Below are 57,378 nucleotides of genomic sequence, written 5' to 3'. Positions count from 1 at the left end.
TGGTTGGTCAACGACGACTGCAAGACCGAGGCCGTGACGGCGTTCGTCCTGCTGCGGCGGCGCGGTCTGCGGGCCGCGCTGAACGTCGGTGTGCGCGAGCACCCGTTCGCCCTGCACGCCTGGACGTCCTCGGCCGGCCTGTGCATCCCGGACGCCGATCCGCGCGGACACGCGTTCACGCCGGTGCTCTCGATCGACGGCGGAGGGCAGTGACGTGGAGGCACTCGGCCTCGCCTGGGCCGGGGGGACACCGCGGCTCTGGACGGCCGGGGACATGGCGCGGCGGGGACTCGTGACCACCGTCTCCTCACGGGCCGGTACCGCGGCGGTCGTCGGCTGGGCCGGCTCGTTCCGGGACCGTGTGGCGGGCGCGCGCCGCCTCCTCGAAGACTTCGGCCGGCCGGGAGCCGCACCGCGACTGCCGACCGGCGACTACGCGGCCGTCCTGGTCTGCCGCGACCGCGTCCTGCTGATGCGCGACGAGCAGGCCCGCATCCCCCTGTTCTACCGGGAGTCCGGTGGCCGGGTGAGCGGGGTGAGCACCTCGGCGGGCCACCTGGGTGGCCTGGAAGAGCCGGAACGACGTTACTTCTGCCGGTACTTGACCGGGAACATGGCCCAACCGCACGCGCGCCTCACCCCGTTCGCCCGGGTGCACCGCGTTCTCGGCGGTGAGGTGGTGGAACTCTCGGTCACGGGGCGACTGCGCGGCCGGGAGCAGCGACGCGTCCCGCCCGCCGACGACCCGTCGCCGCCGACGACGACGGACGGGCACCGGTCGGACGGATGCCCGTCGCACGGAGCCGCGAAGGATCTGCGCCGCGCTCTGGAGAACGCCGTCGGGCGCCGCACGGGCGAGGTGACGGCATGTCACGTCTCCGGCGGCACCGACTCCACCAGCGTCGCGTTGCTCGCGGCGCGTCCCTCGGCCGCGGCGCCGGGCCACTCCGGGGACCTCGTCCTGCTGGCCGGGCGCTTCCGCCGCGGAGAACTGTCCGGGGAGCAGCCGTACCTCGACGAGGCGATGGAGGAGATCCGCCGGCACGCGCCCCGGGCGCGCCCCGTCGTCGTCGACGTCGACGACGTGGCCGACTTCGACGACTTCCAGCACCACGCGGGTGACCCGGACGAGCCCTGTGCGCACGCCTTCCGCGCCCCCTTCTGGAGCAGGCTGCACGCCGCCGCGGCGGACCTGGGCTGTGACACCCTCCTGACCGGTTGCGGAGCCGATCCGATCGTGGACGCCAACCCCTTCCACCTGCACGGACTGGCCCGCGCCGGACGGCTGCGGCAGTTGACGAGGCAGGCACGTGCCTGGGCCGCGAGCGGCGAGCGCGGCGTGCGGGACGTCGTCTCCGCCTACGTCGTGCAGCCGGCCCTTCCCCTGGCGGCCGAACGGATCACGGCGCTCGTCCGCCGTCGCGGAACGGTGCTCGGCGGCCTGGGCAACTTCGCCCGCCCCCCATGGCTGCGCCCCGGGTTCGCGCGGGCGCACGGCTACCGCGAGGCCGGGATCGAGGAGAGCGGTTTCGTGTTCGGGCGAGATCCCGAGCAGTCCCTCTACGACGCGGCCAACTACCTCGCCGCTCCCGACCCGCTGTCCTGGCACCAGGCACCGCGGTACGGATTCTTCCTCTCGCACCCCTTCCTCGACCCGGAGGTCGTCGCCACGATGCGCCGCCTCCCCGCCGAGGCCACGTTCCGTCCGGGCCGCCCCAAGGCCGTACTGCGCGAGGCCATGGCCGATCTGCTGCCGCCCGGCGTCCGCGACCGGTCGGTCAAGATCCCCTTCAACGAGGTCTACGCCCGCGGCCTACGGACCCACGGCGAGGAACTCATCGACCTCTGCCGGTCCGCCCGGCATCCGCTGGTCGCGGAGATGTTCGACGTCGAGACGCTCTGCCGGGCCGTGCGGGAGGCGCAGTTCGGCATCGGCGACGCCTACTCCTGGGACCGTATGAACAGCTCGCTGGCCCTGGTGGTGTGGCTGGAGCGATGGGGCCGGCGGCCGTGCGCGCGGGGCACGGCCGGGCCGCTCACCGCTGGGCCTTGACGTCCCACAGCGTCCGTTCGTACGGGCCCGTCTGGACCTTGACGAGACCGTACCGATCGGTCAGCCGACGGTCTTTCTCCGTGCTGAAGACGAGGTCTTCCTCGCCGTCCCGTCTGATGAAGCCCAGGACGTCCGCCCCGTGCGTGCCGAACCGCCAGAAGACGGTGACGTAGCGCGGGTCCATCGTGTGGGCGTCGATCACGTTGTTCTCGTACACCCTTCCGCGGAAGATGACGGAGTCGAGGTCCTTCTGTATCCACTTGGGTACCTTGCTGCCGGGGGACCAGGAGTTCCCCTGGAAGGCAACCCGCTCCAGACCGAGCCGGTCCTTGCGCGCCAGGCTCACGCTGGCGTAGAACGCCAACTGGTCGTACCGGGTGTCGATGGGGAGCTGCACGACCGTTCGGGTGGAGAACTCGTCATGCGCCTCGACATGGATTCCAGCCGGTATCCACGGCTGGGCCGCCACCAACTCGCCGGGCTGGTGGATCTCCCTGCGGGAGAGCGGGTGTGTCTCCTGGTACTGGGCTTTGCTCCACTGCTCGGCATCAGCGCGCCACTGCTTGCGGAGCCGGTCCCTGGGGCTCAGCGGCACCTTTTCCCCCATGGCGTGGAACTCGGCGCCGAGCACGTAGAAGCCCACATCGCTGGGGTTTTCGAGCTTGAGGTCGACCGGCACGGAGAACGCCTTGCGGTTCTGACCCAGCAGAGGCTTCCCGATGGTCACCTTGATGAGGGGCTTGGCCCCGCGCTGGTTGGGCTGGTAGAGGTGCTGATAGCTCCAGTTGCCCACGGCGATGAGCGTCGTGATGAGCGCCACCGCGGCCACCTGCTTGGGAGCGGGGATGACGACCGATGTCCGCCACACCGCGATGACAGCCCACAGGGAACCCGCCGTGAGCAGGGACCACAGCACCCGGTAGCCGATGGAATCACCGTCGAGCGTCTCGTACAGGAGCATCAGGTTGGCGAGGAGGGCCGCGACCGTGCCGGCCAGCGCGACCGGTCCCGAGCGCTCGAAGCTGTTCCGGTACCAGTGGTCCACCACCGCCCATGCGCCGACGAACGCGATGAACGCGGACCCGACGAGGAAGGCACCGGTGACGCGCCCCGGGTAGGTCAGGGCGGACCTTATGTTCCCGATGCCGAACCCGCCCAGCAGCAACGCCGACAGGACGAGGACCAGCAGGATCCCCAGCATCACCGCGAAGGACCCTCGGGGGCTCTTCGGGACGCGTGGAAGCCGCAGGCGCCGGCCCCCGCCGGACTCGGCGGAGGACCGCACCTGATCACCACCGTCGGGGCACACGGGGATCTCCTTCGACCGTCACTGAGGCACTGCGCACCATCGTCCGGCGCGACCCGGCGGGTGACCATCCGGATGCCTCCCGACGGCCTAAGGGACGTCCCTCAAGGCGCCGGATCCGCCTGCCCCGCCAGCACCCGGTGCAGCGGTTCCGTCGCACGCCGGCGGTACTCCTGGACCGACCGACCAGCCGTTGCCGTCCGGGTCGGTGAAGTACAGGAAGGTGGCGCCGTCGCCGGGGGCGTGGCGGACCGGCTCGGAGACCGCGCTCCAGGAGCTCGGCGCGGGCGGCCTCGATGTCGGCCATCGCCCCCCGACGGCACCCCATGACCCCCGACCCGGCGCTCCCCCCACCCGCTCCGGCTACGCTCGGGTCCGTACGACCTTGATCGGAGTCGAGGAGTCGAGGAGGCCGGGATGACGGGGCCGGGGCGCAGGAGCAGTACCTTCACACGCCTGCTGCGGCACGGGTTCACCGATCCCTCCGCCGCCGAGCGGCTCCTGGACAGCGCCGAGCTCGTCCCGGTCCGCAGCGACCCCGTGCTGCTGGAGGCCCTGGGCCGGACCGCCGATCCCGATCTCGCCCTGCGGGGGCTGGTGCGGCTGCTGGAGGCGCAGCCGGGCGCCACCGCGCGCCGTGGACTCCTCGACACGGTCATAGCGGCCAAGCCGCTGCGGGACCGGCTGCTCGGGGTGCTCGGGGCGTCCGCCGCGCTCGCCGACCACCTGGCCCGGCATCCGCGGGACTGGGAGGCGCTCGTCATGTACGAGCCGCGCGACCTGCATCCCGGGGTGGAGGAGTTCGAGCGGGGGCTCGCCGAGGCCGACGACCCGGTGTCGCTGCGGGTGGCCTACCGGCGGTGCCTGCTGGCCATCGCGGCGCGCGACGTCTGCGGGACCACCGACGTCGCCGAGGCCGCGGCCGAGCTCGCGGACCTCGCCACGGCCACGCTGCGGGCCGCGGTGGGGCTCGCGGCCGCCGCGGCGCCCGCGGACGCCGCGCTGTGCCGGCTCGCCGTCGTCGCGATGGGCAAGTGCGGGGGGCACGAGCTCAACTACGTCTCCGACGTCGACGTCATCTTCGTCGCGGAGCCCGTCGAGGGGGCCGACGAGGGCAAGGCCCTGCGGGCCGCCACCAAGCTCGCCTCGCACATGATGCGGATCTGCTCGGAGACCACCGTCGAGGGTTCCATCTGGCCCGTCGACGCCAACCTGCGGCCCGAGGGGCGCAACGGGCCGCTGGTGCGGACCCTGAGCAGCCATCTGGCCTACTACCAGCGGTGGGCCAAGACCTGGGAGTTCCAGGCCCTGCTGAAGGCCCGGCCGGTCGCCGGTGACCTCGCGCTGGGGGAGGAGTACGTCGCCGCCGTCGAACCGCTCGTCTGGCAGGCCGCCGAGCGGGAGAACTTCGTCACCGACGTGCAGAAGATGCGCCGGCGGGTCGTCGAGAACATCCCCGCCGCCGAGGTGGAGCGTGAGCTGAAGCTCGGGCCGGGCGGGCTGCGGGACGTCGAGTTCGCCGTGCAGCTGCTGCAACTGGTGCACGGGCGGGCGGACGCCTCCCTGCGCAGCGGTACGACGCTGGACGCGTTGGGGGCGCTGGCCGCCGGGGGCTACGTGGGGCGGGCCGACGCCGTGCAGCTCGACGCCGCCTACCGGTTCCTGCGGTCGATGGAGCACCGCATCCAGCTGTACCGGCTGCGGCGGACCCACCTCGTCCCGGAGGGCGAGGAGGACCAGCGGCGGCTCGGACGGTCGCTGGGGCTGCGGGCCGATCCCGTGGGCGAGCTGAACCGGGAATGGAAGCGGCACGCCGCCGTGGTGCGGCGGCTGCACGAGAAGCTGTTCTACCGCCCGCTGCTCGACGCGGTCGCCCAGCTCCCGTCCGGCGAGGCACGGCTGAGCAGCGAGGCGGCCCGGGAGCGGCTGGTGGCGCTCGGGTACGCCGATCCCGCGGCGGCGCTGCGGCACCTGGAGGCGCTCGCCTCCGGGGTCACCCGGAAGGCGGCCATCCAGCGGACGCTGCTGCCGGTGCTGCTGGGCTGGTTCGCGGACTCCGCCGACCCGGACGCCGGGCTGCTCAACTTCCGCAAGGTCTCCGACGCGCTGGGGAAGACGCCCTGGTACCTGCGGCTGCTCCGGGACGAGGGAGCGGCGGCGGAGAACCTCGCGCGGGTCCTGTCCGCCGGGCGGCTCGCTCCCGACCTGCTGATGCGCGCGCCCGAGGCGGTCGCCCTGCTCGGGGACGGCGACGGGGGCGGCCTGGAGCCGCGCGGGCGGGCCCCGCTGGAGCAGGAGATCCTCGCCGCGGTCGGGCGTGCGGAGGGCGCGGTCCAGGCGGTCACCGCCGCGCGCGGGGTGCGGCGGCGGGAGCTGTTCCGTACGGCCGCCGCGGACATCGTCGGGTCGTACGGCACGGAGGCGCAGCCCGCCGAGGCCGACCAGGGCGCGCTCGTCGACCTCGTCGGCGGGGCCGTGTCGGACCTGACGGCCGCGACGCTCGCCGGCACCCTGCGCGCGGTGGTGCGGGAGGGGTGGGGGGACACGCTGCCCACCCGGTTCGCCATCATCGGCATGGGCCGCTTCGGCGGCCACGAGCTGGGCTACGGCTCCGACGCGGACGTGCTGTTCGTGCACGAGCCGCAGGACGGCGTCGACGAGCAGGAGGCCGCCCGCGCGGCGAACGCGGTGGTGGCGGAGGTACGGCGGCTGCTCCAGGTGCCCAGCGCCGATCCGCCGCTCCTGGTCGACGCGGATCTGCGGCCCGAGGGGAAGTCGGGGCCGCTGGTACGGACGCTGAAGTCGTACGAGGCGTACTACCGGCGGTGGTCGCTGGTGTGGGAGTCGCAGGCGCTGCTGCGGGCCGAGCCCGTCGCCGGGGACGAGGAACTGGGCCGGCGGTTCGTCCGCCTGATCGACCCCCTGCGGTACCCGGAGGCGGGACTCGGAGCGGACGCCGTACGGGAGATCCGGCGTCTGAAGGCGCGGATGGAGTCGGAGCGGCTGCCCCGGGGCGCCGACCCGAAGCTGCACACCAAGCTGGGGCCCGGGGGCCTGTCCGACGTGGAGTGGACCGTGCAGTTGCTGCAACTGCGGCACGGGGCGGAGGTCGCGGGACTGCGGACCACCCGGACCCGGGGTGCCCTCGCCGCGGCCCGGGAGGCCGGACTGCTGACGCGGGAGGACGCCGTCATCCTCGACGAGGCCTGGGTACTGGCCACGCGGGTGCGCAACGCGGTGATGCTGGTCCGGGGCCGGGCGGGCGACACGTTCCCGTCCGACGCGCGGGAGGCGGCCGCCGTGGGGCGGTACCTCGGGTACGGGCCCGGGCACGTGGGGGACATGCTGGACGACTACCGCCGCAGCGCCCGGCGGGCCCGGGCGGTCGTCGACACCCTGTTCTACGGGGGGTAGCGGACACCCCGACGCCGGACGCCGCGCCGCCGCCCCTCCGTCGGCCCCTCGGCCTCCCGCGGAGGCGTAGGGGCCGCCGCCCCTCCGTCGGCCCCTACGCCTCCGCGGGAGGCCGTGCCCCCCGGAACCCTCCGCGTCCCGGCACCCTCCTCGGCAGGGTGTGCGGCAGCGCCCCGTACCAGAGGCCCGCCACCGCGTAGCCGAAGGCGAGGCAGAGGAGGCCGCCCACCGCGTCCAGCCAGAAGTGGTTGGCCGTGGCGACGATGACCACCAGGGTGGCCGCCGGGTAGAGCAGGCCGAGGATCCGCACCCAGGGGAGGGCGGCCAGCGCGAAGATCGTCAGCCCGCACCACAGGGACCAGCCGATGTGCATGGACGGCATCGCGGCGTACTGGTTCGACATGTTCTTCAGGTCGCCCGAGGCCATCGACCCCCAGGTCTGGTGGACCACGACCGTGTCGACGAAGCCGGCGCCGTTCATCAGGCGGGGCGGCGCCAGGGGGTAGAGGTAGTACCCGACGAGCGCCACCCCCGTGGTGGCGAAGAGGACCAGGCGGGTGGCCGCGTACCGGCCGGGGTGGAAGCGGAAGAGCCACACCAGGACGCCGAGCGTGACGACGAAGTGCAGGGTGGCGTAGTAGTAGTTCATGCCGACGACGAGCCAGGTCACCGAGTTCACGGCGTGGTTGACCGACTGCTCCACCGCGATGCCCAGGGTGTGCTCGGCCTTCCAGATCCAGTCCGCGTTGCGCAGTGCCTCGTGTCTCTGCTCCGGGACGGCGTTGCGGATCAGCGAGTACGTCCAGTAACTGACCGCGATCAGCAGGATCTCGAACCAGAAGCGGGGGCGGCCGGGGGTCCGCAGACGCCGGAGCGGACCGGGAGGGGCCGAGGCCGTGACGGTGTGTGGAAGGGCCTCTTCCCGGCCTTCCAGTGACGTCACGGTCGATTCACCCATGGACACAGAGTCTGCCAGAAAAGCCTTCTTCCCCGATCGTCCTCCGGTCCCCTCCGACCCGCATGTTCTCCGCCGGGGGACCCCTACGGGACACCGCGCGGGCACCGCCCGCGACGGCCGTCTCCGCCGTACGGACGACGGCGTTCACGCCCCTGCCCACGGCGACCGCTCGCCCCTCCCCGTGATGACCGCTCGCCCCTCCCCGCGACGACCGCGCTCGCCCCCGGCTGCGGCGACCGCGCGCCCTACCCGCGATGGCGCTCCCCGGGCGCCGAGGCCGTCGAGCCGCGGACGACGAGTTCCGGCATGAAGACGAACTCGCTGTGCGGGGCCGGGGTGCCGCCGATCTCCTCCAGGAGGGTGCGGACCGCCGCCTGGCCCATCGCCGGGACCGGCTTGCGGATCGTCGTCAGCGGCGGGTCGGTGAAGGCGATCAGCGGGGAGTCGTCGAAGCCGACGACCGAGATGTCCCGCGGGACCGCCAGCCCGCGCTGCCGCGCCGCCCGTATCGCGCCGAGGGCCATCATGTCGCTCGCGCAGACCACCGCCGTGCAGTCGCGGTCGATCAGGGCCGTCGCCGCCGCCTGACCGCCCTCCAGGGTGTAGAGGGAGTGCTGGACGAGGTCCGACTCGATCGTCTCGGGGCTCAGGCTCAGCTGTTCCTGCATCGCGCGGACGAAGCCCTCGATCTTGCGCTGGACCGGCACGAAGCGCTTCGGGCCGAGGGCCAGGCCGATCCGGGTGTGCCCCAGGGAGGCGAGGTGGGTGACCGCGAGGGCCATCGCCGCCCGATCGTCGGGGGAGATGAAGGGCGCCTGGACCTTCGGGGAGAAACCGTCCACCAGGACGAAGGGCACGCCCTGGGCGCGCAGCTGCTCGTAGCGCTGCGTGTCGGCCGTGGTGTCGGCGTGCAGGCCGGAGACGTAGATGATGCCGGCGACCCCGCGGTCGACCAGCATCTCGGTCAGCTCGTCCTCCGTGGACCCGCCGGGGGTCTGGGTGGCGAGGACCGGGGTGTAGCCCTGGCGGGTCAGCGCCTGTCCGATGACCTGTGCCAGGGCCGGGAATATCGGGTTCTCCAGCTCGGGCGTGATCAGGCCGACCAGCCCCGCGCTGCGCTGCCGCAGGCGGACCGGGCGCTCGTAGCCCAGTACGTCGAGGGCGGCGAGGACGGACTGGCGGGTGGTGGCGGCGACGCCTGGCTTCCCGTTGAGGACGCGGCTGACGGTCGCTTCGCTCACCCCCGCCTGCGCAGCGATGTCGGCAAGCCGTGTGGTCACAGGTGTGGACTGTACCGGCCAGGTGTCACCTTGCACACCAATCGGACGCCTTGGGCGACCTGTTGTGCGGCCCGCCCGGGGCTGCTGCGTCATCGCACTCCCTCGTGAAATTGATGGCAAGAGCTTGCAGAGTCTTGCACAAGCGCCGTACGCCTTGGCACACGGCGGCTCCGCCTGACAACAACGGTCTCATGGCGGTTGTCATCAGGTCACGCCCGGATAACTTCGGAGATCTCTTGCACTTTTTTTCTGCAAGGTCTTTCGCGCCGCTTACATGGCTGTTACGTTCACGTCGCCCGGCGGCCGCCGCAATGGCGCAGTCGGCAAGTCGACAGGGACGGCGGACGGGACCGCCCCCTGTAGCTACACGGGCTTTCACCCTCAAGGAGAACTCATGCGGCGTGGCATAGCGGCCACCGCGCTGGTGGCGTCCCTCGCCCTCGCGGCGACGGCCTGCGGCGGAAGCGACAGCGGCGACTCGGCCGACGGCCCGGTCACCATCACCTGGTGGGACACCTCCAACGCGACCAACGAGGCGCCGACGTACCAGGCCCTGGTCAAGGAGTTCGAGGCCGCCAACAAGGACATCAAGGTCAAGTACGTCAACGTCACCTTCGACCAGGCGCAGAACAAGTTCGACACCGCCGCCGGGTCCAAGGGCGCGCCGGACGTGCTGCGCTCCGAGGTCGGCTGGACCCCCGCCTTCGCCAAGAAGGGCTACTTCCTGCCGCTGGACGGCACCGAGGCCCTCGCGGACCAGGACAAGTTCAAGTCCAACCTGATCGAGCAGGCCCAGTACGAGGGCAAGACGTACGGCGTGCCGTTCGCCACCGACACCCTCGCGCTCGTCTACAACAAGGCGCTGTTCGCCAAGGCCGGCATCACCGAGGCCCCCAAGACCTGGGACGACCTGAAGACGGCCGCCGCCACCATCAAGGCCAAGACCGGCGTCGACGGCTACTGGGGCTCCACCCAGGCCTACTACGCCCAGACCTTCCTGCACGGCGAGGGCACCGACACCGTCGACGCGGACGCCAAGAAGATCACCGTCAACTCGGCGGCGGCGAAGAAGGCGTACGGCACCTGGCTCAGCCTGTTCGACGGCAAGGGCCTGCACAAGGCCGACACCACCGCCGACGCGTACGCCCACATCCAGGACGCCTTCGTCAACGGCAAGGTCGCCGCGATCATCCAGGGTCCCTGGGAGATCACGAACTTCTACAAGGGTTCGGCCTTCACGGACAAGAACAACCTCGGGATCGCCACCGTCCCGGCCGGTTCCACCGGCAAGGCGGGCGCCCCGACCGGCGGCCACAACCTGTCGGTCTACGCCGGCTCCGACGCGGCGCACCAGAAGGCCGCGCTGAAGTTCGTCAACTTCATGACCTCCGCGACGGCCCAGGCGACCGTCGCGCTGAAGAACTCCACCCTGCCGACGCGTGACGACGCCTACACCGACGCGGTGAAGGCCGACCCGGGCATCGCGGGCTACCAGACCGTGCTGTCCGCCGCCCAGCCGCGCCCGGCGCTGCCCGAGTACAGCTCCCTGTGGAGCCCGCTGGACGACGAGCTGCCCGAGATCGCCGGTGGCAAGGAGTCCCTGGACGAGGGCCTGAGCAACGCCGAGACCGCCATCGCCAAGCTGGTTCCGGACTTCAGCAAGTGAGTCCCGGGTGGCCGCCGGATCACCCTGTCCACGGGGGAGTGATCCGGCGGCCACCCGCCTGTGCCCGCCCGGCCCCGCCCTCCGATCCTCAGCTCCTCCAGAAGGTGTCGAACCATGACAGTCGCCATCGACCGCGCGACCGGCAAGCGCCGCGGTGACGCGCCGCGGCCCGGGCTGGGCCGGCGCCTGAAGCACTCCTACCGCAAGTACTGGTACGCCTACGCGATGATCACCCCGGTGGTCGTCGTCCTCGGCGTCCTCGTGCTGTACCCCCTGGGATACGGCCTCTACCTCACCCTCACCGACGCCAACAGCCTCAACACGGCCCGCACCATCGGCGTCAACGAGATCGAGGCCACCTACAAGTTCATCGGCCTCGACAACTACGCCGACATCCTGTGGGGCGAGACGGCCTACGACCGCTTCTGGTCGCACTTCATCTGGACCATCGTGTGGACGGCGGCCTGTGTCGGCCTGCACTACGGCCTCGGCCTGGGCCTCGCGCTGCTGCTCAACCAGAAGCTGCGCGGCCGCACCTTCTACCGGCTGGTCCTGGTCCTGCCCTGGGCCGTGCCCACCTTCGTCACCGTCTTCGGCTGGCGGTTCATGCTCGCCGACGGCGGTGTCATCAACGCAGCCCTGGACGCGCTGCACCTGCCGACGCCGCTGTGGCTGGAGGACACCTTCTGGCAGCGGTTCGCCGCGATCATGGTGAACACCTGGTGCGGTGTGCCGTTCATGATGGTCTCCCTGCTCGGCGGCCTCCAGTCCATCGACGCCTCCCTCTACGAGGCCGCGGAGATGGACGGCGCCAACGCCTGGCAGCGGTTCCGCTACGTCACCCTGCCGGGCCTGAGGTCCGTCAGCTCCACCGTCGTCCTGCTCGGCATCATCTGGACCTTCAACCAGTTCGCCGTGATCTTCCTGCTGTTCGGCGGCACCGCCCCCGAGGCCCAGATCCTCGTCACCTGGGCGTACTACCTCGGCTTCGGACAGCAGCCGCGTGACTTCGCTCAGTCGGCCGCCTACGGCATCCTGCTGCTGGCCATCCTGATCGTCTTCACCTCGTTCTACCGCCGCTGGCTGAACCGCAACGAGCAGCAGCTCGCGATCTGAGGCAGGAGTCCCCATGAGCACCACCACCGTCGAGACCTCCGCCGACGTGACCGGGCACGGTTCCGCGGACGCCCCCCGCACCCCCCGCGGACGCGGACGGCGCCGGCCCCTCGCCTCCCTCGCGTCCCACGGCGTCCTGACCGTCGCCTGCCTCGTCGCGCTCTTCCCGATCGCCTGGCTCGTCTTCCTCTCCCTCGGCCCGGACAAGGACGACTACCTCCACCCCGGACGCATCTGGTCGAAGATGACCTTCGACAACTACGCGTTCGTCCTCCAGCACACGAACTTCTTCGACTGGCTCAAGAGTTCACTGATCGTCTCGCTGGGCACCACGGTCATCGGCGTACTGATCGCCGCCACGACCGGATACGCCGTGTCCCGCATGCGCTTTCCCGGCTACCGCAAGTTCATGTGGGTGCTGCTGGTCACCCAGATGTTCCCGATCGCCGTGCTGATCGTGCCGATGTACCAGATCCTGTCCGAGCTCCAGCTCGTCGACACCTACCTCGGCCTGATCCTCGTCTACTGCTCGACCGCGGTGCCCTACTGCGCCTGGCTGCTCAAGGGCTACTTCGACACGATCCCGTTCGAGATCGACGAGGCCGGACGCGTCGACGGCCTGACCCCGTTCGGCACCTTCGCGCGGCTGATCCTGCCGCTCGCCAAGCCGGGCCTCGCGGTCGCCGCGTTCTACAGCTTCATCACCGCCTTCGGCGAGGTCGCCTTCGCCACGACGTTCCTGCTGGACGACCAGAAGTACACGCTCGCCGTCGGCCTCCAGAGCTTCGTCAGCGAGCACGACGCCCAGCGCAACCTCATGGCCGCCACCGCGGTGCTGATCGCGATACCCGTCTCCGCGTTCTTCTACCTCGTGCAGAAGAACCTGGTGACCGGCCTGACCGCGGGCGGCACCAAGGGCTGAGCGCCCCGAGGCGCACGAGACCCCCGCGCGCCCGCGCGCGGGTGGCGGCCGCGGTGTCCTTCCGACCCCGCCGGCACCGCGGCCGCCGCGTCACCCGGGCCGCCGTACCCATGACCCCATGACCGCACCCCCTTCACGTACAAGGACGCCATGAGCCAGCAGCACTCCGCCGCCCCGGCCCCCGCCTCCCGGCCCGACACGGCCCTCGCCACCGTCGCCCAGCGCCGCGACTGGTGGCGGGACGCGGTGATCTACCAGGTCTACCCGCGCAGCTTCGCCGACAGCAACGGCGACGGCATGGGCGACCTGGAAGGCGTACGCTCCCGCCTCCCGTACCTGCGCGACCTCGGCGTGGACGCCGTGTGGCTCAGCCCTTTCTACGCCTCCCCGCAGGCCGACGCCGGCTACGACGTGGCCGACTACCGGGCCGTCGACCCCATGTTCGGCAACCTCCTCGACGCCGACGCGCTCATCCGCGACGCCCATGGGCTGGGCCTGCGGATCATCGTCGACCTGGTGCCCAACCACTCCTCCGACCAGCACGAGTGGTTCAAGCGGGCCCTCGCGGACGGCCCCGGCTCGCCCCTGCGGGAGCGGTACCACTTCCGCCCCGGCAAGGGCGAGAACGGCGAACTGCCGCCCAACGACTGGGAGTCCATCTTCGGCGGCCCCGCCTGGACCCGGGTCACCGAGCCCGACGGCACCCCGGGCGAGTGGTACCTGCACCTCTTCGCCCCCGAACAGCCCGACTTCAACTGGGAGCACCCGGCCGTCGGCGACGAGTTCCGCTCCATCCTGCGGTTCTGGCTCGACATGGGCGTCGACGGCTTCCGCATCGACGTGGCGCACGGCCTGGTGAAGGCGGAGGGCCTGCCGGACCTCGGCTCCCACGACCAGCTGAAGCTGCTGGGCAACGATGTCATGCCGTTCTTCGACCAGGACGGCGTCCACGACGTCTACCGGCAGTGGCGTCGGGTCCTCGACGAGTACGCCGGTGAGAGGATCTTCGTCGCCGAGGCGTGGACCCCGACCGTGGAGCGCACCGCCCACTACGTGCGCCCCGACGAGCTGCACCAGGCCTTCAACTTCCAGTACCTGGGCTCCGCGTGGAACGCCGAGGAGCTGCGCGAGGTCATCGACCGCACGCTGGAGGCGATGCGCCCCGTCGGCGCCCCCGCCACCTGGGTGCTGTCCAATCACGACGTCACCCGGCACGCCACCCGCTTCGCCAACCCGCCCGGCCTCGGCACGCAGATCCGCACCGCCGGCGACCGCGCGCTGGGCCTGCGCCGGGCCCGGGCGGCCACCCTGCTGATGCTGGCGCTGCCCGGTTCGGCCTACGTCTACCAGGGCGAGGAGCTGGGGCTCCCGGACGTCGTCGACCTCCCGGACGAGGTGCGCCAGGACCCGGCGTACTTCCGCGGCGAGGGCCAGGACGGCTTCCGCGACGGCTGCCGGGTGCCGATCCCGTGGACGCGCACGGGCTCGTCGTACGGCTTCGGCGGCGGGGGCAGCTGGCTGCCGCAGCCGGAGAACTGGGGCGAGCTCAGCATCGAGGCGCAGGACGGCGTGCCGGGCTCGACGCTGGAGCTGTACCGCTCGGCGCTGACGATCCGCCGGGAGCGGCCGGACCTCGGGGCCGGCGACGCGGTGGAGTGGCTGCGCGCCCCCGAGGGCGTCCTGGCCTTCCGGCGCGGGGAGTTCGTGTGTGTCGCGAACACCACCGGCGAGTCGGTGACCGTCCCGGCGTACGGCCGCGTCCTGCTCGCCAGCGGTGAGCCGGCGGAGGCGGACGGCGAGGCGAAGGTCCCGGCGGACACCACCGTCTGGTTCGCCGCCGCCTGACGGCCCCTCGTCCGGCCCCGAACGGCCCGCCCTCCCCTCCGGGGGGCGGGCCGTCCGCCGTGCCCGGAGCGATCGCTGAAAATCCTTTCCGTTACTTGCAGGGCTCTTGCTGTAAGCGTTTCGTCGGCGATACGGTCGCGCGGGCGCCCGGCGACGAAGCCGACCAGGCAGTGCCGCGGCGCAGGGGTCGGACCCACCTGAGCCGTAGTCGCAAGGAGTTCCCGCCTGTGATACCGAGATGGCCGGCGCCGCGCACGCGCCGTACCGCCCACGCCGGAAGGGTCGCGGCCGTCACCGTCGCCGCCCTCGCCGCCGCCCTCGTGCAACCGCTCGCCGCCCGGGCGGACAGCCCGCCCGAGCCCCCGTCGGACGCGAAGCTCGCCGCCGAGCCCGCCCGGCACGACGCCACCCGGGAGCAGTTCTACTTCGTCCTCCCGGACCGCTTCGCCAACGGCGACACCGCCAACGACCGGGGAGGGCTGACCGGGTCCCGCCTGACGACCGGTTACGACCCCACCGACAAGGGCTTCTACCAGGGCGGCGACCTCAAGGGCCTGACCGAGCGCCTCGACTACATCAAGGGGCTCGGCACCACCGCGCTGTGGATGGCGCCGATCTTCAAGAACCAGGCCGTCCAGGGCACGGGCGCCAACGCGTCGGCCGGCTACCACGGCTACTGGATCACCGACTTCACCCAGGTCGACCCGCACTTCGGCACCAACAAGGACCTGGAGACCCTCATCTCCAAGGCGCACGCCAAGGGCATGAAGGTCTACTTCGACGTCATCACCAACCACACCGCCGACGTCGTCGACTACGAGGAGAAGTCCTACGGCTACCTGTCCAAGGGCGCCTTCCCGTACCTGACCGAGGACGGCGAGCCCTTCGACGACGCCGACTACGCCGCCGCGGAGACCTTCCCCGCCACCGACGCCGACTCCTTCCCGTACACGCCGACCGTCGCCGCGGACAAGAAGGACGCCAAGGTACCGTCCTGGCTCAACGACCCGACGATGTACCACAACCGCGGCGACTCCACCTGGGCCGGCGAGTCGACCACCTACGGGGACTTCACCGGCCTCGACGACCTGTGGACCGAGCGTCCCGAGGTCGTCGAGGGCATGGAGAAGATCTACCAGCGGTGGGTGAGGGACTTCGACATCGACGGCTTCCGGATCGACACCGTGAAGCACGTCGGCATGGAGTTCTGGACCCAGTGGGCGACGGCCCTGGACGCCTACGCCGCGAAACAGGGCCGCGACGACTTCTTCATGTTCGGCGAGGTCTACTCCGCCGACACCGCCGTCACCTCCTCGTACGTCACCGAAGGACGCCTGGACGCCACCCTCGACTTCCCCTTCCAGGACGCCGCCCGCGCCTACGCCTCGCAAGGAGGCAGCGCCCGGAAGCTCGCGGCGGTCTTCGGCGACGACTACACGTACACGACCGACAAGGCCAACGCCTACGAGCAGGTCACCTTCCTCGGCAACCACGACATGGGCCGCTTCGGGTACTTCCTGAACCAGGACAACCCGGACGCCACCGACGCCGAGCTGCTCGCCAAGGACGAACTCGCCAACGAGCTGATGTTCCTCAGCCGCGGCAACCCGGTCGTCTACTCCGGCGACGAGCAGGGCTTCACCGGCTCCGGCGGCGACAAGGACGCCCGCGCCCCCCTGTTCGCCTCCCGCGCCGCCGACTACCTCGACGACGACCGGATCGGCACCGACGCGACCCACGCCACCGACGCCTACGACACCAGCGCGCCGCTCTACCGGCAGATCAGCGCCCTCGCCAAGCTCCGCAAGGCCAACCCGGCCCTGACCGACGGCGTCCAGACCGAGCGGTACGCGGCCGACGGCGCCGGCGTCTACGCCTTCTCCCGCACGGACCCGACGACGAAGACCGAGTACGTCGTCGCCTTCAACAACGCCGCCGAGGCGAAGACGGCGACCTTCGCGACCGGCTCGGCGAACATGACCTTCCGCGGCATCTACGGGACCACCGGCTCGGTGAAGAGCGACGCCGGCAAGAAGGTCACCGTCACCGTCCCGGCCGGCTCGGCGATCGTCCTCAAGGCGGCCGGCCGGCTCCCCGCGCCCACCGCGAAGCCGTCCGTCACCCTCACCGCCCCCGCCGCCGGCGCCACCGGAACCGTCGAGCTGACCGCCGACGTCGACGGTGGACAGCTCAACCGGGTCGTCTTCGCCGCCCAGACCGGCGACGGCGCCTGGCAGACGCTCGGCTCCGCCGACCACGCCCCCTACAAGGTCACCCACACCGTCGGCGAGGACGTACCGGCCGGCACCGCCCTGCGCTACAAGGCCGTCGTGATCGACTCGGCCGGGCGGACCGCGAGCGCGACGGCCGCGAGCACCACCGGCACCCCGCCCGCCGAGGAGGTCCCCACCGCGACCTCCCGCGACTACGCGATCGTCCACTACCGGCGCACCGACGGCGACTACGACGACTGGGGCCTGTACGCCTGGGGCGACCTCGCCGACGGCGAGTCGACCACCTGGCCCGACAGCCACCCCTTCACCGGCCGCGACGCCTACGGCGCCTTCGCCTACGTCAAGCTGAAGCCCGGCGCGGCCGGCGTGAACTTCCTGGTGATCGACGAGGACGGCGACAAGGACGTCTCCGCCGACCGCACCATCGACGTCACGCGGACCGGCGAGGTCTGGATCGAGCAGGGCGAGGCGGAGGTCCTTACCGAACGGCCCGAGTACCCGGCGCAGGACACCACCAAGGCGGTCCTGCACTACCACCGCGCCGACGGGGACTACGACGGCTGGGGTCTCCACGTGTGGACCGGCGCCGCGAACCCCACCGAGTGGTCGAACCCCCTGGAGCCGGTGAAGACTGATCCGTATGGCGCGGTCTTCGAGGTACCGCTCACCGAGGGTGCCACCAGTCTCAGCTACATCGTCCACCGGGGCGACGAGAAGGACCTGCCCACCGACCGGTCGCTCGACCTCACGGCCGACGGCCACGAGGTGTGGCTGATGAGCGGGGAGGCGGAGCACCTGCTGCCGCAGCCCGCGGGCTCCGCGGCGGCCCTGGACCTCACCACCTCCAAGGCCGTCTGGATCGACCGGGACACGGTCGCCTGGAACGGCTCCGAGGCGGCCGTCTCCACCCAGCTGCTGTCCTCCCGCAGCGGCTCGATCGCGGTGAGCGCCGGGACGCTGACCAGCGACGACGAGCGGTGGCTCCGGCTGACGAAGACCACCCTCACCGACGCCCAGAAGGCGACGTTCCCGCACCTGAAGGACTACACCGCCTGGTCCGTCGACCCGCGCGACCGCGACCGGGTGCGCGAGGCGCTGCGCGGCCAGGTCGTCGCCACCCAGCGGGCCGCGAACGGCGCCGTCCTCGCGGCGACGGGCGTGCAGACCGCCGGCGTCCTGGACGACCTCTACGCCGGCGCCACGAAGACGGACCTCGGCCCGACCTTCCGCAACGGCCGCCCGACCCTGGCGGTCTGGGCACCGACCGCGCAGAGCGTCTCCCTGGACCTGGACGGCACCACCGTCCGGATGAAGCGCGACGACACCACCGGCGTCTGGTCCGTCACCGGCCCGAAGTCCTGGAAGGGCAAGCCCTACCGGTACGTGGTGAAGGTCTGGGCGCCCAGCGTCCGGAAGATCGTCACCAACGAGGTCACCGACCCGTACTCGGTCGCCCTCACCGCCGACTCCGAGCGCAGCCTGGTCGTCGACCTGGACGACGCCTCCCTCGCCCCGAGCGGCTGGACGTCACTCGAGAAGCCCGCGGCCGTACCGCTGAAGGACGCCCAGATCCAGGAGCTGCACGTCCGGGACTTCTCCGTGGCGGACGGCACGGCGGACCACCCCGGCACCTACCTGGCCTTCACCGACAAGGACAGCGACGGCTCCGAGCACCTGCGCGAGCTCGCCGCCTCCGGCACGTCCTACGTGCACCTGCTGCCCGTCTTCGACATCGCCACCATCCCCGAGAAGAAGGCCGACCAGGCGACCGTCGACTGCGACCTCGCCTCCTATCCGGCCGACTCCGACCAGCAGCAGGCGTGCGTGGCGAAGACGGCCGCGAAGGACGCCTACAACTGGGGCTACGACCCGTACCACTTCACCGTCCCCGAGGGCTCCTACGCCACCGACCCCGACGGCACCGCCCGCACGGTCGAGTTCCGCGAGATGGTCAAGGCGCTCAACGAGGACGGCCTGCGGGTCGTCATGGACGTCGTCTACAACCACACCACCACCAGCGGACAGGCGGACACCAGCGTCCTCGACAAGGTCGTGCCGGGCTACTACCACCGGCTCCTCGCCGACGGCTCGGTCGCCAACAGCACCTGCTGCGCCAACACCGCCACCGAGAACGCCATGATGGGCAAGCTCGTCGTCGACTCGGTCGTCACCTGGGCCAAGGAGTACAAGGTCGACGGCTTCCGCTTCGACCTCATGGGCCACCACCCGAAGGCCAACATCCTCGCCGTGCGCGAGGCGCTCGACGCCCTGACCCTGGCGAAGGACGGCGTCGACGGCAAGAAGATCATCCTCTACGGCGAGGGCTGGAACTTCGGCGAGGTCGCCGACGACGCCCGGTTCGTGCAGGCCACGCAGAAGAACATGGCCGGCACCGGGATCGCCACCTTCTCCGACCGGGCCCGCGACGCGGTGCGCGGCGGCGGCCCCTTCGACGAGGACCCCGGCGTCCAGGGCTTCGCCTCGGGGCTGTACACCGACCCCAACGGCTCGGAGAACAACGGCACCGAGGCCGAGCAGAAGGCCCGCCTGCTGCACTACCAGGACCTGATCAAGGTCGGTCTCTCCGGCAACCTCAAGGCGTACACCTTCACCGACACCAGCGGCGAGCAGGTCACCGGCGCCGAGGTCGACTACAACGGCGCCCCCGCCGGTTACGCGGACGCACCCGGCGACGCCCTCGCCTACGCCGACGCGCACGACAACGAGTCGCTCTTCGACGCCCTCGCCTACAAGCTGCCGTCGTCGACGAGCGCCGCCGACCGGGCCCGTATGCAGGTCCTCGCCATGGCCACGGCCACCCTCTCCCAGGGCCCGGCGCTCTCCCAGGCCGGCACCGACCTGCTGCGCTCCAAGTCCCTGGACCGCAACTCCTTCGAGAGCGGCGACTGGTTCAACGCGATCCACTGGAACTGCGCCGACGGCAACGGCTTCGGGCGCGGACTGCCGCCGGCCGCCGACAACGCCGCCAAGTGGCCGTACGCCCAGCCGCTGCTGACCGGGATCAAGGCGGTGGGCTGCCCGCAGATCCAGGGCGCCTCGGCCGCCTACCAGGACCTGCTGAAGATCCGTACGACGGAGAAGGCGTTCTCCCTCGACACGGCGGCGCAGGTGCAGTCGGCGCTCGCCTTCCCGCTGTCCGGCAAGGACGAGACGCCCGGCGTGATCACCATGGAACTCGGTGACCTGGTCGTCGTGTTCAACGCGACGCCCGACGCGCAGGAACAGCGGGTCGCCGCGCTCGCCGGGACGGGCTACCGCCTGCACCCGGTCCAGGCGGCCGGCGCCGACGCCACCGTCAGGAAGGCGACGTACGCGACGGAGTCCGGCACCTTCGCCGTTCCGGCACGGACCGTCGCGGTGTTCACCCGCACCGCCTGACCCGCACGGCCCCGGTGGAGCAGACCCGTCACCCGGTCTGCTCCACCGGTGTGTCCGGCGCCACCGGGCCACGCCACGGCGCCCGCGCGGCGACTAAGGTGAACCCGTCCCCGTCCTGGAACAGGAGTGCCCATGCCGCAGATCACGGTCGACTACTCGGCCACCATGGCGACCGCCTTCGACCGCGCCGGCTTCGCCCGGGCCCTGCACGAAGCCGTGGTGGAGATCGCCGCCGCCAAGCCGGAGGCCTGCAAGACCCTGTTCCGCCCGGCGGACCTCACCGCGTTCGCCTACGAGGAGGAGGGCCACGCGATCGTCCACGTCACCCTCGGCCTGCTCGCCGGACGCACCGAGGAGACGAAGGCGAAGCTGACCGAGGCCGTCCTGGAGCTGCTGCGCACCCACGTCGAGGACGGCGGACCCGCCCTGCACGCCTCCGCCGAGGTGCGGGACCTCGACCCGTCGTACCGCAAGTTCGAGAGCTGAGAGCCGCTCCTCAGGAGACCAGGGCGAGCAGCCGGGCCACCAGGTCGCCGAACGGGCCGTCGGCCGGTTCGGCGGCGAGCACGGGCCTCAGGCGGGCCCGCAGCTCCTCGTCGTGCGCCGCGCTCACGGCCGTCAGCGCGGCGAAGTCCTGCACGAGCTGCACCTCCAGCTCCGCGCGCGGAATCCGCCGCCCGTCCAGCCAGAGCAGCGCCGTCGACTCGGCGAGGGAGATCCAGGAGCGGACCACCAGCTCCAGTCGGGCCGGCGGGTCGGTGACCTCCAGGTGCGCCAGGATCTGCTCGTAGGCGGCCTGGCGCACGGAGTCGATGAGCGCGTTGGTGGTCGAGACGTGGCCCATCGAGCGGACTCCGTCCGCGGGCACCGCCGGGCCGCCGCGCATGAGGGCCGAGAAGCCGGGGCCGTGCTCGTCGACGAAGTCGAAGTACCGGTGCATCACCCGCAGCAGCCGCGCCCCCAGCGGCCCCTCGTGCGGCTCGGTGAACCGGCCCGCCAGATCCTCCGACGCCCGCTTCAGGGCGGCTTCGTACAGGCTGAGTTTGCCGGGGAAGTAGTGGTAGACGAGCGGCCGCGAGATGCCGGCGGCCGCCGCTATCTCGTCGATGGAGACCTCGTCGGGCGAGCGGCGGGCGAACAGGTCGAGGGCGACGCCGATCAGCTGCTGCCGCCGCTCCTCGACTCCCATCCTGCGACGAACCCCGGTAGTCATACGAACACCTTACCGATCGAATCCGGACGTGAAGGGACCGGATCGGTCGCGGGGTTGGCGTGGGCCACGCCTTAGGGCGGACGGCGGGAAGGTGACGAAGGACCTGCGGGACAGCCCTTAGCGGAGCCCGCCGATCGACCGGCCGTCCTCCAGGGTGCCCCTCAGCTCCGCCCGGGCCCCCTGCTCGGTGCGCACGGCCAGCAGGTTGTCCTCGGCCGAGCCGCTCACCCCGCCCGTCGCCCGCACGGACCCGGTGTCCTTGTCCCCGGCGGCGAGCAGGTACCAGGAGCCCCCCTTCGACCTCCACAGCACCCCGGCCAGCACATGCGGATCGCGCGGACCGCACGCCGGAACGTCCCCGGCCTTCGCCACCGCCGCCCCGAACAGCCCGCCCGGCACCCGGAACTGCGCCAGCACCCGCGTCCCGTCGCCCCGCCAGGTCTCGGCCCGCGTGCACACCCACGACGCCGACCCGCTGTCGTCGGGCAGCGGCTGCCGCGCGTACGCCCACGCGTTGACCGTACGGACCCCCTGGCCGCGGACATCGCCCAGCGAGCAGGCGAACGGCGCCCAGGTGCGCAGCGCCTCCGCGCCCGTCGCCTCCTTCGGCCTGGTCGGCCGGCCCGCGGTGAGGCGGGCGGGGACCAGCTCGCCGAGGTCGCTCACCAGGTGCGGGCCGGAGGCGTCGGTCAGCTCCAGCACGTTCCACGTGGTGCAGGCGCCGGCCCGGGTGGCGGGGCTGGCCAGCGGTGAGGTGATGCCGTCGGTCAGCGTCAGGTCCATCAGCCCGGCACCCGGCTTCGACAGGTCCCGCTCCGCCGCCTCCGTCACCCAGGGGGCGGTCAGGTAGCGGACGTTGCCGTCGGCCCGGTCCAGGACCACCGCGGCCGCCTCGGCGCCGGTCGCGCCGTCCACGCGCGCGAAGTCCAGGGCGGCCCCGGCTGTGCCCTCCCTCGGCTCGGCGTAGCGGGCGATGCGCAGCCCGTCGTAGAGGATCACCACGCGCGCGGTGTCGGCGTCGCCCGCGAACAGCAGCTGGGGGGGACCGGACGGCCCGCCGGTCGGGGTGCCGGGGGTGGCCGAGACGCGGACGGTTGCGCCGGGCCGGGCCCAGACGGCGAGGGCGCGGCGCAGCAGCGCGCGGTCACCGGTGGAGTCGCCGCGCGCCGGCCAGACGGAGAAGTCGGTGCGGGCGGAGGTCTTCCAGGCGGCGGGGGAGACCCTGACCAGCCGGCCCGGGTCGAGCGCCGCCTCCGCCGCCGGGTTCCGCGCGTACACCGGAGCGGCCGCGCCGTCGGCACCCCAGCCGCCGTCCGGCAGGGCGACCAGGGCGCCGCACACGGCGAGCGCGGCCGCGGCGGCCAGCGCGGCCCTGCCGTGCCGGCGGCGGCGCATCAGGTCGGTGGGGCGGGCCTGGAGCGCGCAGGGGTCGAACTCGGGGGAGTCGAGCAGCGCGTACCGCGCGCTGAGGGAGTCCGCCTCCCGCAGCGCCGCCTCCGCGTCGTCGACCCCGGCGCCGCCGAGCACCTCGCGCACATCGCCGTCGGGGAGCTTCTCCAAGCCGCGCAGGACACAGGCGGCCCGGGCCGGGCCGGACAGGACGGCCAGCTCCTGGTCCAGGGCGAGCTCGTCGGCACCGCCGGCGCGGGGGAAGAGGCGCAGCCCCCACACCTGGGGCAGCAGCGGCGGCAGCTGCGCCCGCCTGGGCCACGCGCGGCGCCGCAGCGGCAGGCCCGCCTCCAGCGCCGTGCGCACCACCTGGAGCCGGACGTAGGCGTAGCCGGGGCCGCCGTCGCGGGCGGTGGACTGGGCCGGGATGACGGGCGCGGAGGAGCGGCCGCGGGGCAGGGCGCGCTGGACGAGGGCATGGGCGGTCAGCACCCGCCGGTCCCGGCCGAGGCCGGGCGGCAGCACCAGGTAGGCGAGCCGGACCAGACGCGGATAGTGCTCGACGAGCGCGGCCTCGGCCTGCTCGACGTCGACGGCCCGGTCGGCGGGGGAACCGGGTGCGGGGCGCGGGGCGACATCCTGTGACTGCACGTCCAGCCAAACGAGCCGGCCGGCCGATGGTCACCGGCCGTGCGGCGGGGCGGTCCGCCACGACGGGGCGCGGGGCCCGCGACGCCGGAGAACTCCGCGCTGGTTGAGCGGACCGGGCGCGGGAGCCGTATCCAGGACGAGGCTCTTGCAGGGAGGACAGATGAAGGTGACCCGACCCATGCTCGCGGTGGCCGGCGCCGCCGCGGTGCTCGTGCTGACCGGCTGCGGCTCCGACGGGGGCACGCGGGCCGTCCCGGAGACGGCCACCGGCAGCCTGGAGCACCTCGCCGCCGAGGTGGAGTGCACCCCGAACATGCAGATCGACGCCGACGAGATCCGCCAGGCCGTCTGCAAGGACACCGACGGCAAGTTCATCCTCGCCACGTTCGCCACCGACCGCGGCCAGCGCGAGTGGATCAACGGGGCGAAGGACTACGGCGGCCACTACCTCGTCGGCCGCAAGTGGGTGGCCGTCGGCGAGACCGGCACGGTGACCGCGCTCCAGCGGACGCTCGGCGGCGACATCGAGGAGGGCACGGACCACTCGGCGCACACCGCGCACGAGTCGTCGGACGGCACCGCGCACTCCGGTCACTGAGGCCCGCCGCACCCGGGCGGCACGAAGGCCGGCGGTGAGGGATCCCCGAGGGGTCCTCACCGCCGGCCTTCGGTCGTCGGGGCGGGCCGGGCCGGGTCCGCCCCGACAGACCGTCACTTGCAGCGCTTGCCGGTGTTGATGCAGTTGACCATCTTGTTCATCAGGTTCGTCGAGAAGAAGTTGATGAAGTCGTTGTGGTCGGTGATCGGCTTGTGCAGCTGCTCGGGGAAGGTGTCCACCGCGTACGGGTTCACCACCTGGCCGTCCTCGATCGTCGGCGCGGGGACGTCGTAGACGAGACGGACCTGGAGCTGGGGGATCGCCTGGAAGCCGTTGGCGCAGGTGCCGTCGGCCTGGACGAACGCCACGTGGGTGCGGTGGTTGGCGCTGTCGATGTTCTGGCCGTCCCAGCAGCTCTGGAAGTTGGCCGTGCGGACCACCTTGCTGCCCTCGGGGCAGATCGGGTACTGCTCCTTCAGCTGCACCTTGTTCTCGAAGCCGGTGCAGCTCCAGTTCACGTTGGCGTTCGCGGTGCCGTTGACGAAGGCCTTGGCGTCACCGGTGATGATGCGCAGGGCGGTCGGCATCGCGACGACCGGGCCCGCCTTGTTGCCGACGAACGTCAGCTGCGCCTGGGCGGGCTGGAGGATCCGGCCGACGTTGCCCTCGGTGCCGCCGCCGGCGTTGTTCTGGTCGAAGTCCTGCGTGCCGTCCTGGAGACGCAGCACCGGCCAGAAGTACGACGACTTGTCGCCCTGGTTGCGGCAGCTGGTCTCGGCGGCCGCCAGCTCCTCGTCGCTCGCGAAGGCGTCGTTGTTCTGGTTGCCGACGTAGTCGTGCAGGTGGTGGGCGCCGTTGGTGACACCGGGGGCGACGATCACGTTGTCCGTGTTGTGGTTGTCGTTGCCGTTGGTGCCGCAGCTCGTGGTGAAGGTGCCCCGCGAGCCCGACCGGCCGTTCGCGGCGAGACCGTTCGCGCCGACGCCCAGCTGGGCGTTGGACTGGACCGTGGTGATGTCCACGAAGTCCGCGGCCACCGGGCCGTTGCCGCCCTGGCCGCCGTTGCCCTGATCCTGGCCGTCGTCGCCCGTCTGGCCGTCGTCGCCCTGCTGCTGGCCGTCGTCGTTCTGCTGGTCGTCGTCGTTCTGGCCGCCGTTCTGGCCACCGTTGTTCTGACCGCCGTCGTTCCGGCCGCCGTTGCCGTTGCCGGCGTTGGTCTGCGGGTCGGCGGTCTGGGGTGTGCAGGTGGCGAGTTGGCTCAGGTTCTGCGCCTGGCCGCCGACGCGCTGGATGCTGATGCGGATGCGGTCGATCGTGGCCGACCGCTTCTCCGTGAGCGGGCCGAGGATCGCGTTCTGGACGAAATTGGTGTCCTGGGCCTGCGCCTGACGCGTCGAGGCGAGCCGGGCGTAGGCCTCGGTGATCTGCTTGTCGAGGTTCGCCAGCTCCTTGTCGACACCCGAGCGCGCCCGGTCGGGCACGTCGGTCAGCTGCTGCCCGACGTCCGGGCACGAGATGGTCGCCACCTGTGCGGCGGCGGCCTTGGTCCGGTTCTGCGCCGAGTTCTTCGACTCGTGCGCCGAAGCGTAGAAGTTCGCCCAGATCAGCCCGCCCCCACCGAGCGCTAGGGCCGCCGATGCGGCTATGGCCTTGGTGGCCATCGACGAACGGCGTTTACGTGTGTTGCGTCCCATGGAACTCCTCTGACTTCCTTGCGGGGCAGCATCGAGGCGCCCGACAGGAGTGAAGCGGCTCCCTCCCATACGCACGCCGCCCCGGAGGTGTTCAGCCGTCCCGGGAATCGATGACGGTTCCATGGCACAATTCGGCCCCAACGCCCGCACAGGGTGACAGCGGCAACAGGCCTACAGACAAAGGGAGTTGGGTGGATCACCGGTCGCGGTCCAGCTGCGCGAGCACCGCGGCCTCGACCTCGGGGGCCAGGCCCTTGCGGGTCCGGTCGGGCCGCTGCGGCGCCGTCCCGCCGAGGCCCCGGAGCCACCGCCAGGTGTCGGCGACGGTGTCCTCGACGGGCCGGCAGGACAGCCCGGCCGCCACCGCCCGGGAGACGTCCGCGGAGTGCAGCGCGTCGTGCAGGTCGCTGCCCGGCGGCACCCACACGGGCAGCTGCGTCCACGGCTCGATGCCCGCGTCGAGGATCACCCGCGGCGCGGCCCAGCGCAGCTCGGCGGCCGAGCCGGTGGCCCGTACGCACGCGTCCAGCAGCCCGCCCATGGTGGCGTGCCCCTGAGGGCTCATCAGGTTGTACGGTCCGCTCGCCCCGCGCTCGACCGCCCCGAGGATCCACTCGGCGAGGTCGCGCACGTCGACGTACTGGAGGGGGAGGTCGCGCGGCCCGGGCGCCAGGACGGGACCGCCGCGGGCGATCCGGTTCAGCCACCAGGGCAGCCGGCCGACGTTCTCGTGCGGGCCGAGGATCAGCCCGGCCCGCACGAGGAGGGAGCCGTCCGCGCCGAAGGCGCCGGCGGCGGCCAGCTCGCCGCCCCGCTTGTCGCGCGCGTAGTCGGTCTGCCCGCCGTCGGCCTCGGCGCCCTCCACCACGGGCGCGTCCTCGGTGTACCCGGCGGGCGGGGCCCAGGTGTAGACCGAGCAGCTCGACACGTACACGTACCGGCCGGCGCGGCCCCGCAGCAGCCGCGCCGCCTCGTGCACCGCGCGCGGGGCCGACGACCAGGTGTCGACGACGGCGTCCCACTCGCCCCCGGCGAGGGCGGCGAGCCCGTCCGGCGCGGTGCGGTCGCCGGCCAGCGACCGGGTGCCGGGGACGGCCGGGTGCCGCCCCCGGTTGAGAACCGTGACCTGCCAGCCGCGTCCGAGGGCCGCCTCGACGACGGCCCGCCCCGCGAACTCCGTACCGCCCAGCACCAGAAGTCTCATGCCGGTGACTGTGCCCGGTCGGGGCGGGGGAGGGAAGCGTCCTCTGCCGTCGGCAGAGGACGTCCCTCCCGCGGCCGGCGGTGCAGGCCGGCCCGGGGGATCAGCGGGCGGTCGGCGGGATGTACTTGTAGCCGACCCGGCGCACCGTCTGGATGCTCTGGCGGTGGCCCGCGCCCAGCTTGCGGCGCAGCCGGGCGATGTGGACGTCGACCGTGCGGCCGTCGCCCACGTGGCCGTAGCCCCAGACGGTGGTGACGAGCTGGTCGCGGGTGTGCACCCGGTGCGGGTGTCCCACCAGGTGCGCGAGCAGCTCGAACTCCAGGTACGTCAGGTCGAGTTCACGCTCGCCGACCCAGGCGGTGCGCTGCACGGTGTCGATCCGTACGAGCGGTTCGCCGGCGTCGTCCGGGTCGTCGGCGGCCTCGTCGTCGGGCCGGTCGACCACCGCCACCGGCGGGAACGGCGCCTGCTGGTCGGCCGGGACCAGCACCAGGTAGCCGATCATGGGCGGCTGTCCCGGAAGGGTGGGCAGGGTGTGCGGGGGAGCGGGCAGCCAGGTGGCGCCCGGCGGCAGGAAGTCCGCGACGTCCACCACCTCGTCCCGGTCCACGGCCCGCAGACGGTGGCGGGCCGGGGTCGAAGGGGAAGGGGCGGTGCGGGGGGCGGCGGAGAGGGAACGAGTGGTCGCCATGGAAGGTCAGCTCTTTCGCGCGAGGAGTTCGTCGGACGGGACACGACGGCCGCGAAGGGTGGGCGGGCTCGTCGAGGGACGTACGTCGTTCGCGCCGGCCGAAGGCCGGGGTGGGGCTTTAGAGGGCCGGCGCGTTCATCGCGCGGCAACACACACGGTCGAAGTCGTGGTGCTGACGGGAAGGCCAGAAGGGCTCGAGGTCATGGCGACCCGTCGCGAGGTACTTCCGGAAGCTGGCCATGCTCCCATTGAAGCAGACACCCGCTCAGGACAGGAGAGTTCTCTCACTGCTTGGACGCTTCCGAGGGGTCGGGGACGCCCCGGAGCAGGGGTGGGAGATGTTCGGACGAGGCGTCAGGGGAGTCGCTTCCGGTACCCGGAAAGGGTGTCGGGGAAGCTCCCCGAGGGGACGCGGAACGGCGTCCGGGGCACCCCCTCCGGGGACGCGGAACGGCGTCAGGGACGCCCCTCCGGACACCCGAAAGGGGCGCCCGCCGAGTCGGCGGGCGCCCCTTCACGGGACCCTGGGGATCAGACCTGGCCGGCCTTCTCCAGCGCGGAGCAGCAGGTGTCCACCAGCAGGCGGGTCACCACGTACGGGTCGACGTTGGCGTTCGGACGGCGGTCCTCGATGTAGCCCTTGCCGTCCTTCTCGACCTGCCACGGGATACGGACCGAGGCGCCACGGTTGGAGACACCGTAGGAGTACTCGTTCCACGGGGCGGTCTCGTGCAGACCGGTCAGGCGGTCGTCGATGCCGGCGCCGTAGTTCTTGACGTGGTCGAGCGGCTTGGAGCCCTCACCGAGCGACTCGGCGGCGGTGATGATCGCCTCGTAGGTCTCGCGCATCGCCTTGGTGGAGAAGTTGGTGTGCGCGCCGGCGCCGTTCCAGTCGCCCTTGACCGGCTTGGGGTCCAGGGTGGCGGTGATGCCGAAGTCCTCGGCGGTGCGGTAGAGCAGCCAGCGGGCCACCCACAGGTGGTCGGAGACCTCCAGCGGGGAGACCGGACCGACCTGGAACTCCCACTGGCCGGGCATGACCTCGGCGTTGATGCCGGAGATCGCGAGACCCGCCTCCAGGCAGTTCTCCAGGTGCGCCTCGACGACGTCACGGCCGAAGATCTCGTCGGCGCCGACACCGCAGTAGTAGCCGCCCTGCGGGGCGGGGAAGCCGCCCTTGGGGAAGCCGAGCGGGTAGCCGTCCTTGAAGAAGGTGTACTCCTGCTCGATGCCGAAGATCGGCTCCTGGGCGGCGAACTTCTCGGCGACCTCGGTGAGCGCGGCACGGGTGTTGGACTCGTGCGGCGTCATGTCGATGTTGAGGACCTCGCACAGGACGAGGATGTCGTTGCCGCCGCGGATCGGGTCCGGGCAGGTGAAGACCGGCTTGAGGACACGGTCCGAGGAGTGGCCCTCGGCCTGGTTCGTGGAGGACCCGTCGAAGCCCCAGATCGGCAGCGCGTCGAGGCCGGCGGGCTCGCCTGCGATGATCTTCGTCTTGGAACGGAGCTTCGCCGTCGGCTGGGTGCCGTCGATCCAGATGTACTCAGCCTTGAAGGTCACGGGCCACTTCCTTCGGGGGTGTGTCTGACGCACTGCGGGTGCTGCGGCGCTGCGGCACTGAGGCGCCGCTGTTGTCTGCTCGGCAGCCTGTCAACCAGCGATTTCCCGGTCATTGCTCGAATGTGAACCCCGTGTTACCTGGTGGTTCTGTGGCGCGTCTCACGCTGTGAGGCGTCCACCCGGCCCGGGGTCGCCGTTCGCGGTCGCGCACGCGCGGGTGAACGCGCGCGGACGGCGGCTCGTATGCGATGGGAATGACGAGGGCCCGCCGGGGCAGAAGTCGCCGGTCAGTCCTCCCCGGCCGCCGCCTCGTGCACCCCCTCCAGGAAGCCCCGGACCGCGGCCAGCTCCCGCTCGTCGTATCCCCGCAGCAGCTCCACCGCCCGCCCGATGAGCGGCCCGAAGAACTCCTGCCCGAGGGCGACGGCCCGGTCGTCCACCTCGACCACCACCTGCCGCCGGTCCGCCCGGCCGCGCACCCGCCGCACGTGCCCGGCGCGCTCCAGCCGGTCGATCACCGAGGTCGTGCCGGCCGAGTTCAGCCCCAGCGTGCCGCCCAGCCGCCCCGCGGTGGTCTCCTCGCCCGCCCGCCGGGCGTCCATGAGGGCGATGAGGGCGCGGACGTCGGTCGGGTGCATCGCGTTCCGGTTCGCGAAGCGGGCGCTGTGCAGGCCGAGCTCGACCGTCACCGCCCGCAGCAGGTGGACGATCTCCATCTCCGGACCTTCGGTCGGCATAGGGCACCCTCCGGCTATCATCTCGCTCATCGAACATCTCGCTCGGCGAGATAATAGGGGAGGCGGCGATGAGCGCGTACGACGGCGATGCCTTTCGGGCGGCCTACGACCGGGTCCTGGCCAAGTGGCCCGCCGACCGGGAGGCGGTGACCGTCCCCACGCCCTTCGGGCCCGCCCACGTCAACGCCTGCGGCCCCCGCGACGCGCCCCCGCTGGTGCTCCTGCCGGGCGGGGGCGGGGCGACCTCGGCGTCCTGGTACCGGCAGGCGGCCGAGCTGGGCCGGTGGCGACGGGTGTACGCCGTGGACCTGGCCGGCGCGGCGGGCCGGAGCCGGACCGACGGGGGACCGGGGCCCCGGACGGCCGCCGACCTGGTCGTCTGGCTGGACGCCGTGCTGACCGGGCTGGGCGTGGAGCGGGCCGACGTGGGCGGCCACTCGTACGGCGCCTGGATCGCCCTGCACCACGCCCTCGGCGCACCCGGCCGGGTGCGCCGGCTGGTCCTCCTCGACCCGACCGGGTGCTTCGCCGGATACCGGGCCGCGTACCTGCTCCACGCCCTGCCGATGCTGCTGCGGCCCACCCCGCGCCGGGTGCGGGCCTTCCTGGAGTGGGAGACCGGGGGAGCGGCGCTCGACCCCGACTGGCTGCGCCTCCAGGAGGCCGGCGCGGGCTTCCCGTCCGTGAAGCCGGTGACCGGCCCGCGTCCGGCGCCCGAGGCGCTGCGGGCCCTGGACGTGCCGGTCCTGCTGCTCGTGGCCGCGAACAGCAGGAGCCATGACGCTGACGAGGTGGTGTCCCGGGCGGGCGAGGTGCTGCGGGACGTCGTGACGGTCGTCCTCCCGGACGTCTCCCACCACGCGCTGCCGCAGTCCGCGCCCGCCGCACTGAGCGGCCACCTCACGGAGTTCCTGTCCTGAGCCTCACCCCACCTTCTCGATCACGGCCCGGCGGATCAGGAACTTGCCGGGCTCACGGACCTGCTCGAAGGCGGCGTCGTTCAGCAGCACGCAACTGCCGGAGACCGACGTCACCTCGACCGTCGTGGACTTGCCGTTGTCCAGGTTGGTGACCTTCAGCCGCGTCCCGGCCGGGAACCGGTCGCTGGACGCGGCCGGGGCGCCCGCCTCGCCGGACAGGGTGACCGTGGAGCCGGTGCAGACCTGCTGACCGGAGACCGCGCCGGTGTCCCCGGCGCCGTCCCCGGTGCCGCCGGTGTTCCCGGTCTCACCGGTCCCCGCGGCGTCCCCGGTCTCTCCGGTCTCTCCGGCGGGGGCGCTCCGGGTCGGCTGCGAGGGCTGCGCCGGCTGGGCGGCCGCCGGCTGGAAGTCCTGAGCCGACTCCCCGACGACGCACCCCGACGCCTTCTGCTGCACCTCGATCTGCGCGATGACCGCCTCACGGTTGGCGATCCGGGCCGCGGACTGCGCGTCCGGGGCGGCCCGCTGGTCGTCGATGAACCGCTGGTTGGTGCCGAGGGCGGTGGCCAGCCCCTGGCAGACGGACGACTCGGCGGCCGTCCGCGGGGACTGGGCGGCGTTCGAGGTGGCCGCCATGACGAGGGCACCGCCGCCCGCCACCGTCGCGGCGCCCACCAGCAGGGCGAGCTTCTTCTTCGGGCCGAGGGGTGATCAACTGCCCATCTCCAAGGTTGTGGGAGTGGACGCAACCATGCATGAGTGAGTGTCGTTGTCGGAGTGTGAATCTGACGGAGTGGGCGAATAGGCAGGGCGTGCATCCGCAGACCGCGTATCGCTGGTTCCGTGAGGGGACGTTGCCGGTACCGGCTCAGCGGGTCGGGTCGCGCACGATCCTGGTGAATGTGGAGGCCAACGCTGCACCCGAAGTGGTCGGCGGCCTGGGCCTGTACGCTCGTGTCTCCTCCCCCGACCAGAAGGACGACCTTGAGCGCCAGGTCGCCCGGCTGACCCGTTGGGCTGCGACCACCGGCCGTCCCGTTGCGCGGGTGGAGTCGGAGGTCGCCTCCGGTATGGACGGTGCCCGTTCCAAGGCGAAGCGGCTCCTGGCCGACCTCGCCGTGACCACGGTCGTGGTCGAGCACAAAGACCGGCTCGGCCGCATGAACGTGGAACTCGTTGAGGCCGCCCTGTCCGCGACCGGCCGCCGCTTGGTCGTGCTGGATGACGGCGAAGTCGAAGATGATCTGGTGCAGGACATCGTGGACGTGCTGACGTCGTTCTGCGCCCGCCTGTACGGCCGCCGCTCGGCGAAGAGCCGCGCCAGGAAGGCGCTGGAGGCCGCCGAGCATGGCTGAGCCCGCCAGGAAGCCGTTGCGCAGGATTGCCCGGTCGTACGCTGCCGACGGTCCCACCGGGGTCAGCATCCGCGACCGGCTCAAGGGCCTCACGCCCGAGGACGAGAAGGTGTTGCGCCTGGTCGGCGAGCACATGGGCCGCCTCGCCTCCGCCGATCTGGCCCGGCGTTGCAGGGATGGCCTGGAGCACTCCACCGACACCTGGGCCGCCCGGAAGCGGGAATTGACGGCCGCCTCGTCGTCCCGCTGGGCCGGGTCGGTCACCTCCCACACCCACGACCAGTGGGGGCTGTCCCGCCGTGCCCAGCACCAGCACCTGATGTCCCTGGACGCCGGTATCCGCATGATCCGGCATCGGCTGTCCCTGCCGGTCGGGGAGAAAGGCAGCCGGGGCAAGCCCGGCGGCTACCGCTCCCAGCACGAGTGGTTCGCCAAGACGCGCCGCCTGGCGATCCTCGAAGACCGCTACGAGCACGTTCGCGCCGAACGGGAAGCCGGGAAGGTCTCCGTCGTACGGGGTGGCCGCCGCCTGCTCCACCAGCGCCACAACCTCACCGCCGCGGAGAAGACCCCAAAGCAGTGGCGCGGCGAGTGGGAGGCGTCCCGCTGGTTCTTGACCGCTGACGGCGAGTCCGGCAAGCGGCACGGCAACGAGACGATCCGCGTCACCCCCGACGGCGAGGTCAGCGTCAAACTGCCCGCCCCGCTCGCCGAGCACGCGAATGCCCGGCACGGCCGGTACGTCCTCGCCGCCCGCGTCGCCTTCCCTCACCGGGGCGCAGAGTGGCGCGACCGTATCACCGCGAACCGGGCCGTGGCCTACCGCATCCACCTGGACGTGGCCCGTGGCCGCTGGTACCTCGATGCGTCGTGGACGCGTAAAGACCTGCCCGTGATCCCGCTCGATGCGCTGCGGGCCGGGGGCGTGATCGGCGTGGACACCAACGCCGACCACCTGGCCGCCTGGCTGCTGGACGAGCACGGCAACCCCGCCGGCAGCCCGCGCCGCTTCGACTACGGTCTGACCGGCACCGCCACCCACCGCGACGCCCAGCTCCGCCACGCCCTCACCCGCCTCCTGCACTGGGCCACAACGTGCGGAGTGCAGGCCATCGCGATCGAAGACCTCGACTTCACCGACTCCACGACCAGGGAGAAGCACGGCCGGAAGAAGAAGTTCCGGCAGCTCGTCTCCGGCATCCCCACCGGCAGACTCCGCGCCCGGCTCCTGTCGATGTGCGCCGAGGCCGGTATCAGCGTGATCGCCGTCGATCCCGCCTACACCTCCATGTGGGGCGCGGAGCACTGGCAAAAGCCGCTGACCAGCAAGAAAAGAAAGACTTCCCGACACGCCGCCGCCTCGGTGGCGATCGGTAGGCGCGCCCTCGGGCACGCGATCCGGCGACGGACGGCACCGCCCCACGACGACCAGAGTGATCGTCGTGGGCATCGGACCGCCCAGACCGGACCGCGTGACCAGGGGCGTGAGGAAACCCGCCCCCGCGTACCCGGACCACGCACCCGATGTGTGAAGCCGGACGCGGCAGGAACGTGGGCAACCAGCGCATCCAAAACCGTTCGGAATGCGCCAGTTGAGCCGGTATGGGTCCAAGAGCCACTCCTGCTCACTGATGAGGAACGGTTGATCCAGATCTCCATGCCCCTCACGGTATCCGGCCGTCTCCGCGGTGCCCGGAAACCCGTTCTCCCCATGCGTCACTGCGCCCCCGAAAACCCTTGTGGCCAGGGGCTTTTGTCAGTGGTGGGCAGTAGAATTGAAGCAGTGTTCGAGGGTTCCGCCGGAGGTTCCGGGCCGGGGCCCTGACCGCGACAGGAGGATGCCCGTGCCCGCTGCCGCACTCCGGCCGAAGCCGCTGCCGACCCAGTCCACCGCGAAGCGTCCCGTCCAACTCGACCTGCCGTACGTGCCCGTGGAGAAGCGGCCGCTGCCGGCCGGCCGCCCGCGTGAGTGGTACGTCACGCACAACCGCCGCCTCAAGGCCATGCGCCTGGCCATCGCCCTCCTCGACTCGGGCGTCTACCTGCCGCGCCAGGCCCGCAACGAGAAGATCCGCAGCACGGCCCGGCTGATCGGCGTCCACCCGCCGTCGGACTCGACGTGCCACATGGTGCGCGCGCTGATGCGGTAATCGAGGTGAGCGGGGCGCCGGGTGCCGTGCCCACGCACGGCACCCGGCGCCTGCCGCCCGACAGGACGCAGGTCCTGGCCGGTCCGAGCGTGCGGACCGGCTCAGGCGTACGCTTCCAGCAGGCCCGCCACATATGCCTCCAGCCGGGCGCGCAGCACCTCGTCCGTCAGGTCGCCGCGGCCCAGTTCCCGCCAGGGCCCGGCGAGCTTCGCCGCGTCGGGTGCGTAGGCCAGCGCGTCCAGCAGCCGCCAGTACAGGTGGTCGGGGCCGTCGGCGAGGCGCCGGCCGCCGTGCGCCTTGTAGCGCTCACGGAAGGAGAGGCCGTACTCCGGGCCGTGCAGCAGTGCCAGTGCCGTTGAGCAGTGGGCGACGTCCAGGTCGGCGGGGCCCCAGGACGTCTCCACCCAGTCGACGACGCCCGTGACGCAGAGTCGGCCGCCCTCGCCGTGGCCGTCGGCGGGAGGGTTCTCGCCCTCGCCGTCGTCGAACAGCACGTTCCCGGGGTGGAAGTCCCGGTGCAGGAAACAGCCCTCGTAGGCGGGGGGTTCACGGCGGAGCACGGCCACCGCCCGCTCCCACGGCGCGCCCGGCGCCGTCCGCACCCGATCCGCTGACGTCCACGCCTGGTAGGGGCGAGGACGCTCGTCCGGCACGACGTCGTGGATCCGTACGAGCTGGGCCGCCAGCAGGTCCAGACGGCGCTCCAGACCGGCCGGCTCGCCCTCGTCGACCCGCACCCGTCCGGGGAGCGCGGACATCAACAGGCTGGGATGGTCGCAGTGTTCGCCGGTCGAGTCGACGGCGACGAGCCGCGCGGCCGGGACGCCCTCCTGCCCGGCGAGCAGCGCCAGCACGGACGCCTCACGGGCCAGCAGCCCCGGCGCGTGCCGACGGAAGAACGGCTTCACGAAGGTCCGCAGCACCAGGTCCGTCCCGTCGTCCAGGGTCAGCCGGCGCATCTGCGAGCTCCAGCCGCCGCGCAGCCGGCGGATCTCCCTGACCACCCGGCCCTCCGGCAGCCGCCCGGCCAGCCAGGAACGGGTCGCGGTCCAGCCCTTGTCGCCGAGGCCGGTCAGCAGTGCGCTCACGAACGCCCGCCGGTCCTCGGCGTGGTCGCGCAGCCACAGGCCCAACCGGTGGTCCGCGTCCGGCAGTTCCAGGCGCGTGAACTGCGCCCGGGCCGACAGCGCGTCCTGCACGCCCTCCGTCACCTCGGGCGGGATCACCGCGTCCGTGCCCGGCACGGCCAGCACCGCCCGCCCCTCGTACGCGCGCAGCGCCTCCAGCGCGGGCGCGTCCCGCCAGCTCCCGGGCGTACGGATGATCGCGCTGAACTCGCCGTCGCCGTCCCCGAACGGCACGTCCCAGGCCGCGGCCGCGTACACCGCCGGCGCGCACAGCCCCAGCGCGGCCACCCGCGGCCCGACGGGGGCGCCGTGTGGCTCAGGGCCGCCGTGTGGCTCGGGGCCGCCGTGCGGCTCGGGGCCGCCGTGCGGCTCGGGCGCGGCCGAGAGCCGGGGGAGCGCGGCGAGGTCCGCCACCGTCTGCCCGCCCATGCTGAACCCGACCAGCACCAGCGGACCGGTGGGCGCGTACGCGTCGATCACCGCCACGGCCTGCTCGAACCGCCGCCGCAGGCTCGACTCCCGCAGCTCACCGCCGCTGTCACCGTGCCCGAGGAAGTCGAGGGCGAGGGCGTGGCAGCCGTGCGCGGTGAACTCGGCGAGCAGCGGCAGCAGCCGTCCGCTGCTGCTGTCGCCGGCGCCGTGCAGCACGACGGCGGTGGCCGCTCCCGGGCCACCGCCGCCGTCGCCGTACACACCGCTGAGGCGTTCACCGTCGTACACGCGCGTGAAAGGGGAGAGCTGGCTCATCTCCCCATTCACTCACGGCACTTACGCCGCCCGGGCCGCCTGCGCCGCCTTGATCGCCTCGCGCAGGTGCTCCTCCTCGGCCTGGCTGAGCGAGGTCTGCACCAGCTGTCCGCCGAACGGCGCGATCTGCGGGATCACCTTGTCGCCGGCCGCGTGCTTGACCAGGACGAACAGGGCGGCGGCGCCCGGACGCAGGTTCTGACTGAGGTCCCGCATGAAGGAGTCGTTGATGCCGGTGTCGGTGAACGAACCCCCGGCCGCACCGGCGGCCGCACCCACCGCCGCGCCCAGCAGCGGCGCCAGGAAGAGCAGCCCGATCACCCCGCCCCACACGGCACCGCCCGCGGCGCCGACCGCCGTGTGGTTCACCGCCTGGTGCAGCTTGATCTTCCCGTCGTCGCGCCGCTCGACGACGACCGCGTCCTCCAGTTCGACCAGATGCTGCTTGGACAGCTCGAACAGCTTGTCGCGCACCTGGCCGGCGGTGGCGAGGTCGTCGTAGGCGAAGACGAAGAGATTGCTCATCCAGCACACCCCTAATGCCCGTATGGAGGCGATATGTATCGCTTCAGCCGACTCTAGGTCCGGGGAAAAGAAGGTGCACCTCGAGTGACCGCCTCCCTACGCTGGGAACACCACCCCACCCCGCGATCCCACCCGGTACAGCCGTATCCCGCCCAGGAAGGAGGCACCCCATGGGCACCGTCGTCCTCTCCGGGACCGCCGTCCTGGTGGTCCTGGGTTTCGGGAACCACCTCTACTGGCTCGCCGCGGTCGCCGTGCTCTGCCTGTACGTGCGCTACGGCCGCGTCGCCGCCTCGGCGCCCGCGCCCGGCCCCGCCGCGAGCCCCGCGCCGACCACCTACAAGGCCTACCGCGCCCGCCGCGACCAGCAGGCCAAGTGGGAGCGCCGCTACCGCCGCGAACGCCCCCTGGAGTCCCGCCGCCAGGAGCGCGAGCGCGGAAAGTGACCAGGCCGGCCCCCGGTTCTCATGAACCGGGGGCCGGCCCGTACGTGACACCGGCGGGAGCACCGCGCCCCCGGGGCCCTTCCCGCGGTGCGAGCAGAACCTGCCCCGCCTCTGCGGCGTGACCCGAACGGCAGGCCCTGAGGCGTGTTTCGAAAGTAGCGTCGTCCGCCCGTAGGGCGGGCCCGGCGGCGTCTGGTGCGTGCGATCGCAAGGCGGAGGGTCGCCCCGATACTGGGTGTGTCGGGGCGACCCCGACAACGCGGCGAGCGTGCGTGCCAGGCGTCGCCGGGCAGGCGGGACTCTCGAAACACGCCAGATCTTCATGAGTCTTCTAGTACGGCGCCCGCAGCTGCGCGTACCCCAGCAGCAGGATCACCGCGGCCACGCACCCCAGGACGATCGCCGTCGACACCCACGACGACCGCCGGGGCGCCACCGGATCGGGACCGGCCCGGAAGGGCTGCGGCCGCGGCGGGGTCTCCCTCCACCGCGCGGCCAGCATCCGCGTCCGCGCGGAGGGCTCCTTGTGCTCGGCGTCGTCCGCCCATCTGAGGTCGAACTCCCGCTCCCCGTCGCCCTGTTCGGTCATCCCCGTCTCTCCCCGTCATCTCTGTCGAACACCAGTGCCGGAAACGATACGACGATGCCTCCGCCCCGAGAAACGGGAAAACCGGGGGCGGGCGGCCCCCGTTCCTCACCGGCCGCAGGGCCCCGGCGGTATGTCGACCTGTCGAAGGATCCGCAACCTGGTTCGCCTGGCACATTGCCGAGCGCGATCCGGGATGGCGTCCCGCCGAGTGCACGACGGGGGACACGACCCGATCCGGCCGCCCGTCAGCGCCGGGGAGGTGTTCTGCACCAGCCTCGCTCAAGCGCTGTACGGTGCCACCCACCGCCTCGTCGACGGCTGTTCCCAGCTCATGAAGATGGCTCCTGATGGCGTCGTCGTCATCATGGAAGGACGGGCAGCGGTTGTCCGTCGTAGTCGATTGGCCGTCAGTCGCAAGTGGCGCGGTAGGGAAGCGAGGGGAGGTACTGCTGCCACTGTCGGCGGTTCAGTGGGTCAGTGTTCGCACAGATCTGTTGGACTGACTGGTCCACTTCCAGGGGCCACAGCCGTGCTGTGTTGTCCTGGCCGGCGGTGGCGAGGGTGTTGCCGTCTGGCGTGAACGCCAGTGAGGTGAGTTCAGCGCTGTTGACGGCGAGGGGCTGGCCGATGGCCGCGGGCATCGCCAGGTCCGTGACGTCCCATAGGCGTGCGAGGTTGCCTGCGGTGGCGAGGGTGTGTCCGTCGGGGCTGAAAGCGACTGTCCGGATGGGCCCGTTGGAACCAGTCAGCGGCTGGCCGATGGGGGAGGGATGATCGTGGTCGGATATGTTCCACAGCCTGACCGTGCCGTCGCCGGGGCCGTCGGCCACTCCGGTGACGGTCACTGTGGCGAGGGTCCGGCCGTCCGGGCTGAAGGCCATGGCGCCGGCGCCGCCGGTGAGGGGCGGCCCGGAGCGGAGGGGGCGGTCCGGATCGCTCACATCCCACAGTTGCGCCGTATATCCGGAGTAGCGTCCCGCGACGGCCATTGTGTGCCCGTCAGGGCTGAACAACGCTGTGGACCAAGCGCCCGCTTCACCGGCCAGAGGCTGGCCGCGCAGTCGGGGGCGGGTGGGTTCTGACATGTCCCACAGCCTCACGCTGTTGTCGCCGCCGACGACACCGGTAGCGGTGGTGGTGGCGAGGGTGAGTCCGTCGGGGCTGAACGCCACTGAGTTCACACCGGCGGAGAAGTTCGTGATCTGAACGACGGCGGTCGGCTGGGCCGGCTTCGAAAGGTTCCAGAGGGTTACGAGCTTGTCGTCGTAAGCGGTGGTGACGAGCGTGCGGCCATCCGGGCTCAGCGCCATGGCGGAGACGGTGCTGTCGGAAGCCCGGAGTCGGCCGACGGGGGTGGGGTGGGTCGGATCCGTGGTGTTCCACAGGCGCACCGTGTGTCCGTCGGCGGTAGCGAGCATGCGGCCGTCAGAGCTGAACAGCATCGAGGAGATGGCATCAGCGTGGTCGGTCAGCAGGGCGGTGGGCAAGCGCCACAACCGCACGGTGTGGTCCCTGCTGGACGTGGCGATGGTGTGGCCGTCCGGAGCGAACGCCACAGAGGAGATCGTGGCGGTGTGGCCGTCCAGGGATGGGCCGAGCGGCGCGGGGCGTTCGGGGTTCGCGAGGTTCCACAGCCGCATGTTCTGGTCGGCGGCAACGGCGAGGATGCGGCCGTCGGGGCTGAACGCGATCGAGCGGACGGAACCGGTGAAGCCTGTCAGCGGGGTGCCGCTCACCATTGCGGCGTGGGCCGGGTCCGTCACGTTCATCAGCCTCACATTGCCCGTGTCACCCATGACGAGGGTGCGATGGTCCGGGCTGAACACCATCGAACTGACCGCGGACCCGATGTGGCCGAGCGGCACAGCGTGCGCGGGGTCCGCGATGTTCCACAGGCGTGCGCCGTCCTCCACGGACGAGGTGGCCAGCGTGCGGCCGTCCGGACTGAAAGCCACGACGTTCACCGCTGACGAGTGGTGCAGCGGCCGGCCCAGCGGGACGGGGCGGGAGGGATCCGTGATGTTCCACAACTGCTCGTCGTTGACGCTGCTGCTGCCGGTGGCGAGGATACGACCGTCGTGGCTGAACCGCACCGGGTTGCCGCTGGGAGTGTGCGGAAGGGCCGTTCCCAAGGTTCTCGGTCGGGCCGGGTCTGTGACGTCCCACAGCTGAACGGTGTCCGCGGTGCCCACGCCGGAGGTGACGAGCGTGTGTCCGTCTGGGCTGAACACCACTGAGCCGACATTGTGAAGGAGCCGGACGGGCCGGCCGAGCAGGACAGGTTGCGCGGAGTCGGCGGTGCTCCAGATCCGGAGCATGCCCTTGCTGCCGTCGTCGTACCCGACGGCAGCAAGGGTGTGGCCGTCGGGGCTGAACGCCACCGCGTGGACGCTGCCGGAGAAGTCGTTCACGACGGTGGAAAGCGGCTTGTTCGCGTCCTCGATCAGACGCGCGTAGAGATCGCTGGTGGGGCGGAGACGGTACGCCTCGACATCGAGTCTGGCAGCGAGCGACGGATCGTCGGCGCGTAGCTGATCGGCTCGTGCGGTGGCCTGGCCGGCCAGGACGCTCTGCTCCCGGTCGCGGGCGAGATCCCGCTGGTGGAGTGCGAGCCCACCGACCGTCAAACCGGCGAGGACGAGTGCCACGACGGCAAGACGGCCTAAGCGGAACTGGCGGGCGTATCGGTCGGCTTCGCGTAGGTCGGAGGCGAACCTGACGTCGCCGGGACGGGGGGCCGCAGCGACTGTGAGGCGGTTCGCTTCCGGTGCCACCAGACGAAAGTTCTTGCGACGCGCAGCAAGCAGCTTGGCATCCATCTCGGCGACCCGGAGCAGACGGCCGTCCGCGTCGAGAGCGCCCGTCACCGCTGTCCGCGGGCGTAGCCCGTGGAAGACATCGCGGAACCAGGCCGTGCCCGGCCGTCGCGACGACGGGTATCGCAGCAGCGCCCGCAGACCGAGCGCGAAGGCAGCGCCGAGGGAGGGACCCTCGATCCGATCCGGGGCGGCGGCCTCGTCGGACAGGACGAGTCTCCAGAGCACGCAGCGTCCCTCACGCCGTGGGCCGGCAAGCCGCCAAGCCTCGCCCAGTGCTGCGGCGAACTGGCTGTTCGGACTACGCACCCCATCCATCGTCCGAGGGTCCGGAAACAGCCCCTCTGGTCCCGGGGGGAACTCGCGCAGCTCCAGGGTTCCGGTGACGCCTTCGGCGGCGGCGACCCCGCCGCCCGATCCGGACACGCGGCCGAAGACCACGGGGAGCCGTATCGTGGGGCGAGTTCGTGGAGCGACGCCTCCCAACATGAGCGCGGCTATCACGAGAAGCCCCTCGGCGGCTGAAGAGCGTTCGCCCTCAGCATCCTCACACAGCTGATGACTTCGTTGCAGCAGTGCGTCGATGTCGCCGGCCACGCGGGGTGAGAGCTCGGTGAGTCGCTTGCCAGAGGGTTGCGCGGGACCGGGCGCGGCCTCCGCGCACAGCAGGTGACCGCCCTCCCACGCGTCCAGCACTCGCAGCAGCCCAGCGTCCTGCTCCTGGGAACCTCGCTCCGCCGCGACCAGTGCTCTGGCCAGCAGAAGGGGGTGATCGACCCGCGACGCTGCCGCGTGTTCGGCATCCGGGACATTGGCTGCCAGCCAGATACGCAATTCTTCGCAGTCTCGGCTGGTGAGCCACTGCGGATCGTCACGGACCGCTTCACCACAACAGTGCCACCACAGCGCCGATTCGCCCAGCAGCTCCCTGACCGCGGCCTGCGGGCCGGTGGAACGCTTGAGTACCTTCACAACCGCGGCCCTGGCGGCAAGGCTTGAGTGGGCCCCCCGCAGGCGCCGAGGTACGCGGCGGGTCCTCTCCGAGCGGGGCTGGCTCCGGGGATTCAGACCCGGGCCGGATTCCGATGCACCAGTCACCCCAACGCCTCGCCGATGGCGCTGCGCATGCCCTCGTCCGAGATGCGCTCCCGAACGCAGCGCCACGCGTCGCGAGTTGCGTCATTGAGTGACGCGCCGACCGACAGCTCTATCGCTGTCCGCTCCCACACGCTGTCCCGCCCCACTGAAGCCGGCATGGACGCCGTCCACTCCTCCCCCGAGAAATCCGGAAGCCGCACGTAGGAGGCGGCAAGACCGAAAGGTCCTCGCACCACCGGTACGAGCAGCACCCGCTCCGGACCCTGTGCGCTGGTATATCTGACTGCCGTCATCAGAGGAACGCCCTCAGGGACGCCACACACAATGAGCTCCAGGCTGTACTCAGGGGCGGAGTTCCCGTGGCTGCGTACGAGAAAGCGCACCGTGCCGTCTGGAGACAACGCCTCCAACACCACGGCGTCGTCGCCCGCGGCAGCCAGGCCGGCGACCTGCGGAAGCCGCGGAAGAGGGAACCAGCCTGGGTTCATCGGCCCGGAGCCAGGCCGGGCGACTGGAATATCGCCGGTCGGCGGTGGCTGACTCGGGGGCGGTACCAACGGGAGAACAGGCACAGCGGGCAGGCCCACGCCGATGAACGACGCCCAGAACCGCTGCGCAAGCGTGTACGCGTTTCGTGTACGTGCTCCTGCCGCAGGGCGGACGATGACGGGGCCGCCAGTGAACGAGCGCCAGGAACGGCGGGCCACCGATCCGACCGTCACGACGCCGTCTCCCTTCGAACGGGGAGGGTTTCCTCCGGAGTGACCGGCTCGGCAAGTGCACCCTGCACTTCTGCGCCGGGCGGGCGCAGAGCCTGCATCGGTGTGGTCGCCCGACCGATCTGGGCCAGCAGGGCGGGTGCGGACGCACCCACGGTCACCGCTGCGTAAATGCCAGTGACCTCGGTGTGAAGCAACCACCCGGCCGCGCCTCCCAGCGCGACACGCACGAGCGCGGCGAGCGAGTCCGCCAGCGGATCCATGTACCTACCGAGCGGTGGAAGCGGGTCGTTGGTCGCCCGTGCCTCGTATCGCGCCTGCTGCCAGCCGTGCAGACGACCGTAGGCCACGACTGCCTCGGCGATCAGACCTCCACCCGCGCCGGCTCCCACGGCTTCGATCCACGTCAGCATCAACCCACCCCAGACGAATGCGTGTCCCCGGTGCTCGGCAGCAAGCCAGCTTACGCCTTTCGCCGGTCTGTCAAACGAGCTTTGGGTGGCTCTGCCGTTCGGCCGTGCGCTCGAGGACCTTGTCGGTGATCGTGGAGTCCCGTTCGCCGGGACGCGACCGTGACGATCGCTACGACGCCCGACACGACGGCCGTGTGCACGGATGCCTTCCACCACGAGGGCACGGCCCTGGTCAGGAGAACGCGGACGATCTTCGCGAAGACGCCAGCACCACCGGCGCACCGTCAGGCTTCAAGATCATGCTGCGCGGCCGTTGCGCAAGGTGCTGAAAACCAGAAGTGGGCGGCGATGGATCGTGAAAGTGCATACTCACAAGTCAGGACAGAAAAAGCGGTGTGGGGCCCCTTGTCTCCAAGGGGCCCCACACCGCGTCTGTCACACGTCGAAGTACAGCTCGAACTCGTGCGGGTGCGGGCGCAGCTGCAGCGGAGCGATCTCGTTCGCGCGCTTGAAGTCGATCCACGTCTCGATCAGGTCCGGCGTGAAGACGTCGCCCTGGAGGAGGAACTCGTGGTCGCGCTCGAGCGAGTCGAGGACGGCCGGGAGGGAGGTCGGGACCTGCGCGACGTTCGCGTGCTCCTCGGGCGCGAGCTCGTAGAGGTCCTTGTCGATCGGCTCGGCCGGCTCGATCTTGTTCTTGACACCGTCCAGGCCCGCGAGCAGCAGGGCCGAGAAGGCCAGGTACGGGTTGCCGGAGGCGTCGGGCGCGCGGAACTCGACGCGCTTGGCCTTCGGGTTCGAACCCGTGATCGGGATACGCATGGCCGCGGAGCGGTTGCGCTGCGAGTACACCAGGTTGACCGGCGCCTCGAAGCCCGGGACCAGGCGGTGGTAGGAGTTCACCGTCGGGTTGGTGAAGGCCAGCAGCGACGGGGCGTGCTTGAGGATGCCGCCGATGTAGTAGCGGGCCATGTCCGACAGGCCCGCGTAGCCGGCCTCGTCGTAGAACAGCGGGGAGCCGTTGCTCCACAGCGACTGGTGGACGTGCATGCCCGAGCCGTTGTCACCGAAGATCGGCTTCGGCATGAAGGTCGCGGTCTTGCCGTTGCGCCAGGCGACGTTCTTCACGATGTACTTGAAGAGCTGGAGGTCGTCGGCCGCGGCGAGCAGCGTGTTGAACTTGTAGTTGATCTCGGCCTGGCCGGCGGTGCCCACCTCGTGGTGCTGGCGCTCGACCTGGAGGCCCGACTTGGCCAGCTCCAGGGAGATCTCGGCGCGCAGGTCGGCGAAGTGGTCGACCGGCGGGACCGGGAAGTAGCCGCCCTTGTAGCGGACCTTGTAACCGCGGTTGTCCTCCAGCGCACCGGTGTTCCAGGCGCCGGCCTCGGAGTCGATGTGGTAGAAGGACTCGTTCTCCGAGGTCTTGAAGCGCACGCTGTCGAAGACGTAGAACTCGGCCTCGGGGCCGAAGTACGCGGTGTCGGCGATCCCGGTCGACGCCAGGTACGCCTCCGCCTTCTTCGCCACGTTGCGCGGGTCACGGGAGTACTGCTCGCCCGTGATCGGGTCGTGGATGAAGAAGTTGATGTTGAGGGTCTTGTCGCGGCGGAAGGGGTCCACCCGCGCGGTCGACAGGTCGGCGCGCAGGGCCATGTCGGACTCGTGAATGGCCTGGAAGCCACGGATCGACGATCCGTCGAAGGCGAGCTCCTCGTCCGGGTCGAACGCCTCGACGGGCAGCGAGAAGTGCTGCATGACGCCCGGCAGGTCGCAGAACCGGACGTCGATGAACTTGACGTCCTCGTCCGCGATGAACTTCTTGGCCTCGTCGGCGTTCTGGAACATCCAGCTCCTCCTACTCCCGGCCGGCGGGCCGGGGTGGTAGTTCGTTCGTGCGGCCAGTGCGGTGGCACACGCTGTCGTCGACCCTAGGGACGGGTGATTTCTCGTGCGTGACCCATTTGTTTCGCAGAAGTTAACCGGCCCGGCTTCCACGGTAGCTCGGTCACACGGTCCCGCACCCCTCCGTCCGCCGGGCATATGGGTGCGCAGTACCGTGGACGGGTGGACAACAGGCAAGCAATCGGATCGTGGCTCTCCGGCCCGCGCGCGGCCATGGAGGAAGCCGGTGCCGACTTCGGATACCGGGGCGAGCAGCTGGGTCTGCCGGAGGAGGGACCGGGCTCGATCGCCCGTCCGGGCCGGCGCGTCGGCGCCCTTGCGGTGGACTGGGGCCTGTGCCTCTTGATCGCATACGGTTTGATCACGGACGGCTACGGCCCCGCCACCGGCAACTGGGCCCTGCTGATCTTCCTCGTGATGAGTGTGCTGACGGTGGGTACGCTCGGTTTCACTCCGGGCAAGCGCCTGTTCCGGCTGCGCGTGGTCGCCCTGGACACCGGCACCGTCCATCCCGTCCGCTCCGCCCTGCGCACGGTCCTGCTCTGCCTCGCCGTCCCCGCGCTGATCTGGGACCGCGACGGCCGCGGCCTCCACGACCGGCTGGCCCGCACGGTCGAGGTGCGTATCTAGGACGGCGTACCGCGGAGGGTGTGGCGTACGACGAAGGGGGCGCCCGGAGTGATCCGGGCGCCCCCTTCGGGTGTCGCGGGGTTCAGCGGGCCTTCGGCCCGCCCTTCGGCAGGCGCATGCCCTTGGGCATCGGGCCCTTCGGCAGCGGCATGTTGCTCATCAGGTCGCCCATGGCGCGCAGCCGGTCGTTGGTGGTGGTCACCTGCGGGCCGGTCAGCACGCGCGGCAGCTTCAGCATGGTGGTCCGCAGCTTCTTCAGCTCCACCTGGCCCTCGCCGGTGCCGACGATCAGGTCGTGCACCGGGACGTCCGCCACGATGCGGTTCATCTTCTTCTTCTCGGCGGCCAGCAGGCTCTTCACCCGGTTCGGGTTGCCCTCGGCGACCAGGACGATGCCGGCCTTGCCGACGGCCCGGTGCACCACGTCCTGGCTGCGGTTCATCGCCACCGCCGGGGTCGTCGTCCAGCCCCGGCCGACGTTGTCCAGCACGGCCGCCGCGGCGCCCGGCTGGCCCTCCATCTGGCCGAAGGCGGCCCGCTCGGCCCGCCGGCCGAACACGATCGCCGTCGCGAGGAAGGCGAACAGGAGGCCCAGGATGCCGAGATAGATGGGGTGGCCGATCAAGAAACCGATCGCGAGGAAGACACCGAAGGTGACGATTCCGACAGCCGCGAGTACAAGACCGATCTGCTTGTCGGCCTTGCGGGTCATCTTGTAGGTCAGGGCGATCTGCTTCAGTCGCCCGGGGTTCGCGGCGTCTGCCGCCGTGTCCTTCCTCGCCATGTCACGCAGTCTACGTGTCCCCGGGAGGACCCACGACGGCAGTGCCCGGCAGCGAGGGGCCGGGGCAGGTCAGGGGCGGGCGGAGCCGACGCTGACCGCTTCGAGGACGCGCTGCGCCTCGACCCGGTCCTTGGCGCGGCGGCGGTCCTCCAGGACGGAGTTCCAGGCGTTGCGCCGGGCGGTGCGCTGGCCGCCGCTCATGAGCAGGGACTCGACGGCGCGCAGGGCGTCGGTGAAGGAAGGGATCGCGGTGGCGCGAACGGGCGCGGCCTGCATGATGGGGGTCCCCCTCGGGCGGCATGGGTCACGGGTGTACGTGGTGTGATACCAACGTCACTGATTGGTGTTACCAGGGCGTGACCGACCGGTCAAACACCAATGAAGCCTCGATGTGGGGGGCCGAAATGCTGATGCGGCCCTGCCGGGCGCCCTCATCAGGGAGGACGGCCGGGACCGCGTCATCTCGGCCGCTACTGGCGAGTAGCCGCTTGTGCGCGAATTCACACGCGCCCCGCGGACGGTGCGGGGCGCGGCGGGTGACGGAGCGTCAGACGGCCTGGGCGGCGATGAAGGAACCGCGCTTCTCGACGGCCATCTGGTACAGGCGCCCGGCGCGGTAGGAGGACCGTACCAGCGGGCCGGACATCACGCCCGAGAAGCCGATCTGCTCGGCTTCCTCCTTCAGCTCGACGAACTCCTGCGGCTTGACCCAGCGCTCCACGGGGTGGTGCCGGACGCTCGGGCGCAGGTACTGGGTGATGGTGACGAGCTCGCAGCCGGCGTCGTGCAGCTGCCGCAGCGCCTCGCTGACCTCCTCGCGGGTCTCGCCCATGCCGAGGATCAGGTTCGACTTGGTGACCAGACCGACGTCGCGCGCCTCGGTGATGACCTTGAGCGAGCGCTCGTAGCGGAAACCGGGGCGGATCCGCTTGAAGATCCGCGGGACGGTCTCGACGTTGTGCGCGAACACCTCGGGCCGGGCGGAGAAGACCTCCGCCAGCTGCTCCGGGACGGCGTTGAAGTCGGGGGCCAGCAGCTCCACCTTCGTGCGCCCGCCCTCGCGCTCCGCCGTCTGCCAGTGGATCTGCCGCACGGTCTCGGCGTACAGCCAGGCGCCGCCGTCCTCCAGGTCGTCCCGCGCCACGCCGGTGATGGTGGCGTAGTTCAGGTCCATGGTGACGACCGACTCGCCGACGCGCCGCGGCTCGTCCCGGTCGAGCGCCTCGGGCTTGCCGGTGTCGATCTGGCAGAAGTCGCAGCGCCGGGTGCACTGGTCACCGCCGATGAGGAAGGTGGCCTCGCGGTCCTCCCAGCACTCGTAGATGTTGGGACAGCCGGCTTCCTGGCATACGGTGTGCAGCCCCTCGCTCTTCACGAGGTTCTGCATCTTCGTGTACTCGGGACCCATTTTCGCCCGGGTCTTGATCCACTCGGGCTTGCGCTCGATGGGGGTCTGGCTGTTCCGGACCTCCAGGCGCAGCATCTTGCGTCCGTCGGGTGCGACTGCGGACACATCGGCTCCCTGTAGCTTCGATTCTTCGGCGTCCCCCAGGGTACGCCCGTACGTTTTCGGTCCCCGCGGTGGGCAACCCGCCGGGCCGGGGGAGCATTCCCCCGCGGCCCCGGCGTGACGGGGAAGACATGTCCGGCTAGGCGGAGGCCCGTTCCACCTCCCGCGGCTTCAGGTCCGCGTTCCCCAGGACGTCGGCGAGGTGGCGTTCGACGACCGGCAGGACCTCCTCGATGGTCACGTCCCGGCCGAGCTCGCCGGCGAGCGAGGCGACCCCCGCGTCCCGGATCCCGCACGGGATGATCCGGTCGAACCACTTGTTGTCGGGGTTCACGTTCAGCGCGAAGCCGTGCATCGTGACGCCCTTGGCCACCCGGATGCCGATCGCGGCGATCTTGCGGTCCTCGCGGCGCTGGCCGGCGTTGGAGGGGGCGTACTCCGGGCCGTTCAGGCGCGGGTCGAACTCCTCGTCGGTGAGCCGGGGGTCGAAGTCCAGCGAGAGACCGCCGAACGACGGCCGCCGCTCCACCGGGTCGCCGAGCACCCACACCCCGCTGCGGCCCTCGACCCGGGTGGTCTCCAGGCCGAACTCCGCGCAGGTGCGGATGAGCGCGTCCTCCAGGCGCCGCACGTGCGCCACCACGTCCACCGGGCGCGGGAGCTTCTGGATGGGGTAGCCCACGAGCTGGCCCGGACCGTGCCAGGTGATCTTGCCGCCGCGGTCCACGTCGATCACCGGCGTGCCGTCCAGGGGGCGCTCGTCGTCGGCGGTGCGCCGGCCGGCCGTGTAGACCGGCGGGTGCTCCAGCAGCAGCACGGTGTCGGGGACCTCGTCGGCGAAGCGCGCCGCGTGCACCCGGCGCTGCTCGTCCCACGCCTCCTGGTACTCGACCGCGTCCGCTCCGAATCCCCAGCGGACGAACCGCACCTCACTCACGGCAAGCGCCTCCCTCGGCAACGGGTGTATCGGGCACGCAGCGCGCCCCCGCCACTGTACGTCCGGCCCCGCGCGTCAGCTTGGGAGTCGATCCTCACACGATCGGATGAATGAATGTCGAGATATGCAATCGCGCGCTTACGCTCCGCTACATTCGCGCCGTTCACGAGGCCATTAGGGCTGCTCACAGGCAATCCAGGCACTTCAGGGGCCTGGAAGGCAGGAGACCGCACCGCAGATGACGGAACGACCCGCGCAGCGCACTCCCAACCGCCAGCTCGCCGCGCTCATCGCAGAAGCGGGCTTCTCCAACGCGGGTCTGGCCCGGCGCGTCGATCAGCTCGGCCTCGAGCACGGGCTGGATCTCAGATACGACAAGACGTCCGTCACCCGATGGCTCCGCGGTCAGCAGCCCCGCGGCACCACCCCCGCCCTCATCGCCGAGGTCTTCACCCGCCGCCTGGGCCGCCGCCTGACCGCGCAGGACCTCGGCCTGGACGCGTGCGCCCCCGTGTACGCGGGGCTGGAGTTCGCCGGGACCCCCGAGGAGGCGATCGACATCGTCGGCGGGCTGTGGCGCAAGGACTCCGGCAGCCACGCCGAGCTGCGCAAGATCGCCTTCACACCGGCCGGTCTCGTCGTGCCCAGCCGGGACTGGCTGATCGGCCGGGCCGACGAGAGGGTCGCCCGCGCTCCCGGGGAGCCCCCCGCCCGGGTGCCGGCGCAGGCCCGCCCGTCCGGCCAGGCCGCGCCGGCCGCGTCGGCGCCGGCCGGGCCGGTGTCCGGCAGGGCCGTTCCGCCCAGGCCGCCGGCCCCGTCCGGCCACGGCGCGTCCGGCGTGCCCCGGCAGCGCGCCACCACCGAGCGCGGCCCCGGCCAGCGCGTCACCGGCGGCGACATCGCCGCCCTCCGCTCGGTGGGCGAACTCTTCCGCACCCTCGACGACATGTACGGCGGCGGCCACGCCCGCCAGGCCCTCGTGCGCTACCTGGAGCACGAGTGCGAGCCGATGCTGCGCGGCACCTACGGCGAGCAGGCCGGCCGCCGTCTGTTCGGCGCCGCCGCCGACCTCACCCGCCTCGCCGGCTGGACCTCCTTCGACATCGCCGCGCACGGCCTGGCCCAGCGCTACTTCGTGCAGGCGCTGCGGCTCTCCCAGGCCGCCGCGGACCGGGCGTACGGCTCCTTCGTCCTGGTCACCATGAGCCGCCAGGCCGTCTACCTCGGCCACGGCCGCGAGGCCGTGCAGCTCGCGCGCGTCGCCCAGCAGGGCGTCGGCACCAACGCCCCGCCCGTCGTCCAGGCGCTGCTGCACGCCGCCGAGGCGCGCGGGCACGGGGTGCTGGGCGAGGTGCGGGCCTGCACCGCGTCCCTGGTGCGGGCCGAGCGCGCGCTGGACGCGGCCAAGGCGGGGGACGAGACGCCGTTCTGGGCGCGGTTCTTCGACGAGGGGCAGCTCGCCGACGAGTTCGGGCACTGCCACCGGGACCTCCAGCAGTTCCGTGCCGCGGCGCAGCACGCGGAACGGTCCCTCCAGCTCCGTCCCGCGGCCTACGCCCGCAGCCGCCTGTTCTGCCGGGTCGTCCTCGCCTCCGCCCGCCTCGGCCTCGGCGAGCTCGACCAGGCGTGCCATCTCGCGGCGGAGGCGGCGGGACAGGCGGCGGAGATGCGGTCGGTGCGGGCGGTGGAGTACGTCAAGGACTTCGAGCGCCGGCTGGAGCCGTACAAGGACGCGGCGCCGGTGCGGACGTACCGGGACAAGGTGGCCGCGCTGGGGTAGGCGGCGGGAGTCTCCTCGCCCCCGCCGTCCCTTCCCGTCCCGTCCCCGGGGGGCTGCCGTCCCCCGGACCCCCGCTTCGGCCCTGGACGGGCCTCGTCCTCAAGCGCCGGACGGGCTGGTTCGCCGGGCCGGCCGGTGCCGACCGGGCTGGAGCGGGTCTCCGGGGGCGCCTCATGCCGCCGCAGGCGCTTGTTCGGCCTCCGGCCGTCTCATGCGACCTCCGGCCGTCTCAGCCGCCTCCGGCCGTCTCATGCCGCCCTGCGGGCCGTCGGCAAGGGGTCTGCGGCGTGCATCGGGCTTGCCGCGCCGAGGTCGGACAGGATGGCCGCCGACGCGCGGTGGGCCGAGTGGAGGGCGCCCTGCACGGTGCTGGTGTCGCGGTGGTCGCCGCAGACGTAGAGGCCCGCCAGCAGGCGTACCGGGCGGCGCAGGTCGTGCGGGGCGCGCATGGTGGGGACGGCCTCGGGGGTGTGGTGCACGGCCAGCGTCTCCCAGCGGGCGGTCGAGGTGCCGTAGAGGCGGGCGAGGTGCAGGCGGACCGCGGTGTCGACGCCGGGCGGAGGTGCGCCGAGGACCGTGGACGTGACCAGGGTGCGGCCGGCCGGAGCGCGGCTGGGGTCGACGCGGCTGGTCACCGTCGTGTGGGCGACGGGGCCGCCGCGGTCGGCGTCCAGGAGCAGCGAGGCGCCGGTCGACGGGGGCTCGTCGGTGGTGTGGTGCAGGACCGTCACCGGGTGGAAGTCGGGCACCCGCAGCCCGGGCAGCAGCTCGGCGGCGGTGCGCGCGTCGGTGGCGACCAGGACCGCGCGGCAGCGGAACGTGCCGTGCTCGGCGGTGGTCACCGAGGTCGTGGAGACCGAGGTGACCCGTACCCCGGTGTGCACGGTGCCCGGCGGCAGGGTCCGCGCGAGCAGGTCCGGCAGCACCTCGGCCCCGCCCTCCGGCAGACACAGCCGTCCGGCCGCGAAGGCGCGCAGCGCGAGGTCCGCGCACCGGCTCGACGTGGTGAGGTCCGGGTCGCACAGCAGGGCGGCGAGCAGGGGCCGCAGGAAGCCGTCGATCGTGCGGGCGGGCAGCCCGCGGGCGGCGAGGGCCTCGGCGGCCGGTGCCTCCCGGCGGCGCAGCAGCCGTTCGGCGGGGGTGGCCGCGAGCCGGGTCAGCGCCGCACCGAGCCGGGCCTGGTCCACGGCGGTGCCCAGCGGGGCGCCCGCCCGGACGCGCGGCGGGACCACCGTCTGCCGGGGCGCGCCCGGCCGCCTGCCGGGCAGCGCGGCGACCGCGCGGGAGGCTCCGGCGCGCGACCTGGGCAGCGACCCCGGCCTGGGGGCGCTTGCGAGGGCGCGTACGGCATGGAGTGCGCCCCTCGCGCCTCCCGCGCCCGCTGGTGCGCCCGCGCGGTGGTGGCGCCCGTCGCTGTGCAGCAGCACCCCGGGGGCGAACGGGCGCAGGACGAGCGCGCCCAGCCCCGGGGTCAGCGCCAGTTCGGGATACGCCGTGGACAGCAGCTGTCCGATGCGGTCGAGCCGGAAGCCGTCGACCTTCTCGGTCGCCATACGGCCCCCCACGCAGGGGGCGGCCTCCAGGACCACCGTCGTCACTCCTGCGCTGTTCAGCCGTTGGGCGGCGGAGAGGCCGGCGACCCCGGCTCCCACCACGACGACGTCTGCCTGGTACGCGGGCTCAAGCACGTGCCCCTCCTCGCCTCGAGGTTGCGCGGCCGGTGGAGACGTGATGCCCCCATCGGGCGTCCGGAATACCCGAGTTCGGATCGAGGGTAGGGCCGTGATCGGTCGGGAACAGTCGCGCATGAGCAGGGCACGGTCGCACAGCGGTCGCATGCGGTCCCGGTGGGGTGTCAGGCGGCCCGCAGGGCGTCCTCGATCCCGGGGAACGCAAAGGTGAACCCCGACGTCAGCAGCCGCTCGGGCACCACCCGCGCACTGCCCAGCACATCCCCGGCCATCTCGCCGAGCACCGTCCGCAGCACCGGCGCCGGCACCGGGAACAGGGTCGGCCGGTGCAGCACCCGCCCCATCGCGGCGGTGATCTCCCGGTTCGTCAGCGGCTCGGGAGCGGTCAGGTTGAACGGCCCCGACAGGTCGTCGCGGTCCAGGAGGTGCCGGACCGCCGCGACCTCGTCGTGCAGCGAGATGTACGACCAGTACTGCCGCCCGTCCCCCATCCGCCCGCCCAGGCCCGCCCGGAACAGCGGGAACAGCCGCCCCCACGCCCCGCCGCCCCGCGCCACGACCAGCCCGGTCCGGGGGAACACCGTCCGTACGCCCGCCTCCCGCGCCGGAGCCGCGGCCGCCTCCCACTCCACGCACAGCTCGGGCAGGAAGCCGCTCCCGGCGGGGGCGCTCTCGTCGACGACCCGGTCGCCGGTCTCGCCGTAGATGCCGATCGCGCTGCCGTTGACGAACACCCGCGGCGGCCGGTCCAGCGCGGCGACCGCCCGCGCGAGAGCCGCCGTCCCGTGCACCCGGCTGTCGTGGATGCGCCGCTTGTACTCCTCCGTCCAGCGCCGGTCGCCCACCCCGGCGCCCGCCAGGTTCACCACGGCGTCGCACCCGGCGAGCCCGGCCGTGTCCACCCGCCCCCGCTCGGGGTCCCAGCGCACCTCGTCCGAGCCCCGGGGCGCCCGGCGCACCAGGCGCACCACCTCGTGCCCGTCGGCGGTCAGGGACCGCACCAGGGCGCTGCCGATGAGACCGGACGCGCCGGCCACCGCGATTCGCGAACGTTCCATGCCGCCATCCTGCCCGCCGCCCCCGGCGGACCGGGGCCGGGACCCGCTGCCCGGGCCGCAGGGTGACCCGCAGCGACCACGGGACCGGGGCAGGTACCCGCTGCCGGGGCCGCAGGAGGGTGACCCCCTGCGACCACTTGGTCGCCGAGTCCGGCGGCCGCGTCGCCGGCCGCATCCGCCTCGGTCCCCCAGCCGCTCGCCGCCCCGGGCACGTGTGCGATCCCCGGGCACCTGTACCGGCCCCGGGCCTCGCCGTCGCCAACGGTCCCAGGGGCCGGGGCGTCGGGCGCGCGCTGTCCCGGTGACCCGCGGGCGGTCACGACGTGACCGGCTCGCCCGTGTCCACCGCGGCCGTCGCCGTCGCCGCCCGCTGCGCGTCGCCGGCGACCTCGGCGGCCGTCAGCACGTACCCCGTCTCGTCGTCGGAGGTGGAACGGGCGAAGACGACGCCGTACACCCGGCCGTCGGTGGTCAGCAGCGGACCGCCGGAGTTGCCGGGGCGGACGAGGGAACGGATCGCGTGGATCTCCCGGGTGACGGTGGCGTCGTTGTAGATGTTCCGGCCGGTCGCCTCGATCCGGCCCGCGACGGTCGCCGCCCTGAGGTCGAGGTCGCCGTCCTGCGGATATCCGGCGACGACCGCGGCGTCCCCGCGGGAGGCCGTGTCGTCGAACCGCAGCACCGGCGCGCCCAGCCCCGCCACGTACAGCACGGCCACGTCCCTGTCCGGGTCGAACAGCACCACCCGCGCCGTGTAGGAGCGGCCCACGCCGCCGACCCGCACGGTCGGCTCGTCCATGCCCGCCACCACATGGGCGTTGGTCATCACCCGCTCCCGCGCGTACACGAACCCGCTGCCCTCACGGCCCTGGCCGCCCGAGACGCCCTCGACCTTCACCGTGCTCCGCCTGGCCGCGTTCGTCGCGCTCGCCGTGACGCTGTCGCCGGTGGGCTCGGCCACCTGGGCCGTCGACTCGTTCTCGAACGGGTTGAAGACCTGCGGGAAACCCGCCTCGGTCAGCGCGGACGTGGCCCGCGAGAACCACCCCGGAGTGGTCTCCGGCATCACCTCCTGCACCGCTCCCAGCAGCCGCGAGTCCCTGATCGCCGACGTCACGACGGCCGACGAGGACACGCCCAGCACGCTGGCCGCCACCCACGCCACGATCAGCACCGCCACCGCGTTGGCCACCGCGCCGCCGGCCCCGTCCGCCACCCGCAGCGGACCCCGGTCGAGCTCCCGGCGCAGCCGCAGCGCCAGCCGCCCCGCCAGTTCGTGCCCCACCGCCGCCGGGGCCAGCACCGTCAGCACCGCGGTGACCGTGGCCGCCGTGGTCCCGGCCGCCACCAGGTCCATCACCCACGGCAGCACCCACACGCCGACCACCGCGCCGCCCACGAACCCGGCCAGCGAGACACAGCCGGCCACCAGACCGCGCCGGTACCCGGAGCCGGCGTACGCCAGGGCAACCAGCACCAGCAGGATGTCGAGCAGGTCCACTCGGCCGCCTTCCTCTCGGACCCTCCCGTACGTACGGGACGGCCCCGCTGATCAACTGTGCGTCGCCCGCACCCGCGCGACCGGCCGGACCGGCCCGCCCCGCGTGCCCGTACCCCGAGAACGCCGCGGCACGGGACGTCGGTTCCGCCAGGTGGCACAGCACACATCGCGGGGGGAGCGGAACCGGCCGACAGTGGGGACCATGCGTGCCATCCGACAGGTCCTCCGCCGCGCGCGGGAGACACGGGCGCGGCGCCCGGTGGCGGTGCCGGGCCCCCTGCTCGTGCTCCTGGGCTGCCTGCCCGGCCTCTCCGCCGGCGCGGCCCTGGCGCTGTGCGCGCACGGCGTCGAGCGCACCGCCACGGCCGCCCCGGCCGCCCGCACCGCCCAGCCGTCCGGGAACCGCCCCGCGAACCCGCACACCGCCGCCCGGCCCCGCATCGTGCCCCGCGCGGCCTGGCTCGCCGAGCTCTCCCGGCGCGCACAGCCGCCCCCGCGCTACGACGACCGGGTCGTCGCCGTGTTCGTCCACCACACCGACTCGCCCAACGGCTACGACTGCGCCGACGCGCCCCGCATCATCCGCCACCTGTACGCCGGCCAGACCGGCGTCCGCGACTGGGACGACATCGGCTACAACTTCATCGTCGACCGCTGCGGAACCGTCTACGAGGGCCGGGCCGGCGGCCTCGACCGCCCCGTCACCGGCGCGCACACCCAGGGCTTCAACCACCGCACGGCCGGCGTCGCCGCGCTCGGCACCTTCACCGCGGGCATGCCGGTCCCGCAGGCGATGGTCGACGCGATCGCCGCCGTCGCCGCCTGGAAACTCGGCCTCTCCGGCGTCGACCCGCGCGCCGACGTCCACCTGACCTCCAGCAACAGCCACAGCCGGTACGCCGCCGGAGCCACCGCGGCGCTGCCCGCCCTCGCCGGGCACAAGGACGGCTTCATGACGAGCTGCCCCGGCGCGGCCCTCAGCGCCCGCCTGCCGGAGATCCGGGAGAAGGCCGCCCGGCTACAGGGCAGGACGGCCCGGACGGTGCGCACGCCCCGGACGGCCCACGCGTTCACAGGAACGCCTCAGGTGGCGTTCAGACTCCTCCCATCACCGCCCCCTACCGTCGAGTACGACACGAACCGAACCGACTGGAGGCGGGGAACATGAACAGCAGTCGCACGGACAGCACGCGGACGGCCGCCGGGACCGTCGCGGGGGACACCGGCTGGACCCGGGCCGTCCGCAGCCCGTGGACGGTGGTCTGCGCCGTCGCCGCGGTCGTCCTGGGGCCCGCCGCGGCCACCGCGTCCGCCCTGGAGCAGGCCAACAACGCGCCGCTGCACCACACGGCCGAGGCCTCGACGCAGCAGGCGTACATCCCGGCGGACACCACCACCCGCCGCCGCGCCGCGGCCTGAACCGGCCGCGGCGCGGGCCGGGGCTCACTCCTTGAAACGCTCCCACAGCCGCGGGTACCGCTCGGCGAGCGCCCCCTCCTGCTCGAAGTCGACCGGCGTGCCCTCGGGCTCCGCCGGGGCGGGCGCGATCCCCAGGTCCGGGGCGACGGTCCCGGTGAGCTGCTCGTAGGCCTCGTCGGCCGCGTAGCCCAGCTCCTCGCCGTCGCCGTCGATCTCCTCGTCGAAGTCGTCCAGCAGGTCCGCGAGCGCGTCCGGATCGTGCACGGCCCCCTCGTAGACCTCCCGGCCCTGCCCGATGAGCCAGCACCGGAAGTAGTCGAAGGCGTCGTCGCTGGCCCCGTCGAGCAGCACCCAGGCGGCGCCCCAGAGGTCCCAGGTGTACGCCCGGTTGTAGCGGGCCTCGAAGTGACGGGCGAAGTCCAGGACCATGTCCGGTTCCAGCCGCAGGAGCCGGTCCAGGAGCAGGTCGGCCTGCTCCTCGGGGTCACCCCCGGCGGCCTCACGCGTGGCGTCGACCAGCTCCCAGAACTCCGTCTCGTCCATCACGCGTCCCAGCATCCTGCCTGCACGGGCACCCCGCACCCCGGAGTACCCACACCCCCCGCACCCGGCACCGCACACCCGGTGACACCACCCCGACCGAACGGCCGACCGCCGCCCGCCCGGCGAGGCAGCTCCGGCGTGCCGCTCCGACCCACGTCCGGCGGGGCCGTTCCGGCTGGTCCGCCGGCCGGTGCGGTGGCCCGCGCTCCGGGGGCGCGGCACGGACCGCGGGGCGGCGGCCGCTGCCCGCCGGCGGGGCCGCTCCGGCGTACGTCCGGCGGGGCCGCTGCGGTACGTCCGGCGGGGCCGTTCCGGCTGGTCCGCCGGCTGGTGCGGTGGCCCGCGCTCCGGTGGCGCGGCACGGACCGCGGGGGCGCGGCACGGACCGCGGGGCGGGGGCCGCCGCGGAGCCGGCCGCACCGCGTCCGCGCCGAGAGCGGGCCCCGAAGGGGCCGGGCTGCCTCCGGCCGGCGGGGCGGCTGCGGGCGCCGGGCTGTCTGTCGTACGGGCCGTGCGTGCCGTGTCCGCGTCGAGAGCGGGTCCCGAAGGGGCGCGGCGGATCGTCCAGGGCGCGGCCCGCTTGCCGGGAGGCGGCCTGTGGCCGGTCGGCCGGGCTGCCTCTGGTCGGCGGGGCGGCTGCGGGCGCCGGGCTGTCTGTCGTGCGGCGGTGCGTGCCGTGTCCGCGTCGGGAGCGGGTCCCGAAGGGGCGCGGCGGATCGTCCAGGGCGCGGCCCGCTTGCCGGGAGGCGGCCTGTGGCCGGTCGGCCGGGCTGCCTCTGGTCGGC

45 protein-coding genes and 2 pseudogenes (1 of these 47 running past the window's edge) are annotated in these 57,378 nt (G+C 72.3%); 20 read left to right on the top strand and 27 right to left on the bottom strand.

The window, feature by feature from the left end; translation table 11 throughout:
• Nucleotides 1-213, top strand: partial view of a lasso peptide biosynthesis B2 protein gene (locus ACFYWQ_RS01440; RefSeq protein ID WP_389511721.1) — the 3' portion only. 411 nt of this gene lie to the left of the window's left edge; the window shows 213 of its 624 coding nt (coding positions 412-624); its start codon lies off the left edge, out of view; its stop codon occupies nt 211-213.
• A gap of 61 nt (nt 214-274) precedes the next feature.
• Nucleotides 275-2,053 carry an asparagine synthase-related protein gene (locus ACFYWQ_RS01435; RefSeq protein WP_389512846.1) on the top strand — a complete coding sequence of 593 codons (1,779 nt, stop codon included), beginning with the start codon at nt 275-277 and terminating at the stop codon, nt 2,051-2,053.
• Here the strand turns inward: ACFYWQ_RS01435 and ACFYWQ_RS01430 are convergent.
• The gene (locus tag ACFYWQ_RS01430; RefSeq protein ID WP_389511719.1) at nt 2,037-3,362 is read right to left on the bottom strand and encodes a hypothetical protein; all 1,326 of its coding nucleotides are present in this window, start codon (nt 3,360-3,362) and stop codon (nt 2,037-2,039) included. The genes ACFYWQ_RS01435 and ACFYWQ_RS01430 overlap by 17 nt on opposite strands.
• A 101-nt stretch (nt 3,363-3,463) precedes the next feature.
• A pseudogene (locus tag ACFYWQ_RS01425) lies at nt 3,464-3,666 on the bottom strand (VOC family protein); the annotation flags it as partial.
• A gap of 110 nt (nt 3,667-3,776) precedes the next feature.
• On the opposite strand from ACFYWQ_RS01425, the gene ACFYWQ_RS01420 reads away from it, so the two are divergent.
• Nucleotides 3,777-6,773, top strand: a complete 2,997-nt coding sequence (locus ACFYWQ_RS01420; RefSeq protein WP_389511717.1) for a bifunctional [glutamine synthetase] adenylyltransferase/[glutamine synthetase]-adenylyl-L-tyrosine phosphorylase — start codon at nt 3,777-3,779, stop codon at nt 6,771-6,773.
• Between the two features lie 94 nt (nt 6,774-6,867).
• Here the strand turns inward: ACFYWQ_RS01420 and ACFYWQ_RS01415 are convergent, their stop codons facing one another.
• Nucleotides 6,868-7,731 (bottom strand): phosphatase PAP2 family protein, encoded by an 864-nt coding sequence (locus ACFYWQ_RS01415; RefSeq protein ID WP_389511715.1) that lies wholly within the window; start codon nt 7,729-7,731, stop codon nt 6,868-6,870.
• A gap of 245 nt (nt 7,732-7,976) precedes the next feature.
• On the bottom strand, nt 7,977-9,011 hold the full coding sequence (locus ACFYWQ_RS01410) for a LacI family DNA-binding transcriptional regulator (protein ID WP_389511712.1): 1,035 nt from the start codon (nt 9,009-9,011) through the stop codon (nt 7,977-7,979).
• A gap of 394 nt (nt 9,012-9,405) precedes the next feature.
• Between ACFYWQ_RS01410 and ACFYWQ_RS01405 the strand changes: the two genes are divergently transcribed.
• From ACFYWQ_RS01405 to ACFYWQ_RS01380, 6 genes are all read left to right on the top strand, one after another.
• Nucleotides 9,406-10,677, top strand: a complete 1,272-nt coding sequence (locus ACFYWQ_RS01405; RefSeq protein WP_389511710.1) for an extracellular solute-binding protein — start codon at nt 9,406-9,408, stop codon at nt 10,675-10,677.
• A gap of 114 nt (nt 10,678-10,791) precedes the next feature.
• Entirely contained in the window at nt 10,792-11,793 is a 1,002-nt protein-coding gene (locus ACFYWQ_RS01400) for a carbohydrate ABC transporter permease (protein WP_389511709.1), read from the top strand.
• Nucleotides 11,794-11,806: 13 nt separating this feature from the next.
• Entirely contained in the window at nt 11,807-12,715 is a 909-nt protein-coding gene (locus tag ACFYWQ_RS01395; protein WP_389511708.1) for a sugar ABC transporter permease, read from the top strand.
• Nucleotides 12,716-12,865: 150 nt separating this feature from the next.
• Nucleotides 12,866-14,560, top strand: coding sequence for a glycoside hydrolase family 13 protein (locus ACFYWQ_RS01390; RefSeq protein ID WP_389511707.1), 1,695 nt, complete (start codon nt 12,866-12,868; stop codon nt 14,558-14,560).
• Nucleotides 14,561-14,787: 227 nt separating this feature from the next.
• Nucleotides 14,788-20,193: a pullulanase-type alpha-1,6-glucosidase gene (gene pulA / locus ACFYWQ_RS01385; protein WP_389511706.1), complete on the top strand. Its 5,406-nt coding sequence runs from the start codon at nt 14,788-14,790 to the stop codon at nt 20,191-20,193.
• Between the two features lie 132 nt (nt 20,194-20,325).
• Nucleotides 20,326-20,679 carry a 5-carboxymethyl-2-hydroxymuconate Delta-isomerase gene (locus tag ACFYWQ_RS01380; protein ID WP_389511705.1) on the top strand — a complete coding sequence of 118 codons (354 nt, stop codon included), beginning with the start codon at nt 20,326-20,328 and terminating at the stop codon, nt 20,677-20,679.
• A gap of 10 nt (nt 20,680-20,689) precedes the next feature.
• Here ACFYWQ_RS01380 and ACFYWQ_RS01375 read toward each other — a convergent pair whose 3' ends face one another.
• Both ACFYWQ_RS01375 and ACFYWQ_RS01370 read right to left on the bottom strand, forming a co-directional pair.
• Nucleotides 20,690-21,406: a TetR/AcrR family transcriptional regulator gene (locus tag ACFYWQ_RS01375; RefSeq protein WP_389511704.1), complete on the bottom strand. Its 717-nt coding sequence runs from the start codon at nt 21,404-21,406 to the stop codon at nt 20,690-20,692.
• Between the two features lie 117 nt (nt 21,407-21,523).
• The gene (locus ACFYWQ_RS01370; protein ID WP_389511703.1) at nt 21,524-23,446 is read right to left on the bottom strand and encodes a hypothetical protein; all 1,923 of its coding nucleotides are present in this window, start codon (nt 23,444-23,446) and stop codon (nt 21,524-21,526) included.
• Between the two features lie 160 nt (nt 23,447-23,606).
• Here ACFYWQ_RS01370 and ACFYWQ_RS01365 point away from each other — a divergent pair, with 160 nt between their 5' ends.
• Nucleotides 23,607-24,044, top strand: coding sequence for a hypothetical protein (locus ACFYWQ_RS01365; protein ID WP_389511702.1), 438 nt, complete (start codon nt 23,607-23,609; stop codon nt 24,042-24,044).
• Nucleotides 24,045-24,157: 113 nt separating this feature from the next.
• Here the strand turns inward: ACFYWQ_RS01365 and ACFYWQ_RS01360 are convergent, their stop codons facing one another.
• From ACFYWQ_RS01360 to ACFYWQ_RS01340, 5 genes are all read right to left on the bottom strand, one after another.
• On the bottom strand, nt 24,158-25,738 hold the full coding sequence (locus tag ACFYWQ_RS01360; protein WP_389511701.1) for a DUF1996 domain-containing protein: 1,581 nt from the start codon (nt 25,736-25,738) through the stop codon (nt 24,158-24,160).
• 196 nt (nt 25,739-25,934) lie between these two features.
• A complete protein-coding gene (locus ACFYWQ_RS01355) occupies nt 25,935-26,942 on the bottom strand; it encodes an NAD-dependent epimerase/dehydratase family protein (protein ID WP_389511700.1) in 1,008 nt (335 codons plus the stop codon).
• A 100-nt stretch (nt 26,943-27,042) separates the two neighbouring features.
• On the bottom strand, nt 27,043-27,633 hold the full coding sequence (locus ACFYWQ_RS01350) for a winged helix-turn-helix domain-containing protein (RefSeq protein WP_389511699.1): 591 nt from the start codon (nt 27,631-27,633) through the stop codon (nt 27,043-27,045).
• Between the two features lie 531 nt (nt 27,634-28,164).
• Entirely contained in the window at nt 28,165-29,196 is a 1,032-nt protein-coding gene (gene glnII / locus ACFYWQ_RS01345; RefSeq protein ID WP_389511698.1) for a glutamine synthetase, read from the bottom strand.
• Between the two features lie 287 nt (nt 29,197-29,483).
• A complete protein-coding gene (locus ACFYWQ_RS01340) occupies nt 29,484-29,933 on the bottom strand; it encodes a MarR family winged helix-turn-helix transcriptional regulator (protein ID WP_389511697.1) in 450 nt (149 codons plus the stop codon).
• A gap of 68 nt (nt 29,934-30,001) precedes the next feature.
• Here ACFYWQ_RS01340 and ACFYWQ_RS01335 point away from each other — a divergent pair, with 68 nt between their 5' ends.
• Nucleotides 30,002-30,853 carry an alpha/beta fold hydrolase gene (locus tag ACFYWQ_RS01335; RefSeq protein ID WP_389511696.1) on the top strand — a complete coding sequence of 284 codons (852 nt, stop codon included), beginning with the start codon at nt 30,002-30,004 and terminating at the stop codon, nt 30,851-30,853.
• Between the two features lie 3 nt (nt 30,854-30,856).
• On the opposite strand, the gene ACFYWQ_RS01330 is transcribed toward ACFYWQ_RS01335, so the two are convergent.
• Nucleotides 30,857-31,528: a hypothetical protein gene (locus ACFYWQ_RS01330; RefSeq protein WP_389511695.1), complete on the bottom strand. Its 672-nt coding sequence runs from the start codon at nt 31,526-31,528 to the stop codon at nt 30,857-30,859.
• A 104-nt stretch (nt 31,529-31,632) separates the two neighbouring features.
• Here ACFYWQ_RS01330 and ACFYWQ_RS01325 point away from each other — a divergent pair, with 104 nt between their 5' ends.
• Genes ACFYWQ_RS01325 through ACFYWQ_RS01315 form a run of 3 tightly spaced genes read left to right on the top strand, consistent with a single transcriptional unit; the run spans nt 31,633 to nt 34,358 of the window.
• Nucleotides 31,633-32,208 carry an IS607 family transposase gene (locus ACFYWQ_RS01325; RefSeq protein ID WP_389511694.1) on the top strand — a complete coding sequence of 192 codons (576 nt, stop codon included), beginning with the start codon at nt 31,633-31,635 and terminating at the stop codon, nt 32,206-32,208.
• Entirely contained in the window at nt 32,201-34,033 is a 1,833-nt protein-coding gene (locus ACFYWQ_RS01320; RefSeq protein WP_389511693.1) for an IS200/IS605 family accessory protein TnpB-related protein, read from the top strand. Before ACFYWQ_RS01325 ends, ACFYWQ_RS01320 begins: the two co-directional genes overlap by 8 nt.
• Before the next feature lie 19 nt (nt 34,034-34,052).
• On the top strand, nt 34,053-34,358 hold the full coding sequence (locus ACFYWQ_RS01315) for a hypothetical protein (RefSeq protein ID WP_389511692.1): 306 nt from the start codon (nt 34,053-34,055) through the stop codon (nt 34,356-34,358).
• 101 nt (nt 34,359-34,459) lie between these two features.
• Here the strand turns inward: ACFYWQ_RS01315 and ACFYWQ_RS01310 are convergent, their stop codons facing one another.
• On the bottom strand, nt 34,460-36,232 hold the full coding sequence (locus tag ACFYWQ_RS01310; RefSeq protein WP_389511691.1) for an alpha/beta fold hydrolase: 1,773 nt from the start codon (nt 36,230-36,232) through the stop codon (nt 34,460-34,462).
• A 21-nt stretch (nt 36,233-36,253) separates the two neighbouring features.
• Complete coding sequence (locus ACFYWQ_RS01305; RefSeq protein ID WP_389511690.1) at nt 36,254-36,757, bottom strand: DUF1269 domain-containing protein; 504 nt, start codon at nt 36,755-36,757, stop codon at nt 36,254-36,256.
• Between the two features lie 170 nt (nt 36,758-36,927).
• Between ACFYWQ_RS01305 and ACFYWQ_RS01300 the strand changes: the two genes are divergently transcribed.
• The gene (locus ACFYWQ_RS01300; RefSeq protein WP_389511689.1) at nt 36,928-37,203 is read left to right on the top strand and encodes a hypothetical protein; all 276 of its coding nucleotides are present in this window, start codon (nt 36,928-36,930) and stop codon (nt 37,201-37,203) included.
• A 331-nt stretch (nt 37,204-37,534) separates the two neighbouring features.
• Here the strand turns inward: ACFYWQ_RS01300 and ACFYWQ_RS01295 are convergent, their stop codons facing one another.
• The 5 genes from ACFYWQ_RS01295 to glnA form a co-directional block, all read right to left on the bottom strand.
• Nucleotides 37,535-37,792 carry a hypothetical protein gene (locus tag ACFYWQ_RS01295; protein ID WP_389511688.1) on the bottom strand — a complete coding sequence of 86 codons (258 nt, stop codon included), beginning with the start codon at nt 37,790-37,792 and terminating at the stop codon, nt 37,535-37,537.
• A 407-nt stretch (nt 37,793-38,199) separates the two neighbouring features.
• Nucleotides 38,200-41,580, bottom strand: a complete 3,381-nt coding sequence (locus ACFYWQ_RS01290) for a hypothetical protein (protein ID WP_389511687.1) — start codon at nt 41,578-41,580, stop codon at nt 38,200-38,202.
• A gap of 122 nt (nt 41,581-41,702) precedes the next feature.
• Nucleotides 41,703-42,194: a hypothetical protein gene (locus tag ACFYWQ_RS01285; RefSeq protein ID WP_389511686.1), complete on the bottom strand. Its 492-nt coding sequence runs from the start codon at nt 42,192-42,194 to the stop codon at nt 41,703-41,705.
• A gap of 230 nt (nt 42,195-42,424) precedes the next feature.
• Nucleotides 42,425-42,838: a hypothetical protein gene (locus ACFYWQ_RS01280; RefSeq protein WP_389511685.1), complete on the bottom strand. Its 414-nt coding sequence runs from the start codon at nt 42,836-42,838 to the stop codon at nt 42,425-42,427.
• 435 nt (nt 42,839-43,273) lie between these two features.
• Entirely contained in the window at nt 43,274-44,683 is a 1,410-nt protein-coding gene (gene glnA, locus ACFYWQ_RS01275; RefSeq protein ID WP_389511684.1) for a type I glutamate--ammonia ligase, read from the bottom strand.
• A 219-nt stretch (nt 44,684-44,902) separates the two neighbouring features.
• On the opposite strand from glnA, the gene ACFYWQ_RS01270 reads away from it, so the two are divergent.
• Complete coding sequence (locus ACFYWQ_RS01270) at nt 44,903-45,370, top strand: RDD family protein (RefSeq protein ID WP_389511683.1); 468 nt, start codon at nt 44,903-44,905, stop codon at nt 45,368-45,370.
• Between the two features lie 82 nt (nt 45,371-45,452).
• Here ACFYWQ_RS01270 and ACFYWQ_RS01265 read toward each other — a convergent pair whose 3' ends face one another.
• The 4 genes from ACFYWQ_RS01265 to lipB all read right to left on the bottom strand — a co-directional run bounded on the left by ACFYWQ_RS01265 (nt 45,453) and on the right by lipB (nt 48,601).
• A complete protein-coding gene (locus ACFYWQ_RS01265) occupies nt 45,453-46,154 on the bottom strand; it encodes a DUF4191 domain-containing protein (protein WP_389511682.1) in 702 nt (233 codons plus the stop codon).
• A gap of 69 nt (nt 46,155-46,223) precedes the next feature.
• Nucleotides 46,224-46,430, bottom strand: coding sequence for a hypothetical protein (locus ACFYWQ_RS01260; RefSeq protein ID WP_389511681.1), 207 nt, complete (start codon nt 46,428-46,430; stop codon nt 46,224-46,226).
• Nucleotides 46,431-46,701: 271 nt separating this feature from the next.
• Nucleotides 46,702-47,667: a lipoyl synthase gene (gene lipA / locus ACFYWQ_RS01255; RefSeq protein ID WP_389511680.1), complete on the bottom strand. Its 966-nt coding sequence runs from the start codon at nt 47,665-47,667 to the stop codon at nt 46,702-46,704.
• A gap of 136 nt (nt 47,668-47,803) precedes the next feature.
• Nucleotides 47,804-48,601 (bottom strand): lipoyl(octanoyl) transferase LipB, encoded by a 798-nt coding sequence (lipB, locus tag ACFYWQ_RS01250; protein ID WP_389511679.1) that lies wholly within the window; start codon nt 48,599-48,601, stop codon nt 47,804-47,806.
• Nucleotides 48,602-48,839: 238 nt separating this feature from the next.
• Here lipB and ACFYWQ_RS01245 point away from each other — a divergent pair, with 238 nt between their 5' ends.
• Both ACFYWQ_RS01245 and ACFYWQ_RS01240 read left to right on the top strand, forming a co-directional pair.
• Entirely contained in the window at nt 48,840-50,381 is a 1,542-nt protein-coding gene (locus ACFYWQ_RS01245) for a regulator (RefSeq protein WP_389511678.1), read from the top strand.
• Between the two features lie 9 nt (nt 50,382-50,390).
• Nucleotides 50,391-50,571: pseudogene (locus ACFYWQ_RS01240) on the top strand (cobyrinic acid a,c-diamide synthase); the annotation flags it as partial.
• Between the two features lie 58 nt (nt 50,572-50,629).
• On the opposite strand, the gene ACFYWQ_RS01235 reads toward ACFYWQ_RS01240, so the two are convergent.
• The 3 genes from ACFYWQ_RS01235 to ACFYWQ_RS01225 form a co-directional block, all read right to left on the bottom strand.
• A complete protein-coding gene (locus ACFYWQ_RS01235; RefSeq protein ID WP_389511677.1) occupies nt 50,630-52,069 on the bottom strand; it encodes an NAD(P)/FAD-dependent oxidoreductase in 1,440 nt (479 codons plus the stop codon).
• A 167-nt stretch (nt 52,070-52,236) separates the two neighbouring features.
• A complete protein-coding gene (locus tag ACFYWQ_RS01230) occupies nt 52,237-53,130 on the bottom strand; it encodes a TIGR01777 family oxidoreductase (RefSeq protein WP_389511676.1) in 894 nt (297 codons plus the stop codon).
• A 316-nt stretch (nt 53,131-53,446) separates the two neighbouring features.
• The gene (locus tag ACFYWQ_RS01225) at nt 53,447-54,631 is read right to left on the bottom strand and encodes a MarP family serine protease (RefSeq protein ID WP_389511675.1); all 1,185 of its coding nucleotides are present in this window, start codon (nt 54,629-54,631) and stop codon (nt 53,447-53,449) included.
• A 283-nt stretch (nt 54,632-54,914) separates the two neighbouring features.
• Here ACFYWQ_RS01225 and ACFYWQ_RS01220 point away from each other — a divergent pair, with 283 nt between their 5' ends.
• Nucleotides 54,915-55,799 carry a peptidoglycan recognition protein gene (locus tag ACFYWQ_RS01220; protein ID WP_389512844.1) on the top strand — a complete coding sequence of 295 codons (885 nt, stop codon included), beginning with the start codon at nt 54,915-54,917 and terminating at the stop codon, nt 55,797-55,799.
• A complete protein-coding gene (locus ACFYWQ_RS01215; RefSeq protein ID WP_389511674.1) occupies nt 55,796-56,050 on the top strand; it encodes a hypothetical protein in 255 nt (84 codons plus the stop codon). The genes ACFYWQ_RS01220 and ACFYWQ_RS01215 overlap by 4 nt, the downstream gene beginning before the upstream one ends.
• Nucleotides 56,051-56,074: 24 nt before the next feature.
• Here ACFYWQ_RS01215 and ACFYWQ_RS01210 read toward each other — a convergent pair whose 3' ends face one another.
• The gene (locus tag ACFYWQ_RS01210; protein WP_389512842.1) at nt 56,075-56,593 is read right to left on the bottom strand and encodes a DUF4240 domain-containing protein; all 519 of its coding nucleotides are present in this window, start codon (nt 56,591-56,593) and stop codon (nt 56,075-56,077) included.
• Nucleotides 56,594-57,378: the final 785 nt, after the last annotated feature.

The organism is Streptomyces sp. NPDC003247 (assembly GCF_042888135.1).
Classification (GTDB): domain Bacteria; phylum Actinomycetota; class Actinomycetes; order Streptomycetales; family Streptomycetaceae; genus Streptomyces.
The sequence above is the reverse complement of the archived record's forward strand: the minus strand, read 5'-3'. Positions and strand labels throughout refer to the sequence as shown.

Bases quoted from the DNA above. Each gene is read 5' to 3' on its own strand.
- ACFYWQ_RS01435 (WP_389512846.1), top strand. From the start codon at position 275: ATGGCGCGGCGGGGACTCGTGACCACCGTCTCCTCACGGGCCGGTACC.
- ACFYWQ_RS01420 (WP_389511717.1), top strand. From the start codon at position 3,777: ATGACGGGGCCGGGGCGCAGGAGCAGTACCTTCACACGCCTGCTGCGG.
- ACFYWQ_RS01415 (WP_389511715.1), bottom strand. From the start codon at position 7,731: ATGGGTGAATCGACCGTGACGTCACTGGAAGGCCGGGAAGAGGCCCTT.
- ACFYWQ_RS01405 (WP_389511710.1), top strand. From the start codon at position 9,406: ATGCGGCGTGGCATAGCGGCCACCGCGCTGGTGGCGTCCCTCGCCCTC.
- ACFYWQ_RS01400 (WP_389511709.1), top strand. From the start codon at position 10,792: ATGACAGTCGCCATCGACCGCGCGACCGGCAAGCGCCGCGGTGACGCG.
- ACFYWQ_RS01395 (WP_389511708.1), top strand. From the start codon at position 11,807: ATGAGCACCACCACCGTCGAGACCTCCGCCGACGTGACCGGGCACGGT.
- ACFYWQ_RS01390 (WP_389511707.1), top strand. From the start codon at position 12,866: ATGAGCCAGCAGCACTCCGCCGCCCCGGCCCCCGCCTCCCGGCCCGAC.
- ACFYWQ_RS01380 (WP_389511705.1), top strand. From the start codon at position 20,326: ATGCCGCAGATCACGGTCGACTACTCGGCCACCATGGCGACCGCCTTC.
- ACFYWQ_RS01375 (WP_389511704.1), bottom strand. From the start codon at position 21,406: ATGACTACCGGGGTTCGTCGCAGGATGGGAGTCGAGGAGCGGCGGCAG.
- ACFYWQ_RS01365 (WP_389511702.1), top strand. From the start codon at position 23,607: ATGAAGGTGACCCGACCCATGCTCGCGGTGGCCGGCGCCGCCGCGGTG.
- ACFYWQ_RS01360 (WP_389511701.1), bottom strand. From the start codon at position 25,738: ATGGGACGCAACACACGTAAACGCCGTTCGTCGATGGCCACCAAGGCC.
- ACFYWQ_RS01355 (WP_389511700.1), bottom strand. From the start codon at position 26,942: ATGAGACTTCTGGTGCTGGGCGGTACGGAGTTCGCGGGGCGGGCCGTC.
- ACFYWQ_RS01350 (WP_389511699.1), bottom strand. From the start codon at position 27,633: ATGGCGACCACTCGTTCCCTCTCCGCCGCCCCCCGCACCGCCCCTTCC.
- ACFYWQ_RS01340 (WP_389511697.1), bottom strand. From the start codon at position 29,933: ATGCCGACCGAAGGTCCGGAGATGGAGATCGTCCACCTGCTGCGGGCG.
- ACFYWQ_RS01335 (WP_389511696.1), top strand. From the start codon at position 30,002: ATGAGCGCGTACGACGGCGATGCCTTTCGGGCGGCCTACGACCGGGTC.
- ACFYWQ_RS01320 (WP_389511693.1), top strand. From the start codon at position 32,201: ATGGCTGAGCCCGCCAGGAAGCCGTTGCGCAGGATTGCCCGGTCGTAC.
- ACFYWQ_RS01310 (WP_389511691.1), bottom strand. From the start codon at position 36,232: ATGAGCCAGCTCTCCCCTTTCACGCGCGTGTACGACGGTGAACGCCTC.
- ACFYWQ_RS01305 (WP_389511690.1), bottom strand. From the start codon at position 36,757: ATGAGCAATCTCTTCGTCTTCGCCTACGACGACCTCGCCACCGCCGGC.
- ACFYWQ_RS01300 (WP_389511689.1), top strand. From the start codon at position 36,928: ATGGGCACCGTCGTCCTCTCCGGGACCGCCGTCCTGGTGGTCCTGGGT.
- ACFYWQ_RS01295 (WP_389511688.1), bottom strand. From the start codon at position 37,792: ATGACCGAACAGGGCGACGGGGAGCGGGAGTTCGACCTCAGATGGGCG.
- ACFYWQ_RS01285 (WP_389511686.1), bottom strand. From the start codon at position 42,194: ATGAACCCAGGCTGGTTCCCTCTTCCGCGGCTTCCGCAGGTCGCCGGC.
- ACFYWQ_RS01280 (WP_389511685.1), bottom strand. From the start codon at position 42,838: ATGCTGACGTGGATCGAAGCCGTGGGAGCCGGCGCGGGTGGAGGTCTG.
- glnA (WP_389511684.1), bottom strand. From the start codon at position 44,683: ATGTTCCAGAACGCCGACGAGGCCAAGAAGTTCATCGCGGACGAGGAC.
- ACFYWQ_RS01265 (WP_389511682.1), bottom strand. From the start codon at position 46,154: ATGGCGAGGAAGGACACGGCGGCAGACGCCGCGAACCCCGGGCGACTG.
- ACFYWQ_RS01260 (WP_389511681.1), bottom strand. From the start codon at position 46,430: ATGCAGGCCGCGCCCGTTCGCGCCACCGCGATCCCTTCCTTCACCGAC.
- ACFYWQ_RS01245 (WP_389511678.1), top strand. From the start codon at position 48,840: ATGACGGAACGACCCGCGCAGCGCACTCCCAACCGCCAGCTCGCCGCG.
- ACFYWQ_RS01230 (WP_389511676.1), bottom strand. From the start codon at position 53,130: ATGGAACGTTCGCGAATCGCGGTGGCCGGCGCGTCCGGTCTCATCGGC.
- ACFYWQ_RS01215 (WP_389511674.1), top strand. From the start codon at position 55,796: ATGAACAGCAGTCGCACGGACAGCACGCGGACGGCCGCCGGGACCGTC.
- ACFYWQ_RS01210 (WP_389512842.1), bottom strand. From the start codon at position 56,593: ATGGACGAGACGGAGTTCTGGGAGCTGGTCGACGCCACGCGTGAGGCC.